Source organism: Oceaniglobus roseus (assembly GCF_002869745.1).
GTDB classification, from domain to species: Bacteria; Pseudomonadota; Alphaproteobacteria; order Rhodobacterales; family Rhodobacteraceae; genus Oceaniglobus; species Oceaniglobus roseus.
In genome coordinates this window covers 1-56,014 of record NZ_PNOS01000028.1, presented here as the reverse complement: position 1 = coordinate 56,014, position 56,014 = coordinate 1, and the positions used below count along the sequence as shown (strand labels likewise).

The window sequence follows — 56,014 nt, the reverse complement described above, 5'->3', positions numbered from 1 at the left end:
TCGTCCGGATCGCGTTCCAGGTCGAACAGCATCGGCCGGAACCCCTCGGCATGGACGTATTTCCAGCGCGCGTCCCGCACCATGAACAGCTGCGACGCGTCGCCGGCCGTGCCCAGCACCTTCCTCGCCTCGCGCGTCGCGTAGTCGTATTCCGACACCGCGTACGCGCGCCAATCGCCGGGCGCCTCGCCGCGAAGCAGCGGCGACAGGTCGCGGCCCTCCAGGATATGCGGCTTCGGCGCGCCGCCGAAGAAGGACAGGAAGGTCGGCGCGAGGTCGATCGCCTCGACCAGCGCGTCCGACACCGCCCCCCGCGCCGCCCCCGCCCGCGGGTCCGCGACGATCAGCGGCACCTTGACCGAGCAGTCGTGGAACAGGTCCTTCTCGCCCATCCAGTGATCGCCGAGGTAATCGCCGTGGTCCGAGGTGAAGACGATCATCGTCTCCTCCATCAGCCCCCGCGCCTCCATGAAGGCGAACAGCCGCCCGAGCTGGTCGTCGATCTGCCGGATCAGCCCCATGTAGGCCGGGATCACCCGCTCCCGCACCTCGTCGCGCGCGAAGGTCCGGCAGATGCGCGACTGCTGGTAGGCACGGAACACCGGGTGATCCGTCTCGCGCTCGGCCTCGGCGCGCACCGGCGGCACCACGTGCGCGGCGCCATACATGTCGTGGTAGGGCGCGGGCACGATGTAGGGCCAGTGCGGCTTGATGTAGCTGAGGTGGCACAGCCAGGGCCCCTCGCCCGCCGCTTCCATGAACTCCATCGCCCGCGTCGTCATGTAGGGCGTCTCCGACAGCTCTTCGGGGATGTCCGCAGCCCGGTTCGAGTGCTTCAGGAGCCACCCCGTCAGCCGCTCCCCGTCGTCGCCGCGCGCCGAGTTGGCGCGGTCGTTCCACGGGTTCTCGCCCCCGATGCCCCGCTCGTTCAGCCAGCGGTTATACTCCGGCGCATCGTCATAGCCGCGGGGATGCAGCCCGTCGTCCCGCTCGAACGGCTCGAAGCCGCATTCCGCCAGCGTCACGCCGATCTCGCTTGCCGGGTCGATGCCGAGCCATTCCATCCCCTCGACATCCGGCCGCATATGCGTCTTGCCGACGATGACCGGGCGCACCCCGATCTGGCGCAGATGGTCCCCAATGGTCCGCTCGCCCACGCGCAGCGGGATGCCGTTCCAGGTCGACCCGTGGCTGCGGCAGTAGCGCCCGGTATAGGTGCTCATCCGGCTCGGCCCGCAGAACGGCGACTGGACATAGGCGTTGGTGAAGCGCACGCCCCGCGCCGCAAGGGCGTCGATGTTGGGCGTCTGCAGATGCGGGTGGCCGTAGCACGACAGGTAATCCCACCTCAGCTGGTCGGCCATGATGAACAGGACGTTACGTGCCATCGCTCCCGGCCGCCTCCCGGCTCCGCCCCTTGCCCTCGCGGGGACGGGGCCGCGTCGGGATCTCCTTCAGGAGCCCCCCGACCCCCAGCCCCATGATGTCCTCCGGCGTCACCGCGATGCCCGAGGCCACGCGTTCCAGCACCCAGTCTGCGCCGTTCAGGGCGGGCGAGCGGGCGCAGCCCGGAAGCCCGATCACGGGCCGGCCGTCCAGATCGCCGGTGAACAGCAGGTTCCCGGGGTCCACCGGCATCCCGTAGTGCTGCACGTGCCCCCCCGCCGCCCGGACGGCCGAGGGCGCCACGTCGCGGATGTCCGATGTGGCCGAGGCGGTGAGGATCAGCACCAGGTCCCCCTTCGCCTCCCGCAGCGCCGCCGTGATCGCGCCTTCCTCGTGGGCCACCACGACGTCGGCAACGAGGTCGAGCCCCAGCGTCTCCATCCGCGCCGCGATGGCCTTGCGCCCCTTCTCGCCGCCGTCCCCCGTCAGCGAGGTCTGGATCAGCACGGCGTCGCGCAGTTTCACCGGCGCCAGCCGCAGCGCCCCCCGCGCCGCCGCCTCGGCCCGTTCCAGCGCTTCGCCGGAAACGCCGTAGGCGATGATCTTGATCGTCGCGGCCATGCCGCCTTCGCCCATGTGATGCAACTCCGGCACCGTGGCAAGCGTGATCGCCGGGTCGATCCGGTTCACCGCGTCCACCGCCGCCCGGTCGACCTGCACCACCCCGCGCCCCTCGGTGTAAAGGTTCACCCGCCCTGTCGACGCCTCCGACGCGCGCAATCCCGAGGACTCGCTCAGCACCGCCGCCGCGAGCCGCCGCGCCGCCTCGTCCTCGTGGACGTCCCCGGGCCCGAGCCGTGCCACCGTCACCTCCGCAACCCCGGCCTCCGCCAGCGCCGCCAGGTGCCCTTCCTCCAGGATCAGACCCTTCCTGAGCCGCTTCTTTCCGGCCATCACCGAATGGGCGAGGATGGCGCCGCCCGCCTCCGCCAGGGGAGTCGTGCCGAATTCCATCAGCCCTGCCGCAGCCTCTGGGTGATCTCCGCCATCACCGCCACGGCGATTTCGGCCGGGGACCGCGCCCCGATGTCCAGCCCCACCGGCGCATGGATCCGCGCGATGTCGTCCGCGCCGAACCCCTGCTCCTCCAGCCGCGCCACCCGCTTCGCATGGGTGCGCGTGGAGCCGAGACAGCCGAGGTAGAAGACGTCGGACTTCAGCGCCGTCTCGATGGCCGGATCGTCGATCTTCGGATCGTGGGTCAGCGTCACCACCGCGGTGCGCGCGTCCAGCCCGAAGTCCGTCAGCGCCTGGTCCGGCCAGTCGTGCAGCAGCACCTCGCCCGGGAACCGCGCGGCCGAGGCGAAGGCCTCTCGCGGGTCCACCAGCACCGCGTCGTACCCGGTCAGCCGCGCCAGCTGCATCAGCGGCTGCGCGATGTGAACGCCGCCGACGACGACCATCCTGAGCGGCGGATTGTGGATCGCCACGAAGGTCTCGCCATCCTCCTCGAACCCCGAGCGGTCCAGCCGGAACCGGTCGGGAAAGCTCTCACGCGACGCGAGCTTTCGATCCCATGTCCTTGTATTCACGACATAAGCCGCCTGCTGACGCTGCTCGCGCCGCGCCGCCAGCTCGGCCAGCATCTCCTCGGGCAGGTCGCGCCCCACGGGCTCCACCATCACCCGGATACGGCCGCCGCAGGCCAGCCCCACGGCGAAGGCCTCGTCGTCGCTCACCCCGAACTCCAGCAGCCGCGCGCCGCCGTCCTCGACCGCCTCCAGCGCCTCGGCCACCACCGCGCCCTCGACACAGCCGCCCGAGACCGAGCCCGCGATCTCGGCCTCGCCCGAGATCGCCAGCTGGCTGCCCACGGGGCGCGGGGCCGATCCCCAGGTCTCGATCACCGTGGCCAGCGCCGCACCCTTGCCCGCGCGGTGCCAGGCCAGGGCGGTTTCGGGGATGTCGTCGAATCCGGGGGTCATGGGCATGCTCCTTCGCCCGGATCATTCCGCGCGCCGGAAGGAATGTCGAGGGGGCCGCCGCCCCTCACCCCGCCACGATCCGTGTCTGGAAGCAGTTGTTCCGGGCCGAGCGGACGTCGACGAAGGCGATCCGCGCATCTTCCAGCAGCCCCGCAGCATAACCGGCCACCTCCGCCCGCGCCACCACCCGGCCGGTGCCGTAGACGATGCGGTGATCCGCCCCGTAACCCTTCAGCAGGTAATCCGGCGAGGTTTCGAGGATCGGCGGCATCCCCTCTCCGTCCCATGGCCGGCAGTCCCCGGCGCAGAGGAAGACCGGACCCGTTTCCGCGTAGGGCTGGAGCGCCGGAAATGGTTGTGCGGCGAGGATCAGCATGGCGGCGCCCTCCGGCACGTCCCGCAGGCAGGAGCGGCAGGGCGTGCCCGAACCGCCGGACACCGCCCGCTCTGCAGGCTGTCCATTGGCATCGGGACCGCCCGCGCGGACGGAGGCGACGAAATCGGCATCGAGGGGAAGACAGCGCAGCATAGGATCGGCCTTTCGGATCGTGAACCTGCGTCGATCCTGCCCGCGGCCACCCCCTCCGGGCGATCCGATCCTTGCGCAAAGAAAAGGGCCGCCCCCAAGGGAGCGGCCCGCTTTCGCCATGTGAGCGGATCAGTTCTGCGCGGTCTGCAGAAGCGGCGTGATCCGGCGCAGGTCGGCACGGCGGTTGGCCGGTTCCGCGCCCTCGGTCGGCACCTTCAGGTCCGACTCGCCATAGCCCTGCACGACAAGGTTCTCCGGCGGCACGTCGAAGTACTCGGTCAGCGCCAGCGCCAACGATTCGGCCCGGCGGTCGGACAGGATCAGGTTCGACGCGGCAGAGCCCACGGCATCGGTGTGGCCCTCGACCAGGAACACCTCAGACGGATCCTCCTCGATCATGCGGGTGATCTGGAGACCGAGATCGGCCAGCTTGTTGGCTTCCTCGGGACGGATCGCGGCCGAGCCGGTCGCGAAGTTGATCCCGTCCAGTTCCACCGCCGGGGCGAGGTTGCGCACTTCCTTGATGTCGCGGATCTGCGCCAGGCTGAAGCGGCGATTGATAGCCTGCTCGCGCTCGAGCGCCGCGCGAAGGTCACGCTCGTTCGAGCTGTACTCGACCTGCGGCGCCGGTTGCGGCAGCGCGGAGAAGTCGACCGGCTCCACCGTCGCCGTATCGTCGATCAGCCGAACCTCGCTGCCGTCCGTCCGCACCAGCGTGCGGCGCAGCACCCGCATGTCGTTATCGCGGATCGTCACCACCTGGCTCCCGTCTTCGCGCGTCACCACCGTGCGGGTCGAGCCGTCGTCGAAGGTCTGCGTCTGGATGTTGTTGCCCGGCTGGCGCAGCAGGGCGTTGTCATCCTTCAGCAGCTGGTAGCCGCCGTTCGGATCCGCGACCACGACGCGGTCGGGCGACGTGCCGACGACCTGCCGGTTGCCCTGGATCATCGTGCCGATCGCCAGAGCGCCGGCGCCGAGCAGAAGCGCCTTCTCGAGCTTCGAGAGACCGTCGTCCTTCTCCGGCGCCTGGGCCGTCGCCGTCACTTCGGGGTTGGTATCGGCCTTGATCTGGCCCGAGAAGTCCTCGTTCGAGGAGCGCGAGTTGGCTTCGGTCACAGTCTCTTCCGTGACCTTGGCATTCGCGGCGGCGTCGCCGTCGGCAGTGGCGGCCTGCGAGGCTTTCGCGCGCTCGGCCTGCTGTGCCAGGCGCTCGGCCTGGGCGGCGCGGCGTGCCTCGCCCTCCTTCAGGCGCTGCTCGCGGGCCGCGAGACGGGCCGCGCGCTCCTCCGGGGTCTCGCGCTGGTTGGCGTCGGTCGTCTGGGCGGCCGGATCGTCCTGCTGCGTGGTAGCCGCCGCCGGATCGCCGTCCTGCGCCGTCGTGGTGGCGGCAGCTGTGCCGTCGGCATTGCGCTCGGCGCGGCGGGGCGCCTTGCGGGCGGGATCGGTCGCGTCCTGGTTCGTGACGGCGGCATCCGCTGCGGCGCGGGCGTCGGCTTCGGCCTTGGCCTTGGCGCCGACATTGGCCTGGGTCTCGGTGCGCGCGTCGGCAGCGGCCTTGGCCTCGGCCGCTTCGCGGGCCTCGCGCTCGGCCTTCCTGGACTTGCGGACCTCGGCATCCTGGGCGGCCTTCGCATCGGCATCGGCCTGCTGCTTCACGGCCTCGGCGGCCTTGGCGTCGGCGTCGGCCTGCGCTTTCGCAGCCTTGCGGGCGTCGGCGTCCTGAGCGGCCTTCGCGTCGGCATCGGCCTGCTGCTTCACGGCCTTGGCGTCGGCGTCGGCGTCGGCCTGCGCCGCGGCCTTCGCGTCGGCATCGGCCTGCGCCTTCTCGGCCTTGCGGGCCTCCTGCCTGGCGGCCTTCTCGGCTTCGCGGGCCTGCTGCTTGGCGGCCTTCTCGGCCTCGCGGGCCTGCTGCTTCGCGGCCTTCTCGGCCTCGCGGTTCGCCTTGGCTGAGGGATCGGCCGCATCGGCCTTTTCCTTCAGCTTGTCCGCGAGGTCCTTGGCCACGGCGTTCGGATCGCAGTTGGGATCGTCGGCGGCACAGGTCGAGACCTTGTCACCGGCGGCGTTGCCGGTCTGCGCCGGCACCACGGTCGGCACCACCAGGGCAAGGCTGGCAAGCAGGGCGGTTGTTGTCCTGAGGGACGGTCGCATGGGGTATTCCTTTGTACTGATCTTCACGCACATCTCTTGGGCATCCAAACCCGCGATGACCCCTGAGGTTCCGCGCGGCGACGCGACGGAGCGTGTCCGGCCACGGTCTCAGGCGGCTTTCCGCCCTGCCGGTCCGGTGCCGGTCCGGGATCAGGCGCGCGCGGCGACAGACGCCAGACGTTCGCCCGGAACGGTCCGGTCGCGGGCGGCCAGCGCCTCGGCCAGGGCAGCGAGGGAGTCGATGTTGTGCCCGGCCCTGAGCGAATCGACATGGGGCAGCATGGCGAGCACGCCCTTCGCCTTCGGCGCGAAGCCGTCGAAGCGCAGAAGCGGGTTCACCCAGATCACCTGCCGCGCCGAGAGGTGCAGCCGCTCGCATTCCCGCGCCAGTTGCCCGGGATCGTCGCGCTCCAGCCCGTCGGTGATCAGCAGCACCACGGCCCCCTGCCCCAGCACCCGCCGCGACCAGTCGCGGTTGAAGCGGTGGAGCGAGGCGCCGATCTTCGTGCCGCCCTCCCAGTCCTGCGCCTCGGCGCCCGCCGCGGCCAGCGCGGCATCGACGTCGCGGGTGGCGAGGTGGCGGGTGATGTTGGTCAGCCGGGTGCCGAAGGTGAAGGCATGGACCTTCGCCCAGCCCGCGCCCTTGTGGTTGCTGACGGCATGCAGGAAATGCAGCACCGCGCGGGAATACTGGCTCATCGAGCCGGAGATGTCGCAGAGCACCACGAGGTTCGGCCAGCGCTGGCGGCGGGTCTTCGCCGCGAGCGCCCGCACCTCGCCCCCCTGCCGCATCGCCGCGCGCAGGGTGGCGCGCCAGTCGGCGATCCGGCCGCGGGCATCGGCCCGCGTGCGCCTGGAAGCGAGCGGGCGCACGGGCAGCGACAGCCGGGCGAGGATCCGCCGCGCCTCGGCCATCTCGGCGTTGCTCATCTGCTCGAAATCGAGGGAGCGCAGCCGTTCCTCCCCGCTCGCCGTGCGCGATGCGTCGATCTCGATCTCCTGCGCGTCCTCGCGCTCGGGCAGCTCCGGCGCCTCCCGCTCGACCCCGTCGAGCAGCGCTTCCGCCGCCCGCTTCTCGGCAGGCCTCGCGGTGCGCTCCTCGGCGACACCGCGAATCGCGGGGGTCAGCAGCGACATCATGTGTTCGAGATAGCGGGGATCGCGCCAGTAGAGGCGGAAGATCTGGTCGAACACCGCCCGCTGCTCGGCCCGGGAGACGAAGCAGGCGTGGAGCGTCCAGTAGAAGTCGCGCCGGTCGGTGAACCCCGCCGCCGCCACCGCGCGGATCGCCTCCATCACGCGTCCGGGGCCGATCGGCAGCCCGGCGGCCCGGAGCGCGCGGGCGAACCAGGCGATGTTGTGGGCGAGCTTCGGGTTCTCGGGAAGTTCGAGGTCGGGGAGCGTCACCATGACGTCAGCCTTCCTTGCCGGGCGGAGGCGGGGGGCGTCCCGCCCCCCGCGCCCCCCGGGGCGCGCTGCTGCTGGCGATGCGGACGTGGAGGGTGCGGGACCGGGGCTCTGTCCCGGACCCCGGGATATTTGGGAAGCAAAGATGGGGCGTGGAGCGCATCGCTGTCAGGCGGGGGAGAGTTCGGCGCGGACCTCGGTGAGGAGGCGGGCGGCCTCGGAGCCCTGGATCTTCTGGATGTCGTCCTGGTACTTCAGGATCGCGCCCAGCGTGTCGGCGATGACCTCGGGCGAGAGCTCCATGATGTCGAGGGCCAGCAGGCACTTGGCCCAGTCGATGGTCTCGGCGACGCCGGGGGACTTGAACAGGTCCTCGGTCCTGAGCTTCTGGATGAAGGCGACGACCTCGCGGCTGAGGGTGCTGCCGGCCTCAGGGGCGCGGGCCTGCAGGATCTCGATCTCGCGGGAGAAGGCGGGATAGTCGACCCAGTGGTAGAGGCAGCGCCGCTTCAGCGCGTCGTGGACCTCGCGGGTGCGGTTCGAGGTCAGGATCACGATCGGCGGCTCGTTGGCGGCGATGGTGCCGAGTTCGGGGATCGTCACCGCGAAATCCGACAGGGCTTCCAGCAGGAAGGCCTCGAACGGCTCGTCGGTGCGGTCGAGCTCGTCGATCAGCAGTACCGGCGCGCCGCCGGGCTGGGGCTGCATGGCCTGGAGCAGCGGGCGGGCGATCAGGTACTCCTCGGTGAAGAGCTCGGACTTCAGCAGGTCGCGGTCGGCGCCACCCGCCGCCTCGGCGGTGCGAATGGCGATCATCTGCTCGGCGAAGTTCCACTCGTAGACCGCGGAGGCGGCGTCGAGCCCCTCGTAGCACTGGAGGCGGATCAGCCTGCGGCCGAGGCCCTTCGCGATGGCCTTGGCGATCTCGGTCTTGCCGACCCCCGCCTCGCCCTCGAGGAACAGCGGACGGCCGAGCTTCAGCGCGAGGAACGTCACCACCGCGAGCGGGCGGTCGCAGACATAGTCCTCGTCCGCCAGCATGCGCTGCACCGCGTCGATGGATGTCGGGATTTCGGTCATGGGCTCCTCCGGCTTGCGCCATAGCTGCATCTGGTCGCAGGACAGTCAAGCGGGCCGGGGTGCGATTGCACCTGTCGGCGCGCCGGGGTAGTCTGCCGCGACCCGCCACGAGAGGAGCCCCGCGATGAACGTGACCACGCCGATTTCCGCCAAGGACGCGCCGGACATGGCCCGGTTCACCTGGGAAGACCCCTTCCTGATCGAGGACCAGCTTGACGAGGACGAGCGGATGCTGCGCGACGCCGCCCGCGCCTTCGCGCAGGACGTGCTGCAGCCGCGGGTGATCGAGGCCTATCGCGACGAGACCTCGGACCCCTCGCTCTTCGCGAAGATGGGCGAGGCCGGGCTGCTGGGTTGCACCCTGCCCGAGGAATACGGCGGCCTCGGCGCGGGCTATGTCACCTACGGGCTGATCGCGCGCGAGATCGAGCGGGTCGACTCCGGCTATCGCTCGATGATGTCGGTGCAGAGCTCGCTGGTGATCTACCCGATCCACGCCTACGGCTCGGAGGAGCAGCGGCGGAAGTACCTCCCGAAGCTCTGCGCGGGCGAGCTGATCGGCTGCTTCGGGCTGACGGAACCCGATGCGGGCTCCGACCCCGGCGGGATGAAGACGGTGGCGAGGAAGACCGACGGCGGCTATTCGATCTCCGGCTCGAAGATGTGGATCTCGAACGCGCCCTTCGCCGACGTCTTCGTCGTCTGGGCCAAGTCCGAGGCCCATGGCGGCAAGATCCGCGGCTTCATCCTGGAGAAGGGGATGAAGGGGCTCTCCGCGCCGAAGATCGGCGGCAAGATCAGCCTGCGCGCCTCCACCACCGGCGAGATCGTGATGGAGGGCGTCGAGGTGGGCGAGGACGCGCTCCTGCCGAACGTGGAAGGCCTCAAGGGCCCGTTCGGCTGCCTGAACCGCGCCCGCTACGGCATCTCCTGGGGCGTCATGGGCGCGGCCGAGTTCTGCTGGCACGCCGCGCGCCAGTACGGGCTCGACCGCAAGCAGTTCGGCAAGCCCCTGGCCCAGACCCAGCTGTTCCAGAAGAAGCTCGCCGACATGCAGACCGAGATCTCGCTCGGCCTCCAGGGGTCGCTCCGGCTCGGGCGGCTGATGGAGCAGGGCAAGGCCTCGCCCGAGACGATCTCGATGATGAAGCGCAACAACTGCGGCAAGGCGCTGGACATCGCCAGGGCGGCGCGGGACATGCACGGCGGCAACGGGATCTCGGAAGAGTTCCAGGTGATCCGCCACATGGTCAACCTCGAGACGGTGAACACCTACGAAGGCACCCACGACGTCCACGCCCTGATCCTCGGCCGCGCCCAGACCGGGCTGCAGGCGTTCTTCTGAGCGCCGGGGTCCCGTGCGCCCGGTCGGGCCCCTCCTGAACGTCCTCACGGCAGCGCTGATCCTGCTGGCGAGCACGCTGGCGGGGTTCGCGCACCGGGCGCCCGACGCGGCGCTCGAACGGTTTCTCGCGGCGGGATTCACGCTCTCCGACCTCTGCGCCGATGCCCATCCCGGCGGGCAGAGCCACGATCACGACCGCTGCGATGCCTGCCGCCTTGTCGGCGCGGCGGTCCTGCCGCCCCTGCCCGATGCTCCGGCACGGCCCGTGGCGACCGCCCTCGGCGACGCCACGCCGGCGGGCCGCACCGCACCCGACCTCTCCTGCCCCGTGCCCGGCGGCGGCTCCCGCGCGCCACCCCGCGCCTGAGCTGCCGACTTCGCCGAACAGGACGCACCGCGCCGACGCGCGCACAGGAAAGACATGACAATGATCCGCATGAAACCGGCCGTTCTGGCCCTGCTTCTGGCTGCCCCCTTCGCAGCCGCCCCCGCGCTGGCCCACGAGTACACCGTGGGCAGCCTGACCGTGAACCACCCGATGGCCACGGCCACCAGCCCCGTCGCCAAGACCGGCGCGGGGTATCTCACGATCACCAACACCGGCACCGAGGACGACGCGCTGGTCGAGGTGCGCGCCGATTTCCCGAAGGTGATGATGCACGCCTCCGAATCGAAGGACGGTGTCGCCACCATGATCCATCAGGAGCGCGTGGCGATCCCGGCGGGCGAGACGGTCACCTTTGCGCCGGGCGGCCTGCACGTCATGTTCATGGGGCTGAAGGGGGGCCTGGAAGAAGGCGCGAAGATCCCCGCCACCCTCGTCTTCGAGAAGGCGGGCACGCTCGACGTGACCTTCAACGTCGAGGCCGCGGGAGAGCGGAAGATGGAAGGCATGGACCACTCCGGCCACAGCGCCCCCACGAACTGAAGCCATGCGGGCGGCGGGGACCACCCCCGCCGCCACTTCACAACGGCAGCATCGTGGTCGACTTCAGCTCTTCCATCGACAGAAGCGCCGTGACGTTGTGGATCTTCACCTCCGAGATCAGCGCCTGGTAGAACACGTCGTAGGCCCGCGCGTTCTTCACCCGGACCTTCAGGATATAGTCGATGTCGCCCGCGAGGCGATGCGCCTCCTGCACCTCGGGGCGGGCACGCAGGGCCTCGAGGAACCGCTTCTGCCAGGCGGCCTCGTGCTCGGACGTGCGGATCAGCACGAAGAAGCAGGCCTCGAATCCCAGTGCCTCGGCATCCAGCGCCACCGTCTGCTGGCCGATCACCCCCGCCTCGCGCAGCTTGCGGATCCGGTTCCAGACCGGTGTCTTCGACGACCCCACCGCCTTCGCGATGTCGTCCATCGACTGCGAGGCGTCGGCCTGGAGCGCGGACAGGATCTTGCGATCCATCTCGTCTATGCGGACAGTCATTCGCCGTTTTCCCTCCGTCGCGATCAGATGTTCCGTTCGGCCAGCTATGGCGAACGAATGTCCTTAGTGGAAGCCCCGTATGGCGAAAAACCGGAACGATGTTCTATATTTTCCCGAAGAACAGGGAACGCGCCATGCAACATTTTCCGATCTTCCTCGCCGTCGCGGGCCGCCGCATCGTCCTTTCGGGGGGCGGCGACGCCGCGCTCGCCAAGCTCCGGCTGCTGCTGAAGACCGAGGCGCACCTTACCGTCTTCGCCGCCGATCCCGCGCCCGAGATCCGCGCCTGGGCCGAGGCGGGGCGCCTGAAACTGGTCGAGCGTCGTCTTGAACCCGGCGACACGCTCTGCGCCGCGCTGTTCTATGCCGCCGACGAGGACGCGGCCGAGGATACCCGCACCGCCGCCATCGCCCATGCCGACGGCGCGCTGGTGAACATCGTCGACAACCTGGAAGACAGCCAGTTCATCACCCCGGCCATCGTCGACCGCGACCCCGTGACCATCGCCATCGGAACCGAAGGCGCGGCCCCGGTGCTGGCCCGCGCGATCAAGAAGGACCTGGAAGAGCGCCTGCCGCCCGTCCTCGGCACCCTCGCCCGCATCGGCAAGGCCTTCCGCGCGAAGGTCGAGGCGCTGCCGTTCGGCGCGAAACGCCGTGCCTTCTGGTCCGACTACTACTTCAACGCGGGCCCCCGCGCGATCGACGCGGGCGGGGCCGACGCGCTGGAGGGCGCGCTCGACAGGCTGCTGGCCGACCACCTCGACACCGCGCCGAAACCCGGCCGGGTGGAGTTCGTCGGCGCCGGTCCGGGCGACCCCGAGCTTCTGACCCTGAAGGCCCGCCGCGCGCTGCACGAGGCCGACGTGGTGATTCACGACCGGCTGGTCACGCCCGAGATCCTGGAACTCGCCCGCCGCGAGGCCACCCTGATCGACGCCGGCAAGGAAGGCTTCGGCGCCGCCATGGCGCAGGGCGACATCAACGCCCTGATCGTCGAGCATGGCCGCGCGGGCGCCCATGTCGTGCGGCTGCAATCCGGCGACCCCACCGTCTTCGGACGGCTCGACGAGGAGATCGAGGCGGTCGAGGCGGCGGGGCTTTCGTGGTCCATCGTCCCGGGCATCACCGCCGCGAGCGCCGCCGTCGCCGGGATCGGGCAGAGCCTGACGAAGCGGCAGCGCAACTCCTCGGTCCGGTTCCTGACCGGCCACGACATGAAGGGCTTCGCCGACCACGACTGGCACGCCCTCGCCGCGCCGGGCGAGGTCGCCGCGATCTACATGGGCAAGAAGTCCGCCCGCTTCATCCAGGGCCGGCTGCTGATGCACGGCGCCGATCCCGACACTCCGGTGACGGTGATCGAGAACGCCTCGCGCCCCGACCAGCGTGTGATCGCGACGACGCTGTCCGAGCTGGAGCCGACCCTGTCCCGCGCGGCCCTCACCGGCCCGGCCCTGACCCTCTTCGGCCTCGCGCCGCGCGACGCCGTGCATACGGCTGTCATGCGCGACGTCCATAGAGGTCCCACCCGAGTTTCACCCCTTCAGGAGGCCTTCGCATGAGCCGCCAGTTCACCCCCAAAGTCGTCACCGCCAACGCCCTGCTCGAGGGCGACGCCATCTGGTTGACCGAGGACGACAGATGGTCCCGCGACATCCGCGAGGCCGAGCTGATCGAGGACGAGGCCCACGCCCAGCTTCGCCTTCTCCAGGCGCAGTCCCAGCCCGACGTCGCCGTCGGCGCCTATCTCGCCGACGCGGCGAAAGGCGCGACGGGCCCCGAGCCGGTCCATTTCCGCGAGGCCTTCCGCACCCGCGGCCCCTCCAACTATCCGCACGGCAAGCAGGAAATCCGCTGAGCGACGCCCGCAGCCCAGGAGCAGCAAGATGTACCATTACAACGACTTCGATGAAGCCTTCGTCCGGAACCGCGTGGCCGAGTTCCGCGCCCAGGTCGAACGCCGCATCGACGGCAGCCTGACCGAGGACGAGTTCAAGCCGCTGCGCCTGATGAACGGGCTCTACCTCCAGCTGCACGCCTACATGCTGCGCGTGGCGATTCCCTACGGCACGCTGAACAGCCGCCAGATGCGCCAGCTCGCGATGATCGCCGAGCGGTGGGACAAGGGCTATGGTCACTTCACCACCCGCCAGAACATACAGTACAACTGGCCCGAGCTCTGCGACGTCCCCGCCATGCTGGAGGCGCTGGCCGATGTCGGGATGCACGCCATCCAGACCTCGGGCAACACGATCAGGAACGTCACCGCGGACCATTTCGCCGGCGCCGCCGCCGACGAGGTCGCCGATCCGCGCCCGGTGGCCGAGCTGCTGCGCCAGTGGTCCACCGACCACCCGGAGTTCCAGTTCCTGCCGCGCAAGTTCAAGATCGCCGTGACCGGCGCAGAGGCCGACCGCGCGGTGATCCGCGCCCACGACATCGGCATCCAGATCCTGCGCAACGACGCGGGAGAGCTTGGCTACCGCATGATCGTCGGCGGCGGCCTGGGCCGCACCCCGATGATCGGCAAGGTGATCCGAGACTTCCTGCCCGAGGCCGACCTGCTGCCCTATGCCGAGGCCATCGTCTCGGTCTACAACCTGCTCGGGCGGCGCGACAACAAGTACAAGGCGCGCATCAAGATCACCGTGCACGAGCATGGAATCGAAGAGATCCGCGCGCTGGTCGAGGAGCGTTTCGCCGCGCTGAAACCGCAGTTCTCGGGCGTCGACCGCCAGCTCTTCGCCGAGATCCAGGACGCCTTCGCCGCGCCCGCATGGACCGGCGCCAACACCTCCGCCCACGACGCCGCGCTGGCCGATCCGGTCTATCGCGCCTGGGCCGACACGAACCTCGCCGCCCACCGCAACCCGGATTACGCCATCGTCTCGGTCTCGCTGAAGAAGCCCGGCGCGACCCCGGGCGACGCGACCGCCGCGCAGATGCGCGTTCTGGCCGACCTGGCCGAGACCTTCGGCCACGACGAGCTGAGGATCAGCCACGAGCAGAACGTGATCCTGCCGCACGTCCACAAGGCGTACCTCCCGGCGATCCACAAGGCGCTCAAGGGGGCCGACCTTGCCACGGCGAACATCGGCCTGATCTCCGACATCATCGCCTGCCCCGGCATGGACTACTGCGCGCTGGCGACCGCCCGCTCGATTCCCGTGGCGCAGGAGATCGCGACCCGGTTCGAGGAGCTGAAGCTGGAGCACGAGATCGGTGCGCTGAAGATCAAGATATCGGGCTGCATCAACGCCTGCGGCCATCACCACGTCGGCCACATCGGCATCCTCGGGCTCGACCGCGCGGGGGTGGAGAACTACCAGATCACGCTCGGCGGCGACGGCACCGAGACGACGGTGATCGGCGAGCGTGCCGGTCCCGGCTTCTCGGCGGACGAGATCGTTCCGGCCATCGAGCGTCTGGTCTGGGCCTATCTCGACCACCGCCACGACGCTTCGGAGACCTTCCTCCAGACCTACCGCCGCCTCGGCCTTGCTCCGTTCAAGGCCGCGCTTTACCCGGAGGCCCGCGCCGATGCCGCTTGAAGCTCCCCTCGCCCCCGCGACCGAGCGGGTGGCCGAACTGAACCGCCGCTACGCCCACCACGGCGCCACGGCGGTCCTTGCCCACGCCCTCTCCGACCCGCAGGTCGGCAGCCTTGCCATGGTGTCCTCCTTCGGGGCCGAATCGGTGGCGCTGCTGCACATGGTCAGCGTGATCGACCGCACGGTGCCGGTGATCTTCCTCGACACCGAGATGCTGTTCCCCGAGACGCTGGATTACCAGCAGGAGGTCGCCACGCGCCTCGGGCTGAGCGATCTGCGCATCCGCCGTCCCGACCGCGACGCGCTGTTCCTCGTCGATCCCGACGCGATGCTCCACAAGAGCGATCCCGACGCCTGCTGCGCGCTCAGGAAGACCCGGCCCCTGCAGGAGGCGCTGGCCCCCTTCGACGGCTGGATCACCGGGCGCAAGCGCTACCAGGGCGCGGCCCGCGCGGCGCTCGACTTCTTCGAGGCCGAGCCGGGCACGGGGCGGATCAAGGTCAATCCGCTGGCCCACTGGAATCGCGGGGACGTGCAGGACTATATCGTCAACAACCGCCTGCCCCGGCACCCGCTGGTGGCGAAGGGGTACCGCTCGATCGGCTGCGCGCCCTGCACCAGCCCGGTGGCCGCAGGCGAGGACGAACGCGCCGGGCGCTGGCGGGGCCGCGACAAGGACGAATGCGGCATCCATTTCGTCAACGGCAAGCTGGTCCGCGGTGCGGCCGCGTGAGGCATCGCGCCAGCGGCAATGTCGGAAATTGACTATTTCGGGCAGGAAAATGCCCACGAAATCGCGAAGAAGGTTCGAAAGATGACAGTGATCGTGACCGACGACGGCTTCGGCCCCGAAACGTTCGCCGCCGGGTTCGAGGGTCCGGGGACGCTGGACCTTGCCCCCGATGCAGACGTCGCGGCGCTGGACCTCGACGGGGTCGAGGCGATCCGCGTCGCCTTCCCCGGCTTTTCCGACGGGCGCGGCTTCACCATCGCCCGCCTGCTTCGCCTGCGCGGCTTCCGCGGACGGCTTCGGGCGAAGGGGCATGTCATCGCCGACCAGTACGCGATGGCGCGGCGCGCGGGGTTCGACGAGGTCGAGATCGACGCGGCTCTCGCCGCCCGCCAGCCCGAGGACCAGTGGCTGGCCCGCGCCGACTGGCGCGCCCATGACTATCAGTCGCGGCTGCGCGGCTGATCCCGGGGCTTCCCACGGGATCGTTCGTGCGCTAGCAATCCAACCGACACGAGAGGACGGGCCCTTGCCCGTATCGCCATTATGAACGAGCATGTACGCGTGAACAACGTCTCCACCCCCACCCTGCCCGACGCGCAGACCGTGACCTCGGTCAAGCACTGGACCGACCGGCTGTTCTCGTTCCGGGTGACGCGGCCGGCCTCCCTGCGCTTCCGCTCGGGCGAGTTCGTGATGATCGGTCTCATGGGCGATCCGGATCCGAAGACCGGAAAGCAGAAGCCGCTTCTGCGCGCCTATTCCATCGCCTCCCCCGCCTGGGACGACGAGCTGGAGTTCTACTCGATCAAGGTGCAGGACGGCCCGCTCACCTCGAAGCTCCAGCACATCCAGCCGGGCGACCAGATCATCCTGCGCCCGAAGCCCGTGGGCACGCTGGTCCACGACGCGCTGCTGCCGGGCAAGCGGCTGTGGTTCTTCGCCACCGGCACCGGGATCGCCCCCTTTGCCTCGCTGATCCGCGAACCGCAGACCTACGAGGATTACGACGAGGTGATCCTGACCCACACCTGCCGCGACGTGGCCGAGCTTGAGTACGGGCGGCAACTGGTGGACAGCCTGAAGGACGATCCGCTGATCGGCGAGCTGGTGGGGGACAAGCTGCGCTACTATCCCACGACGACGCGGGAGCAGAGCCCGCGGATGGGCCGGATCACCGCCAAGCTGCGCTCGGGCGAGCTGTTCGCCGATCTCGGCGTGCCGCCGATCTCCCCGGAAACGGACCGGGCGATGGTCTGCGGCTCGATGGGGCTGAACACCGACCTGAAGGAAATCCTCGAAGGCTTCGGCCTGCGCGAGGGCGCCAACAGCGATCCCGCGGAATACGTGGTCGAGAAGGCCTTCGTCGGCTGAAAGGCAAAGGGCGCCCGCGGGGGGCGCCCAATCCATTGTCTGTCCAAAGATCACTCCACGCCGAGGGCGTCGCGGACCTCGGGCAGCACCGTTTCCAGCTGCGCCGGATCGTTCTGCGCCTGCTGCACCTCTTCCAGCAGCGAGTCCTGCCGGGCGGTGTCGAGATCCGAGCCACGGATCGCTTCCTCGACCCGCGGCAGGTCGAAGTTCTCGACCGTAAGGATCTGCGCCAGTTCCTGCTGGTCGGCCGTCGCGCCCACCGTGCCGGAGTCCTCGGAGGCCTGGCGGGTGTCGTCGGTGGCTTCGGTCGTCGGGTTCTGGCCGGAGGCGGCGGCATCGGCCGCGGCATTCGACGCTTCCTGCGAGGCGGCGCCGGTGCGCGAGGTCTCTTCCTCCGTCGCGGCGGCGGTGCCCATGGCGGTGTCTCCCGAGGCGGCCGGTGCGGGGTCGCTCGCCGTGGACCCGGCGCTCGCCGTGTCCTCGGTCATGGTCGCGCCGCTGTCCATGGCGGCGGTGTCGGTCGTTTCCTCGCTCGGCTGCACGACGGCGCCGGTCTCGGTATTCTCGGTCGCGTCGTCGTCGTCGTTGCAGGCGGCGACAAGGAAAACGGCGGCCAGCGCGGCCGCGGCGGTAGCTGTAGTACGCATGGTCATCTCCTGTGATCGGTTTTGCCGGATCAGTGCTTCCGGCCCCTTCAGGTTCCCCTGCAAAACGGCGCTTTCTGCGGTTTCCCGCCCTGCGGGGCCCCGATGCTCCAAACGTCGCTTGAACCGGGCGCGCTCAGTGGCTATTTTCCGCCATACCCAACAAAACAAGGAACACCACCATCGCTCGCAGACCTCATAACGCCCCGCCGGTGCGCGACACCGGTCCCCGTGTCAACGAACGCATCCGGGCGTCCGAAATCCGCCTGATCGGTGCCGAGGGCGAGAACATCGGCGTCGTCTCTCCCGAACGGGGCCTGCAGCTGGCCGAAGCGGCCGGGCTGGACTTGGTCGAGATCTCGCCGAACGCCACGCCCCCCGTCGTCAAGATCATGGACTTCGGCAAGTTCAAGTACGAACAGCAGAAGCGCGAGAGCGAGGCGCGGAAGAAGCAGAAGATCATCGAGATCAAGGAGGTCAAGTTCCGCCCGAACACCGACGTCCACGATTACGACGTGAAGATGCGCAACGTGGTGAAGTTTCTCGAGAACGGCGACAAGGTGAAGGTCACGCTCCGCTTCCGCGGCCGCGAGATGGCGCACCAGAACCTGGGCCGCGACCTGCTGGAGCGGGTGGCCGAGGACACCAAGGAAATCGGCAAGGTCGAGAACTTCCCGAAGATGGAAGGCCGCCAGATGGTCATGCTGATCGGCCCGACCAAGTGATGCGACCCGGCGCGGCGGAATGACCGGCGCGCCGACGAGCGGGCACACCGCCCGCTATTCCCCCGCGAATGTCGAAAGCGCGCCCGACGGGAGGCTCTTCTCCCGCGTCGTGGCGCGCAATTCGCCGCCGGTGATCGCGGCGCTCGCCCCGTGGCTCGCCTCGGCCTCCGGCACCGCGCTGGAGATCGGCAGCGGCACCGGGCAGCACGCGGCGAACTTCGCCCTCGCCATCCCGCGCCTCGCCTGGCAGGCCTCGGACCCCGACGCGGGCCACCGCGCCTCGGCCGCCGCATGGGCCGCGCACCTGGGCCTGTCCCTGCCCGCGCCGCTGGACCTCGACGCCGCCGCCGACTGGGCCGCGGCGCCGGAGGTGACGGCGCTCGGGCCGCTCGCGGCGGTGATCGCGATGAACGTGATCCACATCGCCCCCGTCGCGGTGCTGCACGGCATCCTCGCAGGCGCGGGCAAGGCCCTTGCGCCGGGCGGCCTGCTGATCCTCTACGGCCCGATGACCGAGCCCGGCGTGCAGACCGGCCCCGGCAACGCCGCCTTCGATGCGAACCTGCGCGCGGAGAACGCGGACTGGGGCCTGCGCGACACGGCCGAGATAAGGGAGAAGGCAGCGCCGCACGGGCTCGACTTCGCCGCGCTGATCGCGATGCCCGCCAACAACCGCCTGCTGATCCTGCGCCGCGCCTGAGTCGGGCCCAGAACAGGCCCAGAACCGGTCCCGCGCCGCTCAGCGGCCCGCCAGTCCCGGCGCCTTGTGGCCGCGCTTTATAAGGAAGGTCAGCACCGCACCTTCGGTGCGCATCTCCAGCAGGGCATGGCCGGCCTCGGCGCAGAAATGCGGCACATCGACCACGGCGGCGGGATCGTCCGCCAGCATCTTCAGGATCTGCCCGGGTTCGAGCGCACCAAGCCGCTTGCGCGCCTTCAGCACGGGCAATGGGCACAGCAGCCCCAGAGCATCCAGTTCCGCATCCGTGTCGTCCATGCCCTCAGAGTCGCGCAAATGTTTCAGATTGTCCACGGCGATTTGTAACGCCATCCGTCGCAAGGCCCCGTGACGCGGGCGCCACCCTGCCCTAAGCAGGAGCCATGTTCGGAATCGAGATCCTCGACGCGGGCCTGCTTCCCGCCATGCTCGTCGCCCTCGTCGGAGGGCTTCTGAGCTTCCTCAGCCCCTGCGTGCTGCCGATCGTGCCGCCCTACCTCGCCTACATGGGAGGGATCACCATGGCCGAGATGTCGGGCACCGGCGACACCCGGCGGCGGCCGATCATGGCGGCGCTGTTCTTCGTCCTCGGCCTGTCCACGGTGTTCCTGCTGCTGGGCTTCACCGCCTCCACCTTCGGACGGCTGTTCCTGCAGTACCAGGAGTGGTTCAACATCGTCGCCGGCATCGTCGTGATGATCTTCGGAGCCCATTTCGTCGGCGCCTTCCGCATCCCCTTCCTCGAACGCGAGGCGCGGATGGACGCGGGCGACCGGGGCGGCTCGACCTTCGGGGCCTATGTCCTCGGTCTTGCCTTCGCCTTCGGCTGGACGCCCTGCATCGGCCCGCAGCTTGGCGCGATCCTGGGCCTCGCCGCCTCCGAGGGCTCGATCGTCCGGGGCACCAGCCTGCTCGGCGTCTATGCCGCGGGGCTCGGCATCCCGTTCCTGCTGGTCGCGGCCTTCTTCCCCCGCCTGTCCGGCGTGATGGCCTGGATGAAGCGGCACATGGAGCGGATCGAGCGGATCATGGGCCTGCTGCTCTGGACCATCGGACTGTTGATGCTGACGGGCGGTTTCGCCAGCTTCTCGTACTGGCTGCTGGAAACCTTCCCCGCCCTCGCCACACTCGGCTGAGCGCAGGCTTATTTTCGCCCCCATCCTCTGCTAGCGTCGCCGACGCAGGTCAGGGGATGAGGCGATGGAGCGCGAGCGCACGGCAGGTCAGGTCCGACGGCGGCGGGTGTTCTACATCCCCGGCTACGACCCGATCCATCCCCGCCGCTACCGCGAGATGTACCGCCGCGAAGCCGCCGACCAGGCGCGGATCTCGGGCTACGAGGTCGCCCTGCGCCCCCGGAAGGGGGCCCGATACGGCTGGAGCGTCACCGGACGGATGGACGGCCACACCGTCGAGGCGGATGTCGAGGTGCTGATCTGGTCCGACATCGTGCGGGGCTCGATGTCCTCGACCATCCCCGCGACCTACTGGCAGCTCCTGCGCACCGCCTGGGTCTACATCGCCTCGGGCGCCATGCGCCGCCTGATGTGGCTCCGGAAAGGGCCGGTCGTCGCCGCGCTCTATCCCGTGGGGGTGCTGCTGCTGCAACTGCTGCTCGCCTGTGTCGTCGCCGCCGCCGCCTATGCGCTGCTGTCCTGGGCCATCGCGGAAGCCTCCCGCCTGATCCGACCCGACCTTTCGACCTGGCATCCGGCGCTCTGGCCCGGCCATGCCCTTTCGGCCGCGCTCGGCCTCGCCGTCGGCCTCCTGATCCTGCGCTGGTTCAAGAAGAACGACGGCCGGATCTACGCCTATTACCTGATGCACGATTATGCATTCTCGGCGAAATACGGCGGCGCGAACCCGCCCGCGCTGGAGAAGCGGATGGCCGAGTTCACCGCCACCATCGCCGCTGCCCTGCAAGGCGATTTGGACGAGGTGCTGGTCGTCGGCCATTCCTCCGGCGCCCACCTCGCCGTCTCCTGTCTTGCCGACCTGATCCGCAGCGGCCAGGTGCCCGCCAACGGCCCCGCCCTGTCCTTCCTGTCGCTCGGGCAGGTGATCCCGATGGTCAGCTTCCTGCCCAGGGCCACCCGACTCAGGGCCGACCTCCACTATCTCTCCGCGCGGAGCGAGCTGACATGGGTCGACGTCACCGCACCGGGCGACGGCTGCGCCTTCGCGCTCTGCGATCCCGTGGCCGTTACAGGCGTCGCGCCGCCGGACCAGAAATGGCCGCTGGTCTTCTCCGCCGCCTTCACGCAGAGCCTCGCGCCGGAGACCTGGGCGAAACTCAAGCGCCAGTTCTTCCGCCTGCACTTCCAGTACCTCTGCGCCTTCGACCGGCCGAAGGACTACGACTATTTCCGCATCACCGCAGGCCCCCTGACCCTCGCCGCCCGTTACGAGGGCCGGCCGCACAGCCGCTCGCGCATCGACGTGGCGGCCTCCCGCCACACCTCCATGGCCGCATGATTCCCCCGAAACCGGCGGCGCGTCCCGAGAAGGTGTCGCTCCGGCGCTACCTGAAGCTGTTCCGCGACGACATCCTCTCGGCCCAGCCGGAAAAGCTCTACCGCGCCTGGATGGCCGAGTTCCGCACGCCGTTCTTCCGCAGCTACATGGTGAACGACCCGAAGCTCCTGCGCGAGGTGCTGAACACCCGCCCCATGGACTTCCCCAAGTCGGCCCGCATCGGCGAGGGCCTGCGCCCGCTCCTCGGCGATTCGGTGTTCCTGACCAACGGCGAGACCTGGAAACGCCAGCGCCGCATCATCGACCCCGCCTTCGAGGGCGGCCGCCTGCGCGACACCTTCCCGGCGATGCTGGCCGCCGGTCAGGCCGCCGCCGACCGCATCACCCCCAGCGCGCAGGATATCGAGCCCGAGACCTCCCACGCCGCCGCCGACGTGATCTTCCGCACCCTGTTCTCGATCCCGATCGAGCACGCCGTCGCCGCCGAGGTGTTCGATCAGTTCCGCGCCCACCAGCGCAGCCAGCCCATCGTGAACCTCGCGGCCTTCGTGCCCCTGCCCCGCTGGCTGCCCCGCTTCCATGGGCGCCGGACGCGCGAGACCGCCCGCACCATCCGCCGCCTCATCACCGCCCTGACCGAGGCGCGGCAGGCCGAGATCGACGCGGGTCATGCCCCCGACGACCTCGCCACGAAGATCATGACAACGGTCGATCCCGTCACCGGCACCCCCCTCTCGACGCCCGAGATGGTGGACCAGGTGGCGATCTTCTTCCTTGCGGGCCACGAGACCAGCGCCTCCGCCCTCGCCTGGGCGCTCTACCTGCTTGCGACGCATCCCGAGGCGCAGGACCGTTGCGCCACGGAAGCACGGCAGTTCATGGCCGACCCGCAGTTCGTTAACCTCTCCGCCCTCCGCTTCACCCGCGAGGTGTTCCGCGAGACGCTGCGCCTCTACCCGCCCGTGCCGATGATGGTGCGCGAGACGACGCGGCGCGAGAGCTTCCGAGACCGCACCGCCCCGAAGGGCGCGCAGGTCGTCCTCAGCCCCTGGCACCTTCATCGCCACACGCGCCTATGGGACAATCCCGATGGCTTCGACCCCGAGCGTTTCGCCACCGAGAACGGCCGCGCCTGCCTGCGCGAGGCCTACATTCCCTTCTCCAGCGGCGCCCGCGTCTGCACCGGCGCGGGGTTCGCCATGGTCGAGGGGCCGCTGCTGCTCGCCACCCTGCTCGCCCGCTGGCAGGTCGCGCCCGTCGCAGGCCACACCCCCGTTCCCGTCGCCCACCTGACCGTGCGCGCCCGCGACGGCATCCGCCTGTCGGTCACGCCACGCACCGCCCCTTGACCCCGCCCGCCCCCCGGCGTTGGCTGGCAAGGCTGGAACAGGAGAGAGCGCCATGAGCTGGAACCCCGCCCTTGACCCCGACTGCCCCACCGGCGACGCCGTGGACGCCATCGAGACCGTCATCGTCCCCCGCGCCCGCGACCTCGGCGGCTTCGAGGTGCGCCGCGCCCTGCCCGCGCCGCGCCGCCAGATGGTCGGACCCTTCATCTTCTTCGACCAGATGGGCCCCGCCGAGTTCCTGCCGAGGAAGGGGCTCGACGTCCGCCCCCACCCCCACATCGGCCTCGCCACGATCTCCTACCTCTTCGACGGGCGGATGCATCACCGCGATTCGCTCGGCACCGACGCCTGGATCGAACCCGGCGCGGTGAACTGGATGGTCGCGGGCCGCGGCATCACCCATTCCGAACGCACCGACGACGCGACGCAGGCGGGTCCCATGCCCTTCTTCGGCATCCAGACCTGGGTCGCCCTGCCGAAGGATCGCGAGGACGACCCGGCCAGCTTCCAGCACGCCGCCAAGGCCGACCTTCCCGAGCTCGAGGGCGAGGGCAAGCGGCTGCGCCTGATCCTCGGCACCGCCTACGGCGAACGCGCCCCGGTCAGGACACCGTCCGAGATGTTCTACCTCGATGCCCTGCTCGACCCCGGCGCGAAGCTGCCCCTGCCAGACGACCACGAGGACCGCGGCGCCTATGTCGTCGCGGGCGAGGTCACCATCGCGGGCGAGACCTTCGCGGCCGGCCGGATGATGGTCTTCCGCCCCGGCGACCGCGTCTCGATGACCGCGGGCGCGCAGGGCGCACGGGTGATGCTGCTCGGCGGCGAGACGCTGGAGGGCTCGCGGCACATCTGGTGGAACTTCGTTGCCTCGTCGAAGGAGCGGATCGACGAGGCGAAGGAGGCCTGGCGGCGCGGCGACTGGGAACACGGCCGATTCCAGCTGCCCGCGGGCGACAGCGCCGAGTTCATCCCCCTGCCCGACCGGTGAGCCTGACGGTCGATCCCGCCCGCCCCGCCGACCTCGAGGCCCTCAGCGCGCTCCACACGGCCAGCTGGCGCGCCGCCTACGGCCCGCTCCTCGGGCAAGGCCCCCTCGGCGCGCCCCTGACCGAGCACATGGCGCGGACATGGGCGAGCCTGCCCGAAGGCGTGATCGTGGCCCGCGACGGAGACACGCTCGCCGGATTCCTCCGGCTGAAGCGCAACCAGGGCTGGCCCTACATCGACAATCTCCACGTCGACCCGGAGCGCCGCGGCGGCGGCATCGGCCGCTGGCTCATGGCCGCCGCGGTGGCACTGATTCCGGAAGACGAGGCCCGCGTCTGGCTTACCGTGCTGGCCGACAACCACCCCGCCCGCGCATTCTACCGCGGTCTCGGCGGCACCGAGGGCGCGCGGATCGACGAGGTCCTGCTCGGCGTGCCGGTCGTCACCTTCCCGGTGATCTGGACCCGCCTCGCCCCTCTCGCCGCCGCCTGCAAATAATTCCGCCGCAGCGGGTTTCGGCGCTTGACGCCATCCGGCGCACAGCCTAATCAGCCCCCACGCGCGGTTGTAGCTCAGTTGGTTAGAGTACCGGCCTGTCACGCCGGGGGTCGCGGGTTCGAGCCCCGTCAACCGCGCCACTCCCCCCCTCCCGGTGACAACCGCCCTTGGCGGCGGGGGGCGACGGGAAACGATCTTCCCAGACTCGCACTTCATCGCTGCAACAGCGCTGCTTTATCGGCCCTCTCTCCGGCGCCGACTTGGGGCAGGCCTGGCGTTCGCCGAAGGTGCCGTGGTCGGCACCGGGCGGAATGCGGCGGCTCGGGACCGTCCCGCACCGCCGCGCCCGGACCTCAGCCCTTCACGTCCACGACGACCCGGCCCCGCACCTGCCCCTTGAGGATGTCGCCCCCGAGCCTCGGCAGATCCTCCAGCACCGCGGGCACCACCATCGCCTCGAGCCTGTCCATCGGCAGCACCTCGGCGATCCGCTTCCACGCGCGGACCCGGTTCTCGTAGGGCTGCATCACCGAATCGATGCCCAGCAGGTTCACGCCGCGCAGCAGGAAGGGAATCACCGTGGCGGGCAGCGCGGCCCCCCCCGCCAGACCCACGGCGGCGACGCTCGCCCCGTACTTCATCTGCCCCAGGACCCGCGCCAGCATCGCGCCGCCCACGGCATCGACGCAACCCGCCCAGGTCTCGGCCTCCAGCGGCCGCTTCACCGTCTCGGCAATCTCCTCCCGCGCGACGATCCGCGACGCCCCGAGCTCCTTCAGATAGTCCCCGGTCTCCGGCCGCCCCGTCACCGCCGCCACCTCGTGACCGAGCGCCGAGAGCACCGCCACCGCGACCGAGCCGACCCCGCCGGCGGCCCCCGTCACCAGCACCGGCCCCGCCCCGGCCTTCAGCCCGTGATCCTCCAGCGCCATCACCGCCAGCATCGCGGTGAAGCCGGCGGTGCCGACGGCCATCGCCTGCCGCGTGGTCAGCCCCTCGGGCAGCGGCACCAGCCAGTCGGCCTTCACCCGCGCCTTTTCGGCGTAGCCGCCCCAGTGAACCTCGCCGACCCGCCAGCCGGTCAGCACCACCTTGTCACCGGGCCTGTACCGACCGTCCTCCGACGTCTCCACGACCCCGGCGAAATCGATTCCCGGCACATGCGGATATTTCCGCACCAGCCCGCCGCCCGGCCCGATGCACAGCCCGTCCTTGTAGTTCACCGTCGAGTACTCGACCGCGACGGTCACGTCCCCCTCGGGCAGCCGGTCCTCGCCGATCTCCTGCACGCCCGCACGGGTCTTGCCGTCCTCGTCCTTCTCGACCACCAGAGCCCTGAACATCGCGTTCCTCCTTCTTCCACTTCCGAAGATGCTCCACGCCTCCCCGGGTTCCAACAAGTCCGCCACCGCGCCTCGGCACCAGTTCGACGGTCTTCGAGCAACAGGGAAAGCGTGAACCCTCCCCAGCACCCCATCATCTTTGCTTTCTTAAATATCCCGGGGTCCGGGGCAGAGCCCCGGTCCCGCACCCCGAACCAGCGCAACGCCGGAAGAGGGTGCGCGGCGATCACAACCAGAACCTCTCCCGCACGACGGCCTCCCGCTCCCCAACCGGCGTCTCGACCACCAGCCGGGTGCCTTCGTCCCAGTGGGTCATCCGCACCATGCCGATCGCGACGTTGCCGCCGAAATCGGGCGAGGCCGCGGCCGAGGTCACGCGGCCGACCCGCCGCCCCCTGCCATCCGTCAGCGGCCAGATCCGGTCGCAGGGCGGCACCGGATCGCCGGGAATTTCGATCGCGCGGATCTGGCGCACCGGACCCTCCATCGACACACGCAGAAGCGCGTCGCGTCCGATGCAGCCGATCGCCGTCTCGACGTTGCAGAAGCGCCCCAGCCCGCATTCGTGCGGCGTGTTCTCCCGCGTCATGTCGTTACCATAGCTCAGCAGGCCGCCCTCGATCCGCTCGATCAGGTTCGGACAGCCTGCCCGCACGTCCAGATCCGCGCCCGCGGCGAACAGCGCGTCCCAGAGCGGCATCCCGACCTCGGACCCGATGACGTAGATCTCGAAGCCCCCCTGCTTGGAATAGCCCGAGCGCGCGATCAGCAGGTCGTGGCCCTGGAAGCCGAACCAGCCGAAGCGGAAGAAGCGCACGGCGCGGATCGCCTCGCCGAAGACGCGCACCATCAGTTCCTCCGCCTTCGGTCCCTGCACCGCCAGCGGCGAGACATCGGGCTCGTCGATCAGCACGTCGAGGCGATAGCCATAGGCGATGCCCTTGACCCAGAGCAGCAGGTCGCTGTCGGCGATGGAGATCCACCAGCGGTCCTCGGCCAGCTTCACCGCCACGGGATCGTTCAGCATGCCCCCCGTCTCGTCCACCATCGGCACGTAGAAGCACTGACCGGCCAGCATCCCCCTCAGGTCGCGCGGCGTCAGCATCTGCATCAGCCGCGCCGCGTCGGGCCCGCGCAGCTCCACCTGCCGCTCGCAGGCCACGTCCCAGACCTGCACGGCGGTCTTCAGGTGGCGGTAATCCTCCCCGACCGACCGGAAGACCGTGGGCAGCAGCATGTGGTTGTAGACGGTGTACCCCTTGACCCCGGCCGCCTCCACGCCGTCGGAAAAGGGGGTACGGCGCAGCCGCCGGGACGGAGAGATCAGGGCCATCGGATACCTCTCGGGGGGCCGGACGCACCGGCGGATGCACTGGCGGATGCAACGGCCGGGGCGCTCAGGAGAAATCCTCCGGCATCACGAACAGGTCCGTGTCCGACGGCTTCGCCCCGGCCGCCGTCAGCATCGCGTGGACCTGCCCGCGGTGGTGGGTCTGGTGGTTGAACATGTGCATCACGCACATCGCCTTGGGCCGGCTCACGTCCCGCCCGAGCGCGCCCGAGAACCAGGCGAGCTCGCCGGCCAGGTCCGGCTCTTCCAGCGTGTCGGCCCAGATGACGAGCTTGCCATCCATCTCGGCCCGGCGCGCGCACATCTCGTCCCAGAGCGGCATGAAGGCGGCGCTGCCGGGGATGCCGACGGCGGGCTTCTCCCAGCCCGCGAAGCGCGACATCCAGGTCTGGTCGCCCCAGACCAGATGCGACAGCGTCTCCTGGATCGAGCGGAAGAAGCCGCCCCGGTCCTGCCGCCGCGCCGTGTCGTCCAGCGTCGAGGCCGCGCCGTAGAGGTTCAGGTTCTGCCACCTGTTGTAGCGGGCAAGCGTCCGGCACAGCTCGGGCGTCATCATGTCGGCATCACTTCCCCATCACTTTCCGGGCCCCGACCAGTCAATCGGGCAGATCTCGGCGGACTTGCCGCCGAAGTCCCAGACCCGGCCATAGTCCCGCACCTTCGACTTGACGCCCTGTGCCGCGATGATGTCCGGCCCCATCCAGTATTTCGAGTTCGTCACCATCACCGGATGCTCCGCCGACTTGCCGCCGATCATCTCGATCTCGCCCTGGATCTTGCGGCCGATCACGATCGACCGCCTGCGGCCGTCCCGTACGATCTCGACCTTCTCGCGCTCGGCGCCGATGATTTCGGAGACGAGGAAGGTGAACAGGCCGGTGGTGCCGCCCGCCGCGCCCGACAGGATCTTCAGGAGGCCGTTGTAGGCCTTCTGCGAGGCGCGCTCGTCGATGTAGGCGGCGACCTTCCAGTTGCCCTCGCCCATCCGCCCCGGGATATCCACGAGCAGGCCGATGTTGATGCCGTCCAGCGGCTCGCCCTCGAAATGGCCCTTGTCCACCGCGATCGCCATCCAGGCGTGGCAGTGGCCCTCGGTCGGCGGATGCGCCCCCAGCGACACGACGCAGGGGCAGAAGGTGGTGCAGGAGCAGTTCAGGAACAGCTCGCCCTGCATCCGCCACTCGGCCGGCTGCATCTTGCGCCGCGTCGGGTTGCCCATCTGCTGCACGATCCGGTCCCGCACCGTCAGCCGGTCCGCCGGCGCGCGCTTCCTCGTCTCCGCCATCTCCGCCCCTCCTATCCCAAAAGCCCGAGGGCCTGCATCCAGACCGCCGCCCCCGCCAGCATCAGCGCGACCCCCGCAGGCCGGACGACGCGGTGCGCGAGTTGCGGCAGCTTCTCGGCCACCATGAACAGCGTCGCGAGGCCCATCCACAACAGGTTCATCACGCCCCCCGCAAAGCCAAGCGCCATGATCATCCAGCAGCAGCCGACGCAGAAGGCGCCAAGGCCAAGGCCCATTCGCAGACCGCCCACGAAGCCGGCGCGCCAGTGGCCGAGGAAGTAGAACATCGGCGAATGGCAGACCCCGTGGCAGACCGCCTTCATCCGGCTGAACTGGAACGCGCCCGCGGCGACCAGCAGCGCGCCGCTTGCCCAGCCGGCCGTCGCCGCGCCCATGGCGTCGAGAAGCCCCGCCCCCGTCAGCGCTACCTGCGCCGCCGCGATGAGCAGCGCGAAGCCGATCCAGACCGTGAAATATCCGAGGATCACCCCGAGCCAGCCCGCGCGCGAGCCGTCGGCGGCGCGGATCAGATCTTCGTAGGCGCGCAGGGTCGGCACCAGCGTCGGCAGCATCATCGCCGCCATCATCACCGCCCACATCGGCGCCAGGGTGGCGAAGCCCGGCGACGCCATCGGACGCTCCATCCCGGCCATGCCGGTCGGCATCCGCCCGAACAGGTCCGTGCCCATCGACCGCGACATGTCGAACATCACCCACCAAGCCACAAGGATCACGGCGAAGAAGCCGATCCACAGGACGCTGCGCAGGGGAAGGAAGGACGGCATCAAGACTCCCGATGACACGGTCGCCCTTGCAGGTTTCGGGTGGCGGTAGTTAAATGTCAAACAATTAATCGTCTGACATTTCCGCCCGCGCCGGGCCGCCGAACGGCGACGGATATGGCGAAGGATCGCGACATGACCGAACAGGACCTCTCGGCCCGGATCGCCGGCGAAATCCGCGATGCCATCGTCTCGGGCGCGCTGATCGTCGACGCGCGCCTGCCCTCCGAGGCCGAGCTTGCCGAGCAGTTCGGCGTCTCCCGCCCCACCGTGCGGGAGGCGCTGAAGCGGCTTGCCGCGCAGAACCTGATCCGCACCCGCCGCGGCGCAACCGGCGGTGCCTTCGTGCGGCGGCTGTCGTTCGAGGAGGCGCAGGACCAGCAGGTGACGACCGCGACGCTCCTGCTGTCGATGAACGCCGTGGACTTCGACACCGCCTGCGAGGCCCGTTTCGCGCTGGAACGCGCCTGCACCGCGCTGGCCGCTGCACGACGCACGCCCGGCCACCTCGCCCGCATGGACCGGGAGCTCGCCCGCCAGGGCGATCCGGCGCTGAGCGACGAGGCGTTCTGCGCCTCCGACGTCGCCTTCCACCGCGCGCTGGTCGACAGCGCCGCCAACCCGGTGCTGTCCTACCAGCTGGCGGGCGCCATCGAGGCGATCGAGCCGCTGATGAACATGATCATCTTCACCGCCCGCGACCGGGCCCGCATCCTCGACCTGCACGGCGCCATCGCGGCCGCCCTCGCCCGCCGCGACGCCGCCGCCATGGATGGCGCGTTGAGCACGCTGGAACGCTATACCTGCGAACTGGCCGCCACGGTCATGGCCCGCCGCGGCGCGGCGCCGTCCGCCGCCCGGGGACGATGAAAAATCAGGCGCTGACGCAGGTTTGACCCCTTGCGCCAGCCGGTTCTCCCTTGTTCAGTCGGACCGGACCGCATAGCGTCTGCGGAAACCATAATCCTACAGTAGAGGACAAGAATGACCCTTCATCGCGCTCTGGCTTCCGCCACCGCCCTTGCCCTGATCGCGGGCGCCGCGGCCGCTCAGGACAAGGGCCTGCTGGTGTTCGACTATCCCGGGTTCGAAGATCCGGCCTTCCACTCGACATACGCGGAAAAGCACGGCGGCGAGCCCGAGTTCGCCTTCTTCGGCGACGAGGAGGAAGCGTTCCAGAAGCTCCGCTCGGGCTTCCGCGCCGATGTCAGCCACGTCTGCGCCGGTTCGGTGACGAAGTGGGTCGAGTCGGGCATCCTCGAGCCCTGGGACACCTCGAAGATCCCGGCGTACGGCGACCTGAACAAGGATCTGACCGGCACCGACGTCGGCGCCGCCGCCTCGGACGTCTATTTCGTTCCGACCGACTACGGCTCGACCGCGATCGCCTACAACACGAAGGAAGTGCCGGAGGAAGACGTCGCCTCGCTCGACGTGTTCAAGAACCCGAAGTACGACCAGCGCATGACACTGCCCGACAACGTCGACGACGCCTTCGCGCTGGCCTATCTCGCCACCGGCACCACCGACTGGACCAGCGCCACGGACGAGCAGTTCGAGGCGGCGGCGCAATGGCTGCGGGACGTCCATCCGCTGCTCCGGACCTACTGGACCGACCCGGCCGAGCTGGCGCAGCTGATGGCCACCGGCGAGGTGCTGGTCGGCTGGGCCTGGAACGAGACGCTGCCGACCATGGCCGAGCAGGACTTCCCCATCGGCTTCCAGCGCGAGGCCAAGGAAGGCTCGTCGCTCTGGCTCTGCGGCTACGTCCGGCTGAAGGACGGCGAGGGCGACCCGGAACTCGGCTACGACTTCCTGAACGCCATGCTCGACCCCTCCTCGACCCAGGCGCTGCTCGACGCGGGCTATGGCCAGTCGAACGCGAAGGCGATGGCGGACGTCGGCGAAGAGGCGCTGGCCGCTGTCGGCCTCGGCCAGATCGACGCGCCGGTGCTTGCCCAGCTGCCGATGAGCAACGAACTGCGCGAGAAGCAGTCCGAGGCCTTCGAGAAGATCAAGGCGGGCTTCTGAGCCGCTCCGGCCTGCCGGTGCCCTTGACCGGCAGGCCCCCCGGCGCATCTTCCGGGGTCTCGCAGCACGGGATCCCGGAATGAAGCGCCGCTCCGTCCTCACCCTTCTCGGCCTGGCCGGAACCGCGGGCGCCGCCACCGGCGCGCTGCGCGCCGCGACCGGGGGCAACCGCTACTACGGCGGCCCGGTCAGCGACCATTTCGACGGCACCCGCTTCTACAACCCCGGCGGCACCCCGCCCCGGGGCTTCCGCGACTTCCTGCGCTGGCAGTTCAACGGCGACAGGGCCGCCTGGCCCGGGTCCGTGGCGATCACCCCGACGCGCCCGGTCCCCCGCGTCGACGGTCTGCGCGTGACCATGGTCGGCCACGCGACGCTGCTGATCCAGGCGGCGGGGCGCAACATCCTGACCGATCCCGTCTGGTCCGACCGCGCCTCACCGTTCAGCTTCGCCGGTCCCGCCCGCGTCACCCGCCCCGGCATCGCCTTCGCGGACCTGCCGCCGATCGACGCCGTGCTGCTGAGCCACAACCACTACGACCACCTCGACCTTGCCACGCTGGAACGGCTGCACGGGGTCCACGGGATGCCTGTCATCACGCCGCTCGGCAACGACAGGATCCTGGAGGAGGCGATTCCGGGCATCGACGCGCGCGCGGGCGACTGGGACGACACCCTTTCCCTGCCGGATCTGACGGTGCGCCTGCTGCCCTGCCACCACTGGTCGGCCCGGGGCACCCGCGACCGGCGGATGGCGCTCTGGGCCGCCTTCGCCGTCGAGACCGGCGCGGGCCGGATCCTGGTCATCGGCGACACCGGCTTCGAAGAGGGCCGTCCCTACCGGAGCGCCGCCGCCCACGGCCCCTACCGCGTGGCGCTGCTGCCGATCGGCGCCTACGCCCCGCGCTGGTTCATGCGGCCGCAGCACCAGAACCCGGAAGAGGCCGTCGCCGGGTTCCTGCTGAGCGGCGCGCGCCACGCCGTCGCCCACCACTGGGGCACGTTCCAGCTGACCGACGAGGCGCGGGAGGATCCCCCGGCACTGTTGAGTGAGGCGCTCTCGGCACGGGACGTGAGCGCCGAGCGCTTCCGCCTCCTGCCTCCCGGCGCCTCGTGGGACGTGCCCGCCTGAGCGCGGCGGTCGTTAAGGGAAGGCAAAGGCCGCGGCGTCACATCTTGAGGACCGAGCGGCGGGTGCGCACGGGCTCGCTCGGCCGCGCGGCGCTGATCGGCATGGCGGGATCGGCCGAAAGCGCCTTGCCGCAGCCGGTGATATGCGCGTTGCCGCCCAGCTGCATGTGGCCGTAGGCGCCAGGATCGCCCTCGATATAGAGCCCCCCGGCCGAGGTCATGCCGCCGCCCGTGCTCATCCGCGGCGCCGCGGCCAGCACGCCGTAGACCCCCGCGCCGCCGCCGAAGCTGACCGTGTCGCGCGCCAGCAGGTAGGTGTTGAAGAAGCCGGTGTCGCAGAAGGTGTCCGGATCGCCCCAGTCGACGTCGCCCGCCGCTTGGATGGTGCCGCCCGCGAAGAAGAAGACGTTTCTGAAGGCCAGGTCGTTGCCGCCGCCGATGCCAAGCCGGTCCTCGACGACGATGGCCACGTTCTGCGCATCGGTGTTGCCGGCGAACTGCGCCGACTTCGGCGCGTAGTAGATCGTGTTGTCCTTCACCACGGTGCGCCGCCCGCCCTGGTTCTGCGCGTCGTCGCCGACGAACTGCGCGTTCTGGTCGGTCAGCACCACGATCTTCGCCCCCTTGAAATAGGGCGGCAGGGTCGAGCCCTGGTAGGTCTCGCCGTCGCGGCCCCGAAGCTCGTTGCGCAGCCGCGTCTGCACCTCGCCGAGCATCGGGATCACGGTCGGTGTCAGGGTGCGCGCGATGGCGACCTCCTCGGCCGTGGCGCTCGGGGTGCCGTTGTAGCTCTTGACGTTGCCGGGGATGATGTCGCCGTAGTTGGTCGAGCTCAGCCGCACGCCCTTGCCGTAGAAGTTCGCCCCGCCCCCCTGGATCCGGGTCGCGCCGTGCAGGCAGACCGGGGCGTCGAAGATGTTCGAGCCGCCGAAGCCGAGGTTGCCGGTCGAGATGATCGTCGCCGCCTCGCAGCCCTGGGGCGCCGCGGTGCCCGCGCCGTCGGCCAGACCGGCGACGGAGGCCACGCGGATGTCCCAGCTGTCGAAGCCGAAGACCCGCAGCAGGTAGGTGCCCAGCCCCGTGCCATCGGCCGTGCTGCGCGCCAGCTCGACCTTCACCGCGTCGCCCGCGCCTTCCCGGAAGGCGCCGCTGACCGGGTCGATCCGCCCGTACTTCACGCTGTCCGCTGTGAACATCCGCCCGGCCAGGTCATCGCCGAGGTTGCGCCGGGTGAGCTCTTCCGCCGTCGCCCGACCCGCTTCCCGGTCGTCGATCAGCGCCACCGCCGCCAGCGCGGCGGCATCCGCGGCGCCCTGCATCTCGACCCGCTCGCGCCAGGCGTTGGCCCCGTCCAGCGCGACGCCGCTGAGCGACATCATCGTCACCGACCAGAACAGCGCGCTGATCGTGCCGCCGCCCTCCTCGCGCCGCAGCGCCGCGGCGAAGGCGCCAAGGCGGCGGCGCAGGGCGTCGGAGCGGCCGGTACGGTGAAGGGTGGATCCGAAAGTCATGGTCGAAAAATCCTGGATCTTGGCGCGTGGCCGCGCCTGAAAATCTGCGGAGCGTTCGGCGTCAGGCGGCTCAGCCGCCCGTCACCTCCAGCCACATCGTGTTGCGCGAGACCAGCCGGGCGTCGCCGGCGAAGCTGTCGCTGAAGATCGTGGCACTGCTGAACGGCAGGCTGACCTGCGAGGTGACGTAGCCGTTCGAGATCGAGATCGCGACGTCATAGGCGGGATCGTTGCCGAAGCGCGCGCGGATCCCCTCCTCGGCCTCCGATTCGCTGCGCAGGCCCAGGGCGACCTGCCGAGAGGCATCGCGCGCCGCATCGTAGAGGACCGACTTTTGGTGCATGAGCATCGTTCCGTCCGCCGACATGCAGAAAAGCCCGACCATGTAGCAGACCCACAGGACATACTCGATGGTCATCGAGCCTTCTTCACGAGACCGGAAATTTCCGAAACGCTCAAGGATTTTCCGCACGTCGTCCCTCTTTCCCTTTGATCCGGCAAGAAAATACGCCACGAGGACATCTACTGGTCGGGAAATGTGGCCAAAGCGGGAAGCCGCCATGGCCCGATTAAGGTTAATCAAGCGGAGGTAGTAAAATGCGGGCATCGACGGCCACGCGCACGTCCGCGTGATCCCCGATCCCACCACGGGAACTGCGCTTCGAATCGCGCGTTCACAGCGCATCTCCGCGGCGCGTTTCGCCGGAAGGAGCCATCCTCGAAAGGACATCGTCATGAGTGAGATGAGCGACAAGGCCAAGGGTGCGGCCAACAAGGCGGCCGGTGCCGTGAAATCCACCGTGGGCAAGGCCACGGACAACAGGCGCCTGGAATCCGAGGGCGAGGCCCAGAAGGCGAAGGGCCATGCGCAGTCGGCCTCGGGCAAGGTGAAGGGCGCGATCAAGGACGCGGTCGACGGCAAGCGGTGACGCCCCCGGCGCAGGACCGGAAATGACCGAAGGCGGCCCCGGGGCCGCCTTCTCCGTCTTGAAAAGCGCTGCCGCCGACCCTACTATCAATGCTGTCCGGTTCGCCGGACTATGGTGATAAACGCGCAGGTAATAAGCGGATTGGACCCGGGGGCGGTACCCGGCGGCTCCACCAAGATCCCTTGTTGGGGGACCATGGGGCCGAAACAGGATCGACAAACGTCTAAAGCTGTTGCTTTCACCCGGTGAGGTACCACCGTTATCGGTCCGTAAAGTATAGTTGCCAACAACAACCATGCTCCGGTTGCTCTGGCCGCCTAAGCGGTTCGAGTGATCGAAAATTAAGTCCTTGCGCCTAGCCGCGTAAGGCGGGGTTCGCAGGCACCTGGCAACAGAAGCCTGCACTTTCTCCCCGAATGCCCCGCCCGCGCCACGTTGCGGCCATGTCTCCCGACGAACGTCCGCCCGAAAGGGAGACGCCGGATGCAACCTGACGATTCACCCGCGACCACAGCGCTCGAGTCGCGCCTGGCCACGCTCGGCAGGGTGTTCATCCTAGCCCTGGCGCTCGGGGTGCTGGCGTGCCTGCCGATGCTGGCGGGCGGCAGCGGCGGAGTGCCGGGCTTCGGCGGCGACTTCTCGGCGTTCTGGAGCGCGGGCCGCCTCGCGCTCGAAGGCCGCCCCCTCGCCGCCTTCGATCCCGACACCCTCCTGGAACTCGAACGGCAGGCGGCAGGGATCGGCGATGTCCTGCTCTGGCACTATCCGCCGACCTGGCACCTCGCCGTCACGCCCTTCGCCCGGTTGTCCTACCCGGTAGCACTGGTGCTGTTCCTCGCGCTGTCGCTCGGGCTCTGGGCCGCGGCGCTGCGGCGGCTCGGCGGTCCGCTGCCGGGTCCGGTCTTCGCGGCCTTCGCCCTGGCCCCGGCGGTCTGGATCACGGTAGGACAGGGGCAGAACGGACTTCTTACGGGCGCGCTCGCCTGCCTCGCCCTGGCCGGGATGCGGGAGGGTCGGACGGGCTGGATCGCGCTCGGTGCCGGGCTCCTCGTCATCAAGCCGCATCTGGGGTTGCTGCTGCCGGTGGCGCTGCTTGCCTCGGGACAGGTGCGCGAGACGGCCGCGGCCGCCGCAGTGGCGGTTGCCGGCATCGCCGTGTCGCTCGCCGCCTTCGGGCCGGAATACTGGCGGATGCTGGCCGCGGACGGACCGGCCCTCGGTGCCGCGATGTGGTCGGGCGATCTCTGGGACCAGCAGGTCACGCCCTTCGCCGCGCTGGCGCGGGCGGGCCTGGCGCCGGGCGCGGCGCTGGCGGTCCACCTCGTGCTGGCCGTCGGCCTCGTGGCGCTGGTCTGGCGGCTGTGGCGCTTCGGCGGCGCGTTCGAGCCGCGGGCGGCCGCGCTGTTGCTGGCGACGCCGCTGCTGCCGCCCTATGCCTTCCACTACGACCTCTGCACCACCGCGGCGGCGCTGCTGCTGCTCTACCGGCACATCCGGCGGACAGGCGCGGGGCGGGCCGAGCTGGCCGTGCTGTCGGCGCTGTTCCTCGCCCCGCCGTTCCACCGCCCCCTGTCCGAGGCGCTTGGCATCGGCGTCATGGCGCCGCTGCTCCTGCTCGGGCTCTGGGTCTGCTGGCGCCGGGCGCATTCGGCCGTGGATCCTCGGGACGTTCTCGACGGCGAAACGTCAGAGGTCGGCAGCACCGCCTGACCGTCACCGACGTCGAAGCGCAGGGCGCTCCACAAGGTCCTTGCCTCGTCCCCTGCCCCGTGCCAGCCATGCCGGGACGACGGCGGAACAGGCGCAGCCATGGCGACGGCCCCAGGCATGAGAGAGCTCTTCGCCGTCTTCGGGCGCATCGGCCTTCTGTCCTTCGGCGGCCCCGCCGCGCAGATCGCCCTCATGCACCGCGAGCTGGTCGACCGCCGCCCCTGGCTCACCGAACGCGAGTTCCTGAACGCCCTCTCGTTCTGCATGCTGCTGCCCGGCCCCGAGGCGATGCAGCTTGCCACCTATGCCGGCTGGAAGCTGCGCGGCACCCCCGGCGGGCTTCTCGCGGGGCTGCTGTTCGTCCTGCCCGGCGCGCTGGTCATCCTCGCGCTGTCCATCGGCTATGCGCTGTTCGGCGGCGTGCCCCTGGTCCGGGCGCTGTTCCTCGGGATCCAGGCAACCGTCGTGATCGTCGTGGTCGAGGCGCTGCTGAAGGTCGCGCGGCGCGCGCTGAAGGGGCGGGCGCACTGGATCGTCGCCGCGCTCTCCTTCCTCGCCATCTTCCTGTTGCACCTGCCCTTCCCGCTGATCATCGCCCTCGCCGCGCTCTGGGGCGCCGCGACCGCCCGCCCGGCCGGGATGCCCGCTCCGCCCGCGGGCCAGAGGCCGCGCACCCCGGCGACGGTCGCGCTCTGGCTCGGCCTCTGGGCCGCGCCCCTCGCCCTGCTGGCGGCGCTCGGGCAGACGTTCCTGCTGGAAGTCGCCCTGTTCTTCTCGCGCCTCGCCGTGGTCACCTTCGGCGGCGCCTATGCCGTGCTCGCCTACATGACGCAGGAGGTCGTGGCGCACCACGGCTGGCTGACCACGGCCGAGATGATCGACGCGCTCGGGCTGGCCGAGACCACGCCGGGACCGCTGATCCTCGTCACCCAGTTCGTCGGCTTCCTGGCGGGCTACGGCGCGGGCGGGCTGCCTCTGGCGCTCCTCGCCGCGACGGTCACGCTCTGGGTCACCTTCGTGCCCTGCTTCCTGTGGATCTTCGCCGGCGCGCCCTGGCTCGACCGGATCGCGGCGCGCCCCCGGCTGACGGGCGCGCTGGCGGCGATCACCGCGGCGGTGGTGGGCGTGATCCTGAACCTCTCGCTCTGGTTCGCGCTCCACGTCCTGTTCGCCCGCGTCGAGTCCGTCACGCTCGGGCCGCTGCACCTGCTCCGCCCCGATCCCGCGACCCTGTCCTGGCCCGCCCTCGCCCTGACGGCCCTTGCCGCGCTCCTGCTGCTCGGGCGGCACTGGCCGCTGCCGCTGGTCCTCGCGGTCATGGCGGCGGCGGGCGCGGGGCTCCACGCGCTCGGCGCGACCTGACGACAGGAAGAAATCGCCGGAGCCAGACTTGGCATCGCATCCGAATCCGATATTGTGGAGCGAACGCACCCGGGGACCGACGATGTCGCGCAGGATCGATTACGGAAATCTGATGCACCGCGCGATGCGGGGCCTGATCCAGGAGGTGCTGACCGGCGTCGCCGCCAACGGCCTGCCGGGGGATCACCACTTCTTCATCACCTTCGACACGCTGCACCCGGATGTCGAGATCGCCGACTGGCTGTCCGACCGTTACCCCGAGGAAATGACCGTGGTCATGCAGCACTGGTTCGACAACCTCGAAGTGACCGACGACGGCTTCTCCGTCACCCTCAACTTCGGCGACAACCCCGAGCCGCTCTACATCCCCTACGACGCGATCCGCACCTTCGTGGACCCCTCGGTGGAGTTCGGCCTGAGGTTCGAGACCCAGGACCACGACGGCGACGACGATCCCGAGGACGACGACGACGGCGACGACGCCCTGCCGAGCCCCGCCGCGCAGGTCGTCAGCCTCGACAGCTTCCGCAAGACCTGAGCGCGCGCCGCCGGAATTGCCTTTCCGCCCGGCCCCGCCTAAGAGGTTGGCCGAACAGCAGACGGAGGCCGAGATGAGCGCAACCCGCACCGAAACCGACAGCTTCGGCCCCCTCGAGGTGCCCGCCGACAAGTACTGGGGCGCCCAGACCCAGCGGTCGCTGATGAACTTCCCCATCGGCTGGGAACGTCAGCCGGTCGCCATCGTCCGCGCGCTCGGCGTCATCAAGAAGGCCTGCGCCCAGTCGAACAAGGCCACCGGCAAGCTCGACGGAAAGATCGCCGACGCGATCATCCAGGCGGCGGGCGAGGTCATCGACGGCAAGTTCGACGACAACTTCCCGCTGGTCGTCTGGCAGACCGGCTCGGGCACCCAGTCGAACATGAACGCCAACGAGGTCATCGCGAACCGCGCGATCGAGGTCCTCGGCGGCGAGATCGGCTCGAAGAAGCCGGTGCACCCGAACGACCACTGCAACATGGGCCAGTCGTCGAACGACACCTTCCCGACGGCCATGCACATCGCCGCCGCCACCACGGCCCACGAGGTGATGCTGCCCGGCCTGACCACGCTCGCCGAAGAGCTGGAGCGGAAGGCCGAAGAGTTCCGCGACATCATCAAGATCGGCCGCACCCACACCCAGGACGCGACGCCCCTGACGCTCGGCCAGGAATTCTCCGGCTACGCCCAGCAGATCCGGAACGCGATCCACCGTATCGAGCTGGCGCTGCCCGGCCTCCACGAGCTCGCCCAGGGCGGCACCGCCGTCGGCACCGGCCTCAACACCTCGCAGGGCTGGGCCGAGGACGTGGCGGCGCGCATGGCCGAGATCACCGGCCTGCCCTTCGTCACCGCCCCGAACAAGTTCGAGGCGCTGGCGGCCCACGACGCCATGGTGTTCATGTCGGGCGCGATCAAGGCCGCCGCCATGGCCTGCTACAAGATCGCCAACGACATGCGCCTCCTCGGCTCCGGTCCCCGCTCGGGCCTGGGCGAACTGATCCTGCCGGAGAACGAACCCGGCAGCTCGATCATGCCGGGCAAGGTCAACCCCACCCAAGCCGAGGCCCTGACCCAGGTCTGCGCCCACATCCTCGGCAACGACGCGGCGATCGGCTTCGCGGGCTCGCAGGGCCAGTTCGAGCTGAACGTCTACAACCCGATGATGGCCTACAACCTGCTCCAGTCGATGACCCTGCTCGGCCAGGCCGCGGACAGCTTCACCCTCAGGATGCTGAAGGACACGAAGGCCAACGAGGAGCGGATCGGCAAGCTGATGCGCGAAAGCCTGATGCTGGTCACGGCGCTGGCCCCCACCATCGGCTACGACAACGCCACCAAGGTCGCCAAGACCGCCCACCGGAACGGCACGACGCTGCGCGAAGAGGCCATCGCGCTTGGCTTCGTCGACGGCGAGACCTTCGACGCCGTGGTGCGCCCCGAGAAAATGATCGGCCCCGAGTGAACCCGCGATGAGCGACACGCCCATCAACCTCAACCGCGCCCGCAAGGCCCGGGCGCGCGCCGAGGCCAGGGCGAAGGCCGACGCCAACTCGGCGAAGCACGGCCGCACCAAGGCCGAGAAGGCGCTGGAGGCCGACCGCAACGCGAAGGCGGCCCGCACGCTCGACCAGCACAAGACCGGGGATGATTGACCGGCCGCGGAAGCACTCGCTGACGCTCCGGGGGCACCGCACCTCGGTCTCGCTCGAGGACGACTTCTGGGAAGGCTTCCGGGCGCTGGCCGCGGCAGAGGGGCGCCCCATCAACGACCTCGCCGCCGAGATCGACGCGAAGCGCCACCCCGAGACGGGGCTCGCCACGGCGATCCGCCTCCACGTCTACCGCGCGGCGCGGGACGGCCGGGCGGGGCGGCCTCGGGGGTAAGCTGCGAGCACCCGGTCGGCGCTCACCGGCACCTCTTCGGCCCGAGACTTCACGGGCCGGACAGGCCCAGCCTGGCGCAAAAGCGCTCCATCTCCTCCGGCCTCGGCGCCTGGCCGGCGAAGGTCTTCACGTAGTTCGGGATCCGCGAGAGGCGGAGGGCGATGTCCTCCTGCATCTGCATCGAGATGTAGCCGACCTGCACGAGGTACATGGTGCGCGCGCGCACGTCGGCCTCGTCGGAGTCGCAGCCGAAGCGGACGAACATGGCCTGGAGCGCGGCCAGCCGCTCGGCATCGGCCGCGGCGGTCAGGGCGGCCACCTCGTCGGAGTTCATGGCCCAGCCGCGCACGGCAAGGTCGAGACGGGGTTCGAAGCCGTCCGACAGGAAGACGCCGATCACGTTCAGCACCGCCTCGGCGATCGTTTCGGCATAGGCTTCCGTGGCCTGGACGAGAGGCGCCGTGTTGCTCCGGTGCCAATCGTCGAGCAGGGCCCGCAGCAGCTGCGCGCGATCCTCGAAGAACCAGTAGAAGCTCGTCCGCGCGAGGCCGACCTTCGCGGCGAGCGGCTGGATCTTCACCGCGTCGACACCCGACTCGATCAGCGTCTCACGGGCGGCGGCAAGCCAGAGCTCGCGCGACCCCCGCCATCCGCGGGTCTTCTCATCGGGATCTGAAACCTGTGTCATCGGCGGCATCTAGGCGCGAACCGGCGGCCAAGGCAAGCGAACTCAACACGTCTGAACATTTAATTGACACAACTGTACATTCGCGGCAATCCTGCGGCGATCAACCGGAGTCGCCCATGTCCACCGATCCCCTCCTCCAGCCCTACACGCTCAAGCATCTCACGTTGCGCAACCGCATCATGACGACGAGCCACGAACCCGCCTATCCCGAGGACGGGATGCCGAAGGAACGCTATGCCGCCTACCACGCCGAGCGGGCGAAGGCGGGCGTGGCGCTGGCGATGACCGCCGGATCGGCGGCGGTGTCGAAGGACAGCCCGCCGGTGTTCAACAACGTCCTCGCCTACAAGGACGAGGTGGTGCCGTGGATCCGGCAGCTGACGGACGCCTGCCACGACCACGGCTGCGCGGTGATGATCCAGCTCACCCACCTCGGGCGTCGCACGGCCTGGAACAAGGGGGACTGGCTGCCCTCGGTGTCGTCGTCGAAGCACCGCGAACCGGCGCACCGGGCCTTCCCGAAGCGGGCCGAGGACTGGGACATCGCGCGCATCGTCTCGGATTTCGTCGACGCGACCGAGCGGATGCAGGCGGGCGGCATGGACGGGATCGAGTTGCAGGTCTACGGCCACCTGCTGGACCAGTTCTGGTCGCCGCTGACCAACGACCTCGACGGGCCCTATGGCGCGCAGACGCTGGACAGCCGGATGCAGCTGCTGATGGACGTCCTCACCGGCATCCGGAAGCGCGTGGGCAGCGATTTCATCGTCGGCCTGCGCTACACGGCCGACGAGGCCGAGGCCGGGGGGATCACGCCGGAGGAAGGCATCGAGATCTCGAAGCGGCTGGCGGCGACGGGGCTCGTCGATTTCCTGAACGTGATCCGGGGCCGCATCCACACCGACCCCGCGATGACCGACGTGATCCCGGTGCAGGGCATGAAGAACGCGCCGCATCTCGACTTCGCGGGCGCGGTGCGCAAGGCCACGGGAATGCCGACCTTCCATGCCGCGAAGATCCCCGACGTGGCGACGGCCCGCCACGCGGTTGCGGCGGGATTGCTGGACATGGTCGGCATGACGCGGGCCCACATGGCCGACCCCCATGTCGTGAGGAAGATCATGGAGGGGCGCGAGGAAGACATCCGCCCCTGCGTCGGCGCCACCTACTGCCTCGACCGGATCTACCAGGGGGGAGAGGCGCTGTGCATCCACAACGCCGCCACCGGGCGCGAGCTGACGATGCCCCACACCATCGCCCCGGCGGCTGAGCGGAAGACGGTGGTGATCGTCGGCGCGGGGCCGGCGGGTCTCGAGGCCGCCCGGGTCGCCGCCGAGCGGGGCCATGCGGTGACCGTGTTCGAGGCGCAGGGCGATCCCGGCGGCCAGATCCGCCTCACCGCGCGCAACCCGCGGCGGCGCGAGATGATGTCGATCATCGACTGGCGGATGGCGCAATGCGCCGCGCGCGACGTCGCGTTCCGGTTCAACACCTGGGCCACGGCCGACGACGTCATCGCGCTGGATCCCGACGTGGTGATCGTGGCCACCGGCGGCCTGCCGAACACCGAGCTGTTCGAGAAGGGTTCGGACGAGCCCCACGTCGTGAGCGCCTGGGACCTCATCGCGGGCGACGTGAAACCCGCCCAGAGCGTGCTGATCTACGACGAAAGCGGCGATCATCCGGGCCTGATGGCGGCCGAGGTCGCCGCGGAGGCCGGGTCGAGCGTCGAGGTGATGACCCCCGACCGCACCTTCGCGCCCGAGATCATGGGAATGAACCTCGTGCCCTACATGCGGTCGCTGCAGCACAGGGACGTCACCTTCACCGTCACGCGCCGCCTGAAGGGCGTGACGCGCGAGGGCAACCGGCTGAAGGCCGTGATCGGCACCGACTACAGCGCTCTGACCACCGAGAAGGTCTATGACCAGGTGGTGGTCAACTACGGCACGCTGCCGCTGGACGAGCTGTACTTCGAGCTGAAGCCGCTGTCGTCGAACGGCGGGGCGGTCGACCACGACGCGCTGATCGAGGGGCGGCCGCAGGACGTGGTGGCGAACCCGGAGGGCCGGTTCCGCCTGTTCCGCATCGGCGACGCCGTCAGCGCGCGCAACACCCACGCCGCGATCTACGATGCGCTCAGGCTGGTGAAGGACATCTGAGGGCGCGCGCCGTCGCGTTTCCCGCGCCCTGTGTCGCAATTTTCGACGCGTGCGGCCGGGCCCCGTGCGATGCCGCGCAAAGAAGTCACGGGGCGGTCCGCCGCCCGGTGGATCGCCCCGCAACAATCGCAGTCCAAGGCCCCGGCCGCTGCATCCCGCCTGACCAGGAGTCGCAATGCTTCGCCAATCCGACGTTCTCTCCGCCCTGATGCGCAGAAAGCCCGCCCACTCGCTTGCGCAGGAGCTGTACTGCGACGCGGGCGTGTTCCAGGCGGACATGGAAGCGATCTGGTATCGCGAGTGGCTCTTCGCCCTGCCCTCCTGCGAGATCCCCAAGGCCGGGAACTACGTCGTCCACGACGTCGGCGCCTATTCGGTGGTGATCGTGCGCGGCAGCGACGGCGAAATCCGCGCCTTCCACAATTCCTGCCGCCACCGCGGCTCGGTCCTGTGCAAGACGAGGAAGGGCTCGAACCCCAAGCTGGTCTGCCCCTATCACCAGTGGACCTACGAACTCGACGGCCGCCTCCTCTGGGCCCGCGAGATGGGGCCGGACTTCGACGCGTCGAAGCACGGACTGAAGCAGGTCCACTGCCGCAACCTCTCCGGCATGGTCTACATCTGCCTCGCCGACGAGGCGCCCGCGATCGAGGACTTCGCGGTCCGGACGGCGCGCTACCTCGCGCCGCACGACCTCGAGAACTCGAAGGTCGCCTTCGAGAGCACGATCGTCGAGCACGGCAACTGGAAGCTGGTCTGGGAGAACAACCGCGAATGCTATCACTGCGCGGGCAACCACCCGTCGCTGTGCCGGACCTTCCCCGAGGATCCCCGCTTCATCGGCAGCGCCGCGGGCGGCGGGCTGAACGACCTGCAGCAGCAGCACACCGCCCGCTGCGAGGCGGTCGGCGCCCCCTCGGCCTTCGTGGAATCGCCCCTCGGCGACTGGCGCTACGTGCGCACGCCGCTTCTGGACGGCGCCGAGAGCTACACGATGAACGGCAAGGTGGCGGTGTCGAAGCCGAACTCCTCGATCCCGTTCCGCGACGCGGGTTCGCTGCTGAAGTACAAGTACCCGGGCTGCTGGAACCACTTCCTGTCCGACCACGTCATCCTGTTCCGCGTCACGCCGATCAGCCCGATGGAGACCGAGGTCTGCACGAAGTGGCTGGTCCACAAGGACGCGGTCGAAGGGCAGGACTATGACCTGCAGCGCCTGACCGAGGTCTGGATCGCGACCAACAGCGAGGATCGCGAGGTGGTCGAGAACAACCAGCGCGGCATCCTTTCTCCGGCCTACGAGCCCGGACCCTATTCGCCGATCCACGAAGGCGGCAACATCCAGTTCGTCGACTGGTACGCCGCCACGATGATCCGCGCGATCACCGGGGCCCGCGCCGACACCGGCGCCGCGCCCATCGCGGCGGAGTGAGCGCGGTGGGACTGGACCTGGACCTGAGGGCCTCGGAGGACGACGGCATCTGGACGGACGACGAGCCGCTGATGTGCTGCGCCGTCGTGCCCGAGGCGCCGAACACCGCCACCTTCAGCTTCGTCTCGCCCTCGGGACGGCAGTTCCGCTACGAGCCGGGACAGTTCGTCACCCTCGAACTGCCGGTGCCCGGCGGGACGCTGTGGAAGACCTACACGATCTCGTCCTCGCCGTCGCGGCCGCTGACCCTCGGGGTGACGGTCAAGGCGCAGGCGGCCAGCATCGGCACGCGCTGGATGCTGGACCACCTGAAGCCCGGCATGCAGATCAAGGCGACCGGCCCGGCGGGCATCTTCACGCTGCCCCGGCGGGAGAAGAAGAAGTACCTCTTCATCTCGGCCGGATCGGGGATCACGCCCTCGCTTTCGATGACGACCTATCTCTACGACCGCGGCACCGACAGCGACGTGACCTTCGTGCACTGCGCGCAGCGGCCGCAGGACATCATCTGCCGCCAGCGGCTCGAGCAGATGGCGTCGCGGGTGCCGTCGATCCGGCTGTTCTTCATCGTCGAGCAGGACGACCCCTACCGCGTCTGGACCGGCCTGCGGGGTCGGCTGAACCAGCTGATGATCGGCCTGATCGCGGGCGACTACCTGGAGCGCGAGGTCTACTGCTGCGGCCCCGAGCCGTTCATGGACGCGGTGCGCGAGATGCTGATCGCGCTCGGCTACGACATGGAGCGCTATCACCAGGAGAGCTTCGTCGCACCGGTGAAGAAGGAAGAGCAGCTTCCCCAGCACGACGACGTCGTCCCCGACGAGGAGGCCAGCGCCAGCGTCACCTTCGCCCGCTCCGACGTGGCCGCGGACTGCAAGGAGACGGACACGGTGCTTGCCGTCGCGCGGACGGCGGGCATCGTCATCCCGTCCGGCTGCACCTTCGGCGTCTGCGGCACCTGCAAGATCCGCAAGATCGCGGGCGAGGTCCACATGGTGCACAACGGCGGCATCTCCGAGGACGACATCGCGGCGGGCTACATCCTCGCCTGCTGCTCGAAGCCGATGGGTGCGATCGAGGTCGACGTCTGAACCCGGCCGCCCCCGTCAGGACGGCCGGGGCGGCGCGCGGCGCGTGCCGGGAAGCGCGCGCGATGTCCGGATGCGGCCGGGGCCGACCCGCGGCGAAGGCCGAAGACTGCGCCATGGCGTCGCGCCCGTGGCGGGCAGTCCGGCCCGGACCGCTGCGCTGCGCCTCGATATCTGCCCCGGCCCGTCGAGGACGTCAGACGATATTGCCGACCGGTGCCAACAGCTCCATCCGGTTGACCGCGAACTCCACCGGATCTTCCTGCCCGCCGCCGTCCACCAAGGCGACCCGGACGATCATCCGGTCGATGCGGTCACTGTCGCAACTGGCGCCGATGAAGACGCATCCGCCTATGGCGCCCATCTTCTCCACCTCCACCGACTCCATGGTCGTGGTGTCGGCAAGCACGAGGCTGACCTTGAAGCCCTGCCCCGGCACGACCGCGGCCGGCGCCGGTTCCACGTCGAGTCCGACACCGCGCACCGGGAGGTCGAAGCTCAGCGCGAAGGACTGGCTCGGGATCTGGTTGGTCGTGATCAGGACCTCGCCCGGCGTCGGGAAATGGCCGTTGAAGCTCAGGCCCTGCGTCAGGCGGCGCATCTGCCGGGCGTCGTCGATGGCGCACCATGACCGTCGCTGCGCCGAGCGCATGCGGGTGAAGCGCAGCGTGTTCCCGTCGGAGGCAATGCCGGTCCAGGGCTGGAAATCCGCTTCGGGATCGGCGGCGAAGGTCGCCCGGTCGGGAACGTCGGTGATGTTCAGTGCCATGGCGGAGTCCCTCGGCTACAGCGGCTTCGGCCGCGGACCACAGTTGACGGCCGCGGGTCGCGGCACGGCGTCCGGCCATGGATCGAGCGGGCCGACGACAGGTCCGGCGGCGCCGGTCGTCGTCAGCGGACCCGAGCCCTTCAGCAGGAACGGCAGGCAGTCGAAGTTGTCGGGCAGGATCGGATCGCCGAAGACCTTGTTCTCCGCGAAGATGAACTCCCCGAAGGGCGCCACGTACTGGCCCGCCACCAGGCCGTGGGCCGCGAGCGGAAGTTCCGGCACGGGCTGGCCATCGAGGTTCGCACCGCTGGCCACCCGCGCCATCAGTTCCCGCGGCGCACCGACCAGGGTGCCACCCGCGTCGAACAATGCGTTGGCGCGGGAGCCGAGGATCAGGCGGTATCGCCCCAGGGGCGCAGGCTGGGCCGGGACGGTGTTGAACAGTCGCAAGGTCGTGCCGCCCGTGGTCTCGTTCACGTCGATCGCGTAGAGCTCGATCGCCCGGCTGGGGTCGGTCGTGACCCCCTCGATCTTAAGCCGGTCCTGGGTCTCCTGCGGAAGGGTGTTGCCGGGCACGGCCGGATCCCGCGGGATCAGGGGGCCCTGGGTGCCGATCAACGACCCTTCGATCAGCACATAGGCCGGGTCGACGCCCGGCGCCGTGTAGATGCCGACGTTCGCCTCGACCGTATGGGCCGAGACGTAGAGATCCGCCCCGTCCTTCGCCAGCGTGCCGGCGTAGATGATGTAGTCCCCCGGCATCAGGGGGGCCTGCCGCGTCTGGTCGCAGCCCGGGCACGGCGGGATCGGCAGCGCCCCGGCGGGCGATCCGGGCAGACCCGCGGGCCCCATCACGAAGGTGCCGAGCGGCGCGCCGTCAGGGCCGAGGGGGCGATTGGCGGCGGGGCATTCGCCCGGCGCACCGGCATGGGCGATGCACATCGGATAGCCGGTGCCGGCATGGATCGTCGGGTTCGCCTCGTCGACCATGAAGCGTTCGTCGGCCAAGGGATCGGGCGGCGCGAAGACGCCGTTCGGATCGTTGATGCGGATCCGGGTGACCGGCTGCGCCGGGGCGGCCGGATCAGGGTCGGCGACAAGATGGATCTCTCCGTCGGGGCCGATGTCCCTGATGTAGCCCGCCCCTTCGGCCAGCGAATGCTGCGAGATCCAGACCAGTCCGGCGATGTAGCGCGCGCCGACGATGTTGCCCACCACCGTCGCCTCGAAGCTGGCCAGGGGCGGCGGGTTGTCGGCGAGGGCGAGACCCGAGTTCACCCCCGGCGCCGCGGGGTTCAGCTCGACGATGTCCTTCGCCGTCAGATACCGCGCCGGCATCTGGATGATCAGGTTCTTCGGCAGGGTCACCTCGATCCCGTGCACCTTGATGACGGCTCCGGACAGGGGATCGGTCTGGTCGTCGACGGTCAGGCTCTCGATCTGGCCGACCAGCAGGAACTGGTGCGCCATGTCCTGCGCCATGGCAGTGCCCGGCAGAAAGGCCGCCAAGGCGGCGAGGATGAAGCGTGTCATGGGATGATCTCCTTCTCGCCGACTTCGATGACTGGCGGCGCGCCGACACTGAGATAGAGGGGCTGGCGATCCGCAAAACGCATCCCGAGGGAGGCCACCTCGAGACTGAGGCCGTAACGGCCGGGTTTCGGGAATGTCCATGCCCCGGCATAGCGCCCGTCGCCGAGGCCGGTCGCCCAGGCGCGCGCCTGCCAGGTGCCGCCCGTGGAAAATGCCAGGAGCCTCACGTCCTTCAGCCCATCGCTCGGCGCGCCGGTGGCCTCGTCGACCAGACGGATGACGACCCTGCCGGCGTGGCGGGCGACGAGGGTCGCGTCCTCGACCGGCTCGACGCGCAGCGCCACGCGGTCGACCTTTTCCGCGGTCGGCGCAGCGGGCCGGGCCGTCGCGCTGAAGCAGGACACATGGCCATCGGCATCGACCGCGATCGGAATGTCGTAGGTTCCGCCGAAGGGCAGCCTTGCCGTCGTCTCGTACAGGCCGGGCAGGACTTCGCGGAAGCCCCGGTCGATGGTCATCAATCCCTGCACGCTTTTGCCGTAGGTCTTGACCGTCCCCATCGGGCTGTTCATCCCTTCCATGTAGTAATAGGCGACGGCCTCGTCCGCGTTGCCGACAAGCGCGCCGTGACCGTAGGGCGCGACCATCGTCGCCCGCGACAGGGCCTCGCGCGGACGGACGGGGCTCGCGGCGGACTGGATGTCGATGGGCGCGATCCTGCCCTCTGCAAGCTCTGCCAGGTCGACGACGGTGAAGTGATCGCCCGCCAGGCCCCGGACATAGACGTAGTCGTGCGAGAAGGTCACCTCGACCGGCTGTCCGGCCACGCGGCCTTGCGCCACCGTCTGGTTCATGCGGGTGTCGATCAGCGTCATCGTGTCCGTGTCGCGGTTGAGCGCGATCAGATGGCGCTGCGCCGGGACGATGGCCATGGCATAGACACCGGGCGCCGTGGCGATCTGTCCGCGCAGGCCCAGCTTCGCGGGGTCCAGCGCGACGATCCGCGTCGCGCTGCGGGACGCCGCGTAGAGCGTGCGGTCGAGGGGCGACCAGGCGAGCGACGGCTCTCCGGCGTCGGTCTGTCCGCTGGCGATCCGCCTGCCGGTCTCGGTGTCGATGCGGACGATCTGCCCGTCGGACGATGCCGCATAGAGGCTGCCGCCCCCGTCGCGGACCATCGCGACCGGAGCGGGGCCGACCGGGACGGGCGTCGTCTGGCCGGTGCCGTCCGGGCGGGCGATGGTGACGGTGCCGGGGGCCGAGAGGTAGACCGCCAGTTCGCCCCGCACCAGGGCCAGAAGGCGCGTCGGCATGCTGCCCTTGGGCAATTCGATCAGGCCGGTGATCTGGAAGGCCCGCGTGTCGATGACGGCCACGGCCCCGAAGACCGGCAGCGAGACGTAGACGGTCTGGCCGTCGTCCGACTTCGCCCAGTCGGCCGGGACGCCGGGCAAGGGGATCACGCCCTCCATCTGGGTGATGGTGAAATCGACCTGCGGATTGACGACGGCGATGGATCCGTCGCGGTTCAGCACCAGCATCCGCGACGTGTTCAGGTCGACGTCGGGCCGCGCCGTCACGCGCCCCTGCGTGAACAGCCTGGCCTTGGCGCTGCAGGGCAACTCCGCCGAGACCTGCGCATTGCGCTGCAACATCATCCAGCCCGCGATGCTGCGCCCCGAAACGGGCAGGCCGCTGGCGCCGTCGGTGATCTTCACCGTCGCGCGCACCTCCTCGCCCGCGACGATCCCGTCCCCGTCGACCGGGCTGAGCGCGAAGCTGACCTTTGCGGTGTCCGGGTCGAAGTCCGTGGTGAACGGCATCTGCCAGGCGGCTGCGGAGTGCCGCGGCGCGCCGTGGCCGTGGTCGGCCCCGGCAGGAGTTGCCGGGTCTTCGGCGGCAACTTCGATCGGCGGGAACCGGGTGTCATCGGCGCTGCAGATTTCGCCGGTCAGGTAGAAGGGAACCCCTGCGCTTGTGTCGCGGCGCAGGAGCGGGGCGGCAAGAAACGCTGCGGCGGTTGCCGCGGTTGCTGCGGCCAGGACGACGACGGGTGCGTGGGGCATGGCCATCTCCGGTCACTCGCAGACCTGGGTCAGGCCGGTGCGGTCGTCGCGGATCACGCCGCCGTCGCAGGCCGCCGGATCGAAGACCCGCATGATTCCCCACTGACCGCCGCCGAAGGCAAACCCGAGGGGAGTGCGATAGAGGAAGTCGCCGGTGATGTTCTCGACCCCGCCTGCCCGCTCCAGCAGGACGTTCTCGTGCCGCCCGGGACCCACCGCGTTGACCACGCCGACGCGGTTCTGCGGCCCCGGATCGGCAGTCTGCACCGTCGATGCGTCGCTCCACGGGTAGTTGACCCAGTCGTGGCCCGACAGCGTGAAGGCCCCGTTGCGCGGATGGCCTGCGGGCTCGACGATGCGGAACCGCACCGGCGTGCCCGCGGCGACGGTGAAGAGCGGTGTGGACGGATCGCCGAAACCGTCCTCGGGCTTCGACGACAGAAGGTTGCCGTAGTCGTAGTCCATCATCGTTTCGGGATCCGCGGCCGGGTTGGCGTCGAGCCGGGTCCAGAACGGCTCGAACCGGTAGTTGAACGCCTTCTGGCCGGAATCCTCGGCATCGTCGCCGTTGCGCAGGTTCGCCAGCGCCTCGCCGCGGTAGCGCAGGCTCGCGTCGTTCTGGTAGATCACGACGAACTCGCGGAACGGCGTCTGCCCGGGCACCGTCACCGTGGCCGCGGCATTGAGGCACTGGCGCCGGTTCTCGGGCGTGACGTCGTCGCGGCCCCGAAGCACGTCGCAGTCGGTCCGCCAGGTCGCATCGACCGGCTCGATCACCAGCGCACCGATCAGGCCGTGCGATCCACCCTTGATGACATCGGCAAAATCCTGCAGCCCGGCGACGCCGAACTCGACCGGGGTGAAGGTCGGCGCGGCGTCCCCTGCCCCCTTGGTCCAGTCGCCCGCATACCAGCGATAGGTGACCCGGTTGTCCCAGAGGTACTTGCCGTCCGGCAGGCTGTCGGCGCTGCCGCAGAACTCGCTCCCGGCCGCGGCATCGCAGGGATAGGCCAGCGTGGTGTTGTTGAGACCGACGGCGGAGCCATCGTTCAGCACCGCGTTGCCCGCGACGAGCTGGGCATGCAATCCCACCGCATCCGACATGCGCACCTGGTTGAAGTTCAGGCCGTCCGCGATGGGCGGCATCATGTTCCACGACCAGTTGGCCGGATCGGTCAGGTCCTCGGGCTGCAGGACCAGCATGTTGGTCAGCTCGACCTCGATGCATTCTCCGGCACGGGCGCGCAGGATCAGCGGCTCGGGTGCCTTCGCACCGTCGCGGATCAGCGCGAGGTCGGAGGCGTCGCGCGCGACCTCGGTCACCAGCGCCGGCGGGGGGCCGCCCGCGGGCGTCGGTCCCTGCGTGTCGATGCCCGCCAGCACGAAGATCCGCGCGTTCGGATCCGTGATGTCGCGGCTGCCGTGATAGGACGGGCCACCGCCGGCAAGGTCGCTCAGCCGCCACGCCTCGACGCGGAAGATCCGGCGCGGCAGTTGCGGCGCGCAGTTGTCCTGGAACGCGTTCACCAGCATGTCCGACGCACCGTTGGTCGGCAGCCTGGACAGCGGGGCCGGTCCGCCGCCCGGACGGGCCATCAGCTGATCCTGCGCGACGACCCGCATCAGGCCCCATTGCCCGTCCCAGAAGTTGTCGGTCGCAGTGGTGCCGTAAAGATGGTCCTTGCTCAGCTGCGGCGACGGGTCCTGGATGTTGATGTTGAACTCGAAATGTTCGGAAATGCCGATGTGCTGCGCGGCGCGGTAGCCGCTGTTCGCCGATCCGGGGACCGCCAGCCACTTGGTGCCGTTCAAGAAGAAGATGTGGTTCTCCTCCTGCGCGCCCTGCACCAGGCGGATGTCGACGTCGTCGCCCTCGCGCGCCGCAAGCAGCGGCGTGCCGGGATCGCCGTCGCGCCGCAGCCCGGCGGGCTCGGCGCAGAGATGATCCTCGGTGTCGACGCAGTCGCGGGCGAGGTAGTTCTCCATGAAGATGCGCCGGGTGTCGTAGACCAGCCCGTCGGCGGCGATGGCGTCGCGGATCGCCTGATCCTGCCCGGCATGGGCATGGCTGGAGAAGACGTTGGCCAGGTCGCTCGGGTCGCAGAGGGCGGCCACCACGCGCGCCTCGCAGGCCGCGGCTTCGGCGGGGCCCCATGGTCCGTCGCGGCAATCGCTGATCCGGACGTCCGGCAGGGTCGTGCCGCCCACCTCGCGCGCGGTTTCCAGCGCGGCCCTGCAGGCGGATGCCCGCGTCGGATCGAAGGTCCGCAGCGACCACTTGCCGTTGTCGTTCGCCTGCCCGACCCGTCCCGGCACCGGCTCGTTGCGGTAGTTGATCACCTGCCCGCCCGGATCGCTGACCGAGATGCCTTCGGGCCGGGGCAAGGTGGAGTCGAAGACCATCTCGGGGAGGTCGTGGTCCAGCTGGCCCGGCGGGCTGATCGGCTTGTTCTCCGGCGGCGCGGTGTAGAGCAGCGCGAAATCGGCGATCGCCATGTTGTATTCGCGGGTGCTGCGGGCCGGCGCGCCGTCCCGGCCAGGCACGACGATGTTCGCGGCAAACGAGGTCGGGCCGCCGTCGGCACGCTTCACGACCTGTGCACCGGCCTGCTCGCCGCCGAATGTCTTGCCGGCGAGCGACTGCCAGCTCGATCCGTCGGGTTCGATGACCAGGGCGGCGTAGAAGCCGTGCTGCTGCGCCGAACTCGGGCCGAAATGGTCGTGGGTGAAGACGGTGCGGATCGACCGGTCGACGCCGTTCTGGTTCAGCAGCGGATCGGCCCACCAGCGCTGGATCGTCGATTGCGCGCCGCACCAGGGATGCGCCGCCAGCGCAAGCTCGGCCGCCTGCGGATCCGCCGGAAGCGTCGCCGGGCACTGGCCGCGCGGATCGCCCGCCAGAGCACCGCCGGGCCGGAACAGGCGGTGCGTCAGGGGCCGCAGCTCGGCCGTCCCGCGGAAGGCGTTGCTGGCGATGATCCTCTCGCGGATCTCGTCGGGCGAGAAGGTGCCGTCCTCGTAGTTCCAGCCGTTGCCGGACCCGTCGGAGGCGGTCACGTCGAACTTCACCAGATGGATGTGCTGCCCGACCGTGTCGGTCGGCGTGAACACCTGGAAGTCGTCGAGGTTCAGGTTCGACGGCATCAGGTTCGTCGCCTCGAAGACCACGCACTCGCCGGAGTTCGCCCGAAAGAAGAACGGCTCGGGCGCGCGGCTGTGGTCGAGGATCGCGGCGGCGTCCTCCTCCAGCGCGATGATGCGGGCCTGCGGATCGTGCCAGCCGTGCTTGTTCACCGGCATGTCGAATTGCAGGTAGGCCGCCCGGTACCGGCGTTCCGCCGCAAGCTCCCGCCACAGGCCGGGATCCTCCGGATCGTCGCCCGCCTTGCCGAGATAGAACCGCTTCGCGCAGGGGTCCGCGAAGGGCGCACCGGGCATCGGGGCATAGCCGTTGACGCGGAACAGCACGCTGGTGTCCGCCGAGTTGCAGGTGCCGTCCGACAGGCAGCTCGGGTAGGCCTTCTCGGGCACACCGTAGAGCGAACGCTCCACGGTCACGGCGTCGGGGCCGAGACCGGCGTGGAACTCCATCGCGGTCTTCTCCTCGGGCGTGCCGTCGAGCGGCAGCTTGCGGATCCAGGCCTTGGTCAGCTTCGCCGCCAGACCGAAGAGCGCCGGGTTGGCGTTCTGTTCGCGCACGCGGGCCGCGATGCGGTTCGCCTGCCCCATCGGGTCGTCCTCGGGGATGGTCGTGTCGAAATACTTCGCCTCCAGGTCCTTGGGATTGCCGTCGGCGTCCGTTCCGAAGGGCGCGGTCCCGGTCTCGCGCTCTCCGGCAAGAACGACGTGACGCATCAGGGTGTCGGCCGTATCCTCGGCATAGGCATCGGGGTCGATGTCGAGCGGCGCCTGCGGCGGACGATGGCCGGGGATGCCCGCGACATAGAACGGATAGCCGCGGAACCCGGCACTGGGCATCGGCGGCAGCGGTGTCTCGGGCATCGGCACGACGGCGGGGTTGGGCGTGCCGCCCGCGATCTCTCCGTCCGGCAGCGCGCGGTCGGCGGTGCCCGCCTCGAACACGTCATGGGTGCGCCACAGCTCCCACATGCCCTGCGCGAAATGCGGGTAGAGGTGGCAGTGGAAGATCGAATCGCCCGGCGTCAGGTTGCGGTTGCCGGAACCGCCGTAGTGAACCTCGTAGGTGAAGGATGCCCCGGGCGAGATCGTCTGGCTGTCGAGGTAGACCGAATCCGGATCGTGCCAGTCCTGGGTCCACTGGTGCGCGTGCAGGTGAAAGACATGGGTCTCCTTCGGGCCGGCGTGCAGGTTGCGGAACCGCACCGGGTCGCCGAGGTAGGAGTGGTGCACGTTCGACGGATCGTCGGGATAGAGCGCGCGCAGCGCCTTGCCGTCGGCATCGCGGTCGATCACCAGCGCCGGATCGCCCATCGCCCAGGAGGTCAGGAAGAACTCCTCGAGCTTGCATTCCACGCAGTCCCTGGCCGGTCCGATGCCGGCGCGGTTGGCCAGCACCATCGCGCCCAGCCCGGCGGCACCGTAGTTGATCCCCATGCCGTCGCGAAGCGCGTGGATCGGGTTTTCCTCGTCCTCCAGTTCCCGGAAGGCCTGAACGGCGGTCAGCTCGTCGTGGAAGATCACGGTGAACTCCCGGAACGGCTGGCCACATGCGCTGCCGGGCCCGAGGATCAGGTCGCAAGGCTCTCCGTTCGCGCTCACGTCGACGATCGCGTTGATGTCGCTGTGCACAAGCTCGCGGTCCGCGTAATCGTTCCCGGAGAGCGGCATGACCATGTTGAGGATCGGCACACCCGCCGCATCGGCGACGTCGTAGTCGCCGATGACCGGCGTGCCGAGTTCGGTCGTTCCGGTCGTCGCGGCGGCCAGTTGCGGCCCCGTCACCTGCGAGCGATACCATGAGGATCGGGCCGGTTCGACGTTGACCGACCCGAACAGGCCCAGCCCCAGCTGCCCGCCGTCGCCCTCCCCGCCCGCGGCCGCGGCCATCGAATAGAGGAGGTAGCCGCCCTCCTTCCTGGCGATCCAGGTGTAGGTCTTCGTCTCGCCCGGCGCGGCCAGCGCCGAGGGATTGAACCCCACGTCGGTTCCGTCCGACGCGATCGATCCCGAGAGTTCCAGACCGTTGACGTGGATCGACGCCGACCGTGTCGCCGGCTCGTCCGAGTCGATGGAGATCTCTTCGAACGTCTGGGGATCGACGACATGCTCCTCGCCGTCGCGGTCGGGCGACAGCAGGTTCGTGAACTCGACGCGCAGGCAGTCACCCTCGTTCACCCGAAGGACGATGGGACGGGGGCGCTTGTCCTCGCGCAGGCGCACATTGCCCGCCAGCGCCTCGTCCGTGGCGGCATCGGGCAGCAGCGGGATCGCGTCGCCGTCCGCAAGACCGCCCCCCGCCCCCCCCTCGCCGTCACTGACCACCACGTCGCGGCGCAGCGCATAGAGCATCCCGCCAGGGTTGAACGCACCGAAGCGGTTGTAGACGTATATTTGCTCGAGCGCGACGACGCGGGCGAGCACGGTGTTCCGGGCCGTGCAGACGGGGGATGCCGCCGCTGGAGGTGTGATCGGCACCGGCTGTTTCTCGGACCCTTCAATGGCCGCCACCGCTTGGTGCGCCAGCACGCAAGACATTGTAAAAGCGAATAAAATTACAGAGATCGACCGGAAGGCTACAGCATAGGTCATGGAAAACCTCCACATGCTGCCATAAATTTTCGGAATCTGAGAGGGGCGCCGGCGGAATCCGGCGAAGAAATCGGAAACGTCCCAATCTGAGCAAGTGGTTTCAATAGCGATTGACGTAGAGTAAACCCAAGGCGGATTCCCGTCAAGGTAGAATGGAGGCTTCCCTTGGGCGGGAGGGATATCCGGTCACGTCGGCTCTGTTGCGCAAATCACCTGGCGACCGAGGTTCCCCTTTCCCCGGACAGACTTATCCCACGGCCTCTGTGACGGGGATGCCGAGCGCGGTGTAGCCGTTGAGGACGGCTATGCGGACCTGGAG

The 56,014-nt window shown here is 69.6% G+C and carries 51 protein-coding genes, 1 tRNA gene and 1 other RNA gene (1 of these 53 cut by a window edge); 31 read left to right on the top strand and 22 right to left on the bottom strand.

Features of this window, described 5'->3' with window-relative positions:
• The 7 genes from A7B20_RS14215 to A7B20_RS14180 all read right to left on the bottom strand — a co-directional run.
• Positions 1-1,388, bottom strand: partial view of an alkaline phosphatase family protein gene (locus A7B20_RS14215; RefSeq protein WP_102109243.1) — the 5' portion only. 229 nt of this gene lie to the left of the window's left edge; only the first 1,388 of its 1,617 coding nucleotides appear in the window; it begins with the start codon at positions 1,386-1,388; the stop codon falls past the left edge of the window.
• The gene (locus tag A7B20_RS14210) at positions 1,378-2,400 is read right to left on the bottom strand and encodes a molybdopterin-binding protein (protein WP_102109242.1); all 1,023 of its coding nucleotides are present in this window, start codon (positions 2,398-2,400) and stop codon (positions 1,378-1,380) included. The genes A7B20_RS14215 and A7B20_RS14210 overlap by 11 nt, the downstream gene beginning before the upstream one ends.
• Positions 2,400-3,371, bottom strand: coding sequence for an XdhC family protein (locus A7B20_RS14205; protein ID WP_172961021.1), 972 nt, complete (start codon positions 3,369-3,371; stop codon positions 2,400-2,402). The genes A7B20_RS14210 and A7B20_RS14205 overlap by 1 nt, the downstream gene beginning before the upstream one ends.
• 64 nt (positions 3,372-3,435) lie before the next feature.
• Entirely contained in the window at positions 3,436-3,900 is a 465-nt protein-coding gene (locus A7B20_RS14200) for a DUF1203 domain-containing protein (RefSeq protein WP_102109240.1), read from the bottom strand.
• A 129-nt stretch (positions 3,901-4,029) separates the two neighbouring features.
• The gene (locus A7B20_RS21725) at positions 4,030-6,078 is read right to left on the bottom strand and encodes an OmpA family protein (protein ID WP_172961020.1); all 2,049 of its coding nucleotides are present in this window, start codon (positions 6,076-6,078) and stop codon (positions 4,030-4,032) included.
• Between the two features lie 123 nt (positions 6,079-6,201).
• Positions 6,202-7,461 (bottom strand): vWA domain-containing protein, encoded by a 1,260-nt coding sequence (locus A7B20_RS14185; RefSeq protein ID WP_102109238.1) that lies wholly within the window; start codon positions 7,459-7,461, stop codon positions 6,202-6,204.
• Between the two features lie 165 nt (positions 7,462-7,626).
• On the bottom strand, positions 7,627-8,538 hold the full coding sequence (locus A7B20_RS14180; RefSeq protein ID WP_102109237.1) for an AAA family ATPase: 912 nt from the start codon (positions 8,536-8,538) through the stop codon (positions 7,627-7,629).
• Between the two features lie 124 nt (positions 8,539-8,662).
• Here A7B20_RS14180 and A7B20_RS14175 point away from each other — a divergent pair, with 124 nt between their 5' ends.
• From A7B20_RS14175 to A7B20_RS14165, 3 genes are read left to right on the top strand one after another with little or no spacing between them, the layout of a single operon-like run.
• Positions 8,663-9,883, top strand: a complete 1,221-nt coding sequence (locus tag A7B20_RS14175; protein ID WP_102109236.1) for an acyl-CoA dehydrogenase — start codon at positions 8,663-8,665, stop codon at positions 9,881-9,883.
• 13 nt (positions 9,884-9,896) lie between these two features.
• Positions 9,897-10,250 carry a hypothetical protein gene (locus A7B20_RS14170; RefSeq protein ID WP_102109235.1) on the top strand — a complete coding sequence of 118 codons (354 nt, stop codon included), beginning with the start codon at positions 9,897-9,899 and terminating at the stop codon, positions 10,248-10,250.
• Positions 10,251-10,304: 54 nt separating this feature from the next.
• Positions 10,305-10,811, top strand: coding sequence for a copper chaperone PCu(A)C (locus A7B20_RS14165; RefSeq protein ID WP_245866946.1), 507 nt, complete (start codon positions 10,305-10,307; stop codon positions 10,809-10,811).
• 37 nt (positions 10,812-10,848) lie between these two features.
• On the opposite strand, the gene A7B20_RS14160 is transcribed toward A7B20_RS14165, so the two are convergent.
• On the bottom strand, positions 10,849-11,310 hold the full coding sequence (locus A7B20_RS14160; protein WP_102109234.1) for an Lrp/AsnC family transcriptional regulator: 462 nt from the start codon (positions 11,308-11,310) through the stop codon (positions 10,849-10,851).
• 134 nt (positions 11,311-11,444) lie between these two features.
• Between A7B20_RS14160 and cysG the strand changes: the two genes are divergently transcribed.
• The 6 genes from cysG (at position 11,445) to A7B20_RS14130 (ending at position 16,968) form a co-directional block, all read left to right on the top strand.
• On the top strand, positions 11,445-12,875 hold the full coding sequence (gene cysG, locus A7B20_RS14155) for a siroheme synthase CysG (protein ID WP_102109256.1): 1,431 nt from the start codon (positions 11,445-11,447) through the stop codon (positions 12,873-12,875).
• Positions 12,872-13,171: a DUF2849 domain-containing protein gene (locus A7B20_RS14150; RefSeq protein WP_102109233.1), complete on the top strand. Its 300-nt coding sequence runs from the start codon at positions 12,872-12,874 to the stop codon at positions 13,169-13,171. The genes cysG and A7B20_RS14150 overlap by 4 nt, the downstream gene beginning before the upstream one ends.
• Before the next feature lie 28 nt (positions 13,172-13,199).
• Complete coding sequence (locus A7B20_RS14145) at positions 13,200-14,864, top strand: nitrite/sulfite reductase (RefSeq protein ID WP_102109232.1); 1,665 nt, start codon at positions 13,200-13,202, stop codon at positions 14,862-14,864.
• The gene (locus A7B20_RS14140) at positions 14,854-15,597 is read left to right on the top strand and encodes a phosphoadenylyl-sulfate reductase (RefSeq protein WP_102109231.1); all 744 of its coding nucleotides are present in this window, start codon (positions 14,854-14,856) and stop codon (positions 15,595-15,597) included. Before A7B20_RS14145 ends, A7B20_RS14140 begins: the two co-directional genes overlap by 11 nt.
• Before the next feature lie 81 nt (positions 15,598-15,678).
• On the top strand, positions 15,679-16,059 hold the full coding sequence (locus A7B20_RS14135; RefSeq protein ID WP_102109255.1) for a DUF934 domain-containing protein: 381 nt from the start codon (positions 15,679-15,681) through the stop codon (positions 16,057-16,059).
• Between the two features lie 99 nt (positions 16,060-16,158).
• Positions 16,159-16,968, top strand: coding sequence for a ferredoxin--NADP reductase (locus A7B20_RS14130; protein WP_245866943.1), 810 nt, complete (start codon positions 16,159-16,161; stop codon positions 16,966-16,968).
• A 50-nt stretch (positions 16,969-17,018) separates the two neighbouring features.
• On the opposite strand, the gene A7B20_RS14125 is transcribed toward A7B20_RS14130, so the two are convergent.
• The gene (locus A7B20_RS14125) at positions 17,019-17,615 is read right to left on the bottom strand and encodes a hypothetical protein (protein WP_157937689.1); all 597 of its coding nucleotides are present in this window, start codon (positions 17,613-17,615) and stop codon (positions 17,019-17,021) included.
• 209 nt (positions 17,616-17,824) lie between these two features.
• On the opposite strand from A7B20_RS14125, the gene infC reads away from it, so the two are divergent.
• Both infC and A7B20_RS14115 read left to right on the top strand, forming a co-directional pair.
• Complete coding sequence (gene infC, locus A7B20_RS14120; protein ID WP_342747264.1) at positions 17,825-18,337, top strand: translation initiation factor IF-3; 513 nt, start codon at positions 17,825-17,827, stop codon at positions 18,335-18,337.
• Positions 18,338-18,356: 19 nt separating this feature from the next.
• Positions 18,357-19,037, top strand: a complete 681-nt coding sequence (locus A7B20_RS14115; protein ID WP_102109227.1) for a DUF938 domain-containing protein — start codon at positions 18,357-18,359, stop codon at positions 19,035-19,037.
• A 39-nt stretch (positions 19,038-19,076) separates the two neighbouring features.
• Here the strand turns inward: A7B20_RS14115 and A7B20_RS14110 are convergent, their stop codons facing one another.
• The gene (locus A7B20_RS14110) at positions 19,077-19,334 is read right to left on the bottom strand and encodes a sulfurtransferase TusA family protein (protein ID WP_102109254.1); all 258 of its coding nucleotides are present in this window, start codon (positions 19,332-19,334) and stop codon (positions 19,077-19,079) included.
• A gap of 104 nt (positions 19,335-19,438) precedes the next feature.
• On the opposite strand from A7B20_RS14110, the gene A7B20_RS14105 reads away from it, so the two are divergent.
• From A7B20_RS14105 to A7B20_RS14080, 6 genes are all read left to right on the top strand, one after another.
• Entirely contained in the window at positions 19,439-20,191 is a 753-nt protein-coding gene (locus tag A7B20_RS14105) for a cytochrome c biogenesis CcdA family protein (protein WP_102109226.1), read from the top strand.
• A 64-nt stretch (positions 20,192-20,255) separates the two neighbouring features.
• Positions 20,256-21,530: a hypothetical protein gene (locus A7B20_RS14100; RefSeq protein WP_102109225.1), complete on the top strand. Its 1,275-nt coding sequence runs from the start codon at positions 20,256-20,258 to the stop codon at positions 21,528-21,530.
• A complete protein-coding gene (locus A7B20_RS14095) occupies positions 21,527-22,879 on the top strand; it encodes a cytochrome P450 (RefSeq protein WP_102109224.1) in 1,353 nt (450 codons plus the stop codon). Before A7B20_RS14100 ends, A7B20_RS14095 begins: the two co-directional genes overlap by 4 nt.
• Before the next feature lie 52 nt (positions 22,880-22,931).
• Positions 22,932-23,870, top strand: a complete 939-nt coding sequence (locus A7B20_RS14090; RefSeq protein WP_102109223.1) for a pirin family protein — start codon at positions 22,932-22,934, stop codon at positions 23,868-23,870.
• Positions 23,867-24,367, top strand: coding sequence for a GNAT family N-acetyltransferase (locus A7B20_RS14085; RefSeq protein ID WP_102109222.1), 501 nt, complete (start codon positions 23,867-23,869; stop codon positions 24,365-24,367). Before A7B20_RS14090 ends, A7B20_RS14085 begins: the two co-directional genes overlap by 4 nt.
• A gap of 63 nt (positions 24,368-24,430) precedes the next feature.
• Positions 24,431-24,507, top strand: a tRNA-Asp gene (locus A7B20_RS14080).
• A gap of 213 nt (positions 24,508-24,720) precedes the next feature.
• Here the strand turns inward: A7B20_RS14080 and acuI are convergent.
• The 5 genes from acuI to A7B20_RS14055 form a co-directional block, all read right to left on the bottom strand.
• A complete protein-coding gene (gene acuI / locus A7B20_RS14075) occupies positions 24,721-25,710 on the bottom strand; it encodes an acryloyl-CoA reductase (RefSeq protein ID WP_102109221.1) in 990 nt (329 codons plus the stop codon).
• Positions 25,711-25,936: 226 nt separating this feature from the next.
• On the bottom strand, positions 25,937-27,043 hold the full coding sequence (locus A7B20_RS14070) for a dimethylsulfoniopropionate demethylase (protein ID WP_102109220.1): 1,107 nt from the start codon (positions 27,041-27,043) through the stop codon (positions 25,937-25,939).
• Between the two features lie 64 nt (positions 27,044-27,107).
• Positions 27,108-27,617 carry a DinB family protein gene (locus tag A7B20_RS14065; protein WP_102109219.1) on the bottom strand — a complete coding sequence of 170 codons (510 nt, stop codon included), beginning with the start codon at positions 27,615-27,617 and terminating at the stop codon, positions 27,108-27,110.
• A gap of 18 nt (positions 27,618-27,635) precedes the next feature.
• Positions 27,636-28,346, bottom strand: a complete 711-nt coding sequence (locus tag A7B20_RS14060) for a DUF1326 domain-containing protein (RefSeq protein WP_102109218.1) — start codon at positions 28,344-28,346, stop codon at positions 27,636-27,638.
• A gap of 11 nt (positions 28,347-28,357) precedes the next feature.
• Complete coding sequence (locus tag A7B20_RS14055) at positions 28,358-29,131, bottom strand: DUF2182 domain-containing protein (RefSeq protein ID WP_102109217.1); 774 nt, start codon at positions 29,129-29,131, stop codon at positions 28,358-28,360.
• Between the two features lie 132 nt (positions 29,132-29,263).
• On the opposite strand from A7B20_RS14055, the gene A7B20_RS14050 reads away from it, so the two are divergent.
• From A7B20_RS14050 to A7B20_RS14040, 3 genes are all read left to right on the top strand, one after another.
• Positions 29,264-29,998 (top strand): FadR/GntR family transcriptional regulator, encoded by a 735-nt coding sequence (locus A7B20_RS14050; RefSeq protein ID WP_102109253.1) that lies wholly within the window; start codon positions 29,264-29,266, stop codon positions 29,996-29,998.
• A 114-nt stretch (positions 29,999-30,112) separates the two neighbouring features.
• Complete coding sequence (locus A7B20_RS14045; RefSeq protein WP_102109216.1) at positions 30,113-31,159, top strand: ABC transporter substrate-binding protein; 1,047 nt, start codon at positions 30,113-30,115, stop codon at positions 31,157-31,159.
• Positions 31,160-31,238: 79 nt separating this feature from the next.
• Positions 31,239-32,291 (top strand): MBL fold metallo-hydrolase, encoded by a 1,053-nt coding sequence (locus A7B20_RS14040; protein ID WP_102109215.1) that lies wholly within the window; start codon positions 31,239-31,241, stop codon positions 32,289-32,291.
• 37 nt (positions 32,292-32,328) lie between these two features.
• On the opposite strand, the gene A7B20_RS14035 is transcribed toward A7B20_RS14040, so the two are convergent.
• Positions 32,329-33,801 (bottom strand): pilus assembly protein TadG-related protein, encoded by a 1,473-nt coding sequence (locus A7B20_RS14035; RefSeq protein WP_102109214.1) that lies wholly within the window; start codon positions 33,799-33,801, stop codon positions 32,329-32,331.
• A 70-nt stretch (positions 33,802-33,871) separates the two neighbouring features.
• Positions 33,872-34,219 carry a TadE/TadG family type IV pilus assembly protein gene (locus A7B20_RS14030; protein ID WP_102109213.1) on the bottom strand — a complete coding sequence of 116 codons (348 nt, stop codon included), beginning with the start codon at positions 34,217-34,219 and terminating at the stop codon, positions 33,872-33,874.
• 316 nt (positions 34,220-34,535) lie between these two features.
• Between A7B20_RS14030 and A7B20_RS14025 the strand changes: the two genes are divergently transcribed.
• The 8 genes from A7B20_RS14025 to A7B20_RS13990 all read left to right on the top strand — a co-directional run bounded on the left by A7B20_RS14025 (position 34,536) and on the right by A7B20_RS13990 (position 40,227).
• Positions 34,536-34,730 (top strand): CsbD family protein, encoded by a 195-nt coding sequence (locus A7B20_RS14025; RefSeq protein ID WP_102109212.1) that lies wholly within the window; start codon positions 34,536-34,538, stop codon positions 34,728-34,730.
• A gap of 54 nt (positions 34,731-34,784) precedes the next feature.
• Positions 34,785-35,136, top strand: a transfer-messenger RNA (tmRNA) gene (ssrA, locus tag A7B20_RS14020).
• A 77-nt stretch (positions 35,137-35,213) separates the two neighbouring features.
• On the top strand, positions 35,214-36,440 hold the full coding sequence (locus A7B20_RS14015) for a glycosyltransferase family 87 protein (protein ID WP_102109211.1): 1,227 nt from the start codon (positions 35,214-35,216) through the stop codon (positions 36,438-36,440).
• Positions 36,441-36,557: 117 nt separating this feature from the next.
• The gene (chrA, locus tag A7B20_RS14010; RefSeq protein ID WP_102109210.1) at positions 36,558-37,802 is read left to right on the top strand and encodes a chromate efflux transporter; all 1,245 of its coding nucleotides are present in this window, start codon (positions 36,558-36,560) and stop codon (positions 37,800-37,802) included.
• Positions 37,803-37,884: 82 nt separating this feature from the next.
• Positions 37,885-38,340 carry an SspB family protein gene (locus tag A7B20_RS14005; protein ID WP_102109209.1) on the top strand — a complete coding sequence of 152 codons (456 nt, stop codon included), beginning with the start codon at positions 37,885-37,887 and terminating at the stop codon, positions 38,338-38,340.
• Between the two features lie 73 nt (positions 38,341-38,413).
• On the top strand, positions 38,414-39,805 hold the full coding sequence (gene fumC, locus A7B20_RS14000; protein ID WP_102109252.1) for a class II fumarate hydratase: 1,392 nt from the start codon (positions 38,414-38,416) through the stop codon (positions 39,803-39,805).
• A 7-nt stretch (positions 39,806-39,812) separates the two neighbouring features.
• Complete coding sequence (locus A7B20_RS13995) at positions 39,813-39,995, top strand: DUF4169 family protein (protein ID WP_102109208.1); 183 nt, start codon at positions 39,813-39,815, stop codon at positions 39,993-39,995.
• Positions 39,988-40,227 carry a ribbon-helix-helix domain-containing protein gene (locus A7B20_RS13990; RefSeq protein WP_102109207.1) on the top strand — a complete coding sequence of 80 codons (240 nt, stop codon included), beginning with the start codon at positions 39,988-39,990 and terminating at the stop codon, positions 40,225-40,227. Before A7B20_RS13995 ends, A7B20_RS13990 begins: the two co-directional genes overlap by 8 nt.
• Before the next feature lie 49 nt (positions 40,228-40,276).
• On the opposite strand, the gene A7B20_RS13985 is transcribed toward A7B20_RS13990, so the two are convergent.
• On the bottom strand, positions 40,277-40,915 hold the full coding sequence (locus A7B20_RS13985) for a TetR/AcrR family transcriptional regulator (RefSeq protein WP_102109251.1): 639 nt from the start codon (positions 40,913-40,915) through the stop codon (positions 40,277-40,279).
• A gap of 116 nt (positions 40,916-41,031) precedes the next feature.
• Here A7B20_RS13985 and A7B20_RS13980 point away from each other — a divergent pair, with 116 nt between their 5' ends.
• The 3 genes from A7B20_RS13980 to A7B20_RS13970 all read left to right on the top strand — a co-directional run bounded on the left by A7B20_RS13980 (position 41,032) and on the right by A7B20_RS13970 (position 45,600).
• Entirely contained in the window at positions 41,032-43,077 is a 2,046-nt protein-coding gene (locus A7B20_RS13980; RefSeq protein WP_102109206.1) for an NADH:flavin oxidoreductase, read from the top strand.
• Positions 43,078-43,252: 175 nt separating this feature from the next.
• Positions 43,253-44,509: an aromatic ring-hydroxylating oxygenase subunit alpha gene (locus A7B20_RS13975; protein ID WP_102109205.1), complete on the top strand. Its 1,257-nt coding sequence runs from the start codon at positions 43,253-43,255 to the stop codon at positions 44,507-44,509.
• A 71-nt stretch (positions 44,510-44,580) separates the two neighbouring features.
• On the top strand, positions 44,581-45,600 hold the full coding sequence (locus A7B20_RS13970) for an FAD-binding oxidoreductase (RefSeq protein ID WP_102109250.1): 1,020 nt from the start codon (positions 44,581-44,583) through the stop codon (positions 45,598-45,600).
• 193 nt (positions 45,601-45,793) lie between these two features.
• On the opposite strand, the gene A7B20_RS13965 is transcribed toward A7B20_RS13970, so the two are convergent.
• The 4 genes from A7B20_RS13965 to A7B20_RS13950 are packed head-to-tail and all read right to left on the bottom strand — an operon-like array spanning position 45,794 to position 55,581.
• A complete protein-coding gene (locus A7B20_RS13965) occupies positions 45,794-46,366 on the bottom strand; it encodes a hypothetical protein (protein ID WP_102109204.1) in 573 nt (190 codons plus the stop codon).
• Positions 46,367-46,381: 15 nt separating this feature from the next.
• The gene (locus A7B20_RS13960; protein ID WP_102109203.1) at positions 46,382-47,899 is read right to left on the bottom strand and encodes a hypothetical protein; all 1,518 of its coding nucleotides are present in this window, start codon (positions 47,897-47,899) and stop codon (positions 46,382-46,384) included.
• Complete coding sequence (locus tag A7B20_RS13955) at positions 47,896-49,965, bottom strand: YncE family protein (RefSeq protein WP_102109202.1); 2,070 nt, start codon at positions 49,963-49,965, stop codon at positions 47,896-47,898. The genes A7B20_RS13960 and A7B20_RS13955 overlap by 4 nt, the downstream gene beginning before the upstream one ends.
• Positions 49,966-49,977: 12 nt before the next feature.
• Positions 49,978-55,581: a cupredoxin domain-containing protein gene (locus tag A7B20_RS13950; RefSeq protein WP_172961019.1), complete on the bottom strand. Its 5,604-nt coding sequence runs from the start codon at positions 55,579-55,581 to the stop codon at positions 49,978-49,980.
• Positions 55,582-56,014 lie beyond the last annotated feature (433 nt).

Excerpts from the sequence above, each read along its gene's own strand:
- A7B20_RS14210 (WP_102109242.1), bottom strand. The coding sequence starts at position 2,400 with ATGGAATTCGGCACGACTCCCCTGGCGGAGGCGGGCGGCGCCATCCTC.
- A7B20_RS14205 (WP_172961021.1), bottom strand. The coding sequence starts at position 3,371 with ATGACCCCCGGATTCGACGACATCCCCGAAACCGCCCTGGCCTGGCAC.
- A7B20_RS14200 (WP_102109240.1), bottom strand. The coding sequence starts at position 3,900 with ATGCTGCGCTGTCTTCCCCTCGATGCCGATTTCGTCGCCTCCGTCCGC.
- A7B20_RS14185 (WP_102109238.1), bottom strand. The coding sequence starts at position 7,461 with ATGGTGACGCTCCCCGACCTCGAACTTCCCGAGAACCCGAAGCTCGCC.
- A7B20_RS14180 (WP_102109237.1), bottom strand. The coding sequence starts at position 8,538 with ATGACCGAAATCCCGACATCCATCGACGCGGTGCAGCGCATGCTGGCG.
- A7B20_RS14175 (WP_102109236.1), top strand. The coding sequence starts at position 8,663 with ATGAACGTGACCACGCCGATTTCCGCCAAGGACGCGCCGGACATGGCC.
- A7B20_RS14165 (WP_245866946.1), top strand. The coding sequence starts at position 10,305 with ATGACAATGATCCGCATGAAACCGGCCGTTCTGGCCCTGCTTCTGGCT.
- A7B20_RS14160 (WP_102109234.1), bottom strand. The coding sequence starts at position 11,310 with ATGACTGTCCGCATAGACGAGATGGATCGCAAGATCCTGTCCGCGCTC.
- cysG (WP_102109256.1), top strand. The coding sequence starts at position 11,445 with ATGCAACATTTTCCGATCTTCCTCGCCGTCGCGGGCCGCCGCATCGTC.
- A7B20_RS14150 (WP_102109233.1), top strand. The coding sequence starts at position 12,872 with ATGAGCCGCCAGTTCACCCCCAAAGTCGTCACCGCCAACGCCCTGCTC.
- A7B20_RS14145 (WP_102109232.1), top strand. The coding sequence starts at position 13,200 with ATGTACCATTACAACGACTTCGATGAAGCCTTCGTCCGGAACCGCGTG.
- A7B20_RS14140 (WP_102109231.1), top strand. The coding sequence starts at position 14,854 with ATGCCGCTTGAAGCTCCCCTCGCCCCCGCGACCGAGCGGGTGGCCGAA.
- A7B20_RS14135 (WP_102109255.1), top strand. The coding sequence starts at position 15,679 with ATGACAGTGATCGTGACCGACGACGGCTTCGGCCCCGAAACGTTCGCC.
- A7B20_RS14125 (WP_157937689.1), bottom strand. The coding sequence starts at position 17,615 with ATGCGTACTACAGCTACCGCCGCGGCCGCGCTGGCCGCCGTTTTCCTT.
- A7B20_RS14115 (WP_102109227.1), top strand. The coding sequence starts at position 18,357 with ATGACCGGCGCGCCGACGAGCGGGCACACCGCCCGCTATTCCCCCGCG.
- A7B20_RS14110 (WP_102109254.1), bottom strand. The coding sequence starts at position 19,334 with ATGGACGACACGGATGCGGAACTGGATGCTCTGGGGCTGCTGTGCCCA.
- A7B20_RS14105 (WP_102109226.1), top strand. The coding sequence starts at position 19,439 with ATGTTCGGAATCGAGATCCTCGACGCGGGCCTGCTTCCCGCCATGCTC.
- A7B20_RS14100 (WP_102109225.1), top strand. The coding sequence starts at position 20,256 with ATGGAGCGCGAGCGCACGGCAGGTCAGGTCCGACGGCGGCGGGTGTTC.
- A7B20_RS14095 (WP_102109224.1), top strand. The coding sequence starts at position 21,527 with ATGATTCCCCCGAAACCGGCGGCGCGTCCCGAGAAGGTGTCGCTCCGG.
- A7B20_RS14090 (WP_102109223.1), top strand. The coding sequence starts at position 22,932 with ATGAGCTGGAACCCCGCCCTTGACCCCGACTGCCCCACCGGCGACGCC.
- acuI (WP_102109221.1), bottom strand. The coding sequence starts at position 25,710 with ATGTTCAGGGCTCTGGTGGTCGAGAAGGACGAGGACGGCAAGACCCGT.
- A7B20_RS14070 (WP_102109220.1), bottom strand. The coding sequence starts at position 27,043 with ATGGCCCTGATCTCTCCGTCCCGGCGGCTGCGCCGTACCCCCTTTTCC.
- A7B20_RS14065 (WP_102109219.1), bottom strand. The coding sequence starts at position 27,617 with ATGATGACGCCCGAGCTGTGCCGGACGCTTGCCCGCTACAACAGGTGG.
- A7B20_RS14060 (WP_102109218.1), bottom strand. The coding sequence starts at position 28,346 with ATGGCGGAGACGAGGAAGCGCGCGCCGGCGGACCGGCTGACGGTGCGG.
- A7B20_RS14055 (WP_102109217.1), bottom strand. The coding sequence starts at position 29,131 with ATGCCGTCCTTCCTTCCCCTGCGCAGCGTCCTGTGGATCGGCTTCTTC.
- A7B20_RS14050 (WP_102109253.1), top strand. The coding sequence starts at position 29,264 with ATGACCGAACAGGACCTCTCGGCCCGGATCGCCGGCGAAATCCGCGAT.
- A7B20_RS14045 (WP_102109216.1), top strand. The coding sequence starts at position 30,113 with ATGACCCTTCATCGCGCTCTGGCTTCCGCCACCGCCCTTGCCCTGATC.
- A7B20_RS14040 (WP_102109215.1), top strand. The coding sequence starts at position 31,239 with ATGAAGCGCCGCTCCGTCCTCACCCTTCTCGGCCTGGCCGGAACCGCG.
- A7B20_RS14035 (WP_102109214.1), bottom strand. The coding sequence starts at position 33,801 with ATGACTTTCGGATCCACCCTTCACCGTACCGGCCGCTCCGACGCCCTG.
- A7B20_RS14030 (WP_102109213.1), bottom strand. The coding sequence starts at position 34,219 with ATGACCATCGAGTATGTCCTGTGGGTCTGCTACATGGTCGGGCTTTTC.
- A7B20_RS14025 (WP_102109212.1), top strand. The coding sequence starts at position 34,536 with ATGAGTGAGATGAGCGACAAGGCCAAGGGTGCGGCCAACAAGGCGGCC.
- A7B20_RS14015 (WP_102109211.1), top strand. The coding sequence starts at position 35,214 with ATGCAACCTGACGATTCACCCGCGACCACAGCGCTCGAGTCGCGCCTG.
- chrA (WP_102109210.1), top strand. The coding sequence starts at position 36,558 with ATGAGAGAGCTCTTCGCCGTCTTCGGGCGCATCGGCCTTCTGTCCTTC.
- A7B20_RS14005 (WP_102109209.1), top strand. The coding sequence starts at position 37,885 with ATGTCGCGCAGGATCGATTACGGAAATCTGATGCACCGCGCGATGCGG.
- fumC (WP_102109252.1), top strand. The coding sequence starts at position 38,414 with ATGAGCGCAACCCGCACCGAAACCGACAGCTTCGGCCCCCTCGAGGTG.
- A7B20_RS13995 (WP_102109208.1), top strand. The coding sequence starts at position 39,813 with ATGAGCGACACGCCCATCAACCTCAACCGCGCCCGCAAGGCCCGGGCG.
- A7B20_RS13990 (WP_102109207.1), top strand. The coding sequence starts at position 39,988 with ATGATTGACCGGCCGCGGAAGCACTCGCTGACGCTCCGGGGGCACCGC.
- A7B20_RS13985 (WP_102109251.1), bottom strand. The coding sequence starts at position 40,915 with ATGACACAGGTTTCAGATCCCGATGAGAAGACCCGCGGATGGCGGGGG.
- A7B20_RS13980 (WP_102109206.1), top strand. The coding sequence starts at position 41,032 with ATGTCCACCGATCCCCTCCTCCAGCCCTACACGCTCAAGCATCTCACG.
- A7B20_RS13975 (WP_102109205.1), top strand. The coding sequence starts at position 43,253 with ATGCTTCGCCAATCCGACGTTCTCTCCGCCCTGATGCGCAGAAAGCCC.
- A7B20_RS13970 (WP_102109250.1), top strand. The coding sequence starts at position 44,581 with ATGTGCTGCGCCGTCGTGCCCGAGGCGCCGAACACCGCCACCTTCAGC.
- A7B20_RS13965 (WP_102109204.1), bottom strand. The coding sequence starts at position 46,366 with ATGGCACTGAACATCACCGACGTTCCCGACCGGGCGACCTTCGCCGCC.
- A7B20_RS13960 (WP_102109203.1), bottom strand. The coding sequence starts at position 47,899 with ATGACACGCTTCATCCTCGCCGCCTTGGCGGCCTTTCTGCCGGGCACT.
- A7B20_RS13955 (WP_102109202.1), bottom strand. The coding sequence starts at position 49,965 with ATGCCCCACGCACCCGTCGTCGTCCTGGCCGCAGCAACCGCGGCAACC.